The 57,671-nt window shown below is 61.2% G+C and carries 51 protein-coding genes and 2 tRNA genes (1 of these 53 running past the window's edge); 18 read left to right on the forward strand and 35 right to left on the reverse strand.

Annotation, left to right across the window (positions count from 1 at the left end):
* Nucleotides 1–784 precede the first annotated feature (784 nt).
* The 9 genes from msrQ to mrcB form a co-directional block, all read right to left on the reverse strand.
* Nucleotides 785–1,396 (reverse strand): protein-methionine-sulfoxide reductase heme-binding subunit MsrQ, encoded by a 612-nt coding sequence (gene msrQ, locus ACYCCG_RS23225; protein ID WP_459671911.1) that lies wholly within the window; start codon nt 1,394–1,396, stop codon nt 785–787.
* Complete coding sequence (gene msrP, locus ACYCCG_RS23230; RefSeq protein ID WP_459671913.1) at nt 1,396–2,409, reverse strand: protein-methionine-sulfoxide reductase catalytic subunit MsrP; 1,014 nt, start codon at nt 2,407–2,409, stop codon at nt 1,396–1,398. The genes msrQ and msrP overlap by 1 nt, the downstream gene beginning before the upstream one ends.
* 79 nt (nt 2,410–2,488) lie before the next feature.
* On the reverse strand, nt 2,489–3,340 hold the full coding sequence (gene pssA / locus ACYCCG_RS23235) for a CDP-diacylglycerol--serine O-phosphatidyltransferase (RefSeq protein ID WP_021784770.1): 852 nt from the start codon (nt 3,338–3,340) through the stop codon (nt 2,489–2,491).
* Between the two features lie 150 nt (nt 3,341–3,490).
* Nucleotides 3,491–4,507, reverse strand: coding sequence for a ketol-acid reductoisomerase (gene ilvC / locus ACYCCG_RS23240; RefSeq protein ID WP_021784771.1), 1,017 nt, complete (start codon nt 4,505–4,507; stop codon nt 3,491–3,493).
* 55 nt (nt 4,508–4,562) lie between these two features.
* Nucleotides 4,563–5,054 carry an acetolactate synthase small subunit gene (gene ilvN, locus ACYCCG_RS23245; protein ID WP_003250040.1) on the reverse strand — a complete coding sequence of 164 codons (492 nt, stop codon included), beginning with the start codon at nt 5,052–5,054 and terminating at the stop codon, nt 4,563–4,565.
* Nucleotide 5,055: 1 nt separating this feature from the next.
* Nucleotides 5,056–6,780: an acetolactate synthase 3 large subunit gene (locus ACYCCG_RS23250; RefSeq protein WP_028697593.1), complete on the reverse strand. Its 1,725-nt coding sequence runs from the start codon at nt 6,778–6,780 to the stop codon at nt 5,056–5,058.
* 408 nt (nt 6,781–7,188) lie between these two features.
* Nucleotides 7,189–7,521, reverse strand: a complete 333-nt coding sequence (locus ACYCCG_RS23255; RefSeq protein ID WP_019099850.1) for a YqcC family protein — start codon at nt 7,519–7,521, stop codon at nt 7,189–7,191.
* Complete coding sequence (locus ACYCCG_RS23260; protein WP_176685355.1) at nt 7,521–8,306, reverse strand: tetratricopeptide repeat protein; 786 nt, start codon at nt 8,304–8,306, stop codon at nt 7,521–7,523. The genes ACYCCG_RS23255 and ACYCCG_RS23260 overlap by 1 nt, the downstream gene beginning before the upstream one ends.
* Nucleotides 8,307–8,321: 15 nt before the next feature.
* Complete coding sequence (mrcB, locus tag ACYCCG_RS23265; RefSeq protein ID WP_176685356.1) at nt 8,322–10,643, reverse strand: penicillin-binding protein 1B; 2,322 nt, start codon at nt 10,641–10,643, stop codon at nt 8,322–8,324.
* Nucleotides 10,644–10,758: 115 nt separating this feature from the next.
* Here mrcB and ACYCCG_RS23270 point away from each other — a divergent pair, with 115 nt between their 5' ends.
* Together ACYCCG_RS23270 and ACYCCG_RS23275 are read left to right on the forward strand one after the other, a co-directional pair.
* A complete protein-coding gene (locus ACYCCG_RS23270) occupies nt 10,759–12,321 on the forward strand; it encodes a bifunctional aminoglycoside phosphotransferase/ATP-binding protein (protein ID WP_459671919.1) in 1,563 nt (520 codons plus the stop codon).
* 157 nt (nt 12,322–12,478) lie between these two features.
* Nucleotides 12,479–12,757 (forward strand): TfoX/Sxy family protein, encoded by a 279-nt coding sequence (locus ACYCCG_RS23275; protein WP_010955337.1) that lies wholly within the window; start codon nt 12,479–12,481, stop codon nt 12,755–12,757.
* A gap of 180 nt (nt 12,758–12,937) precedes the next feature.
* Here ACYCCG_RS23275 and ACYCCG_RS23280 read toward each other — a convergent pair whose 3' ends face one another.
* The 4 genes from ACYCCG_RS23280 to ACYCCG_RS23295 all read right to left on the reverse strand — a co-directional run bounded on the left by ACYCCG_RS23280 (nt 12,938) and on the right by ACYCCG_RS23295 (nt 16,609).
* Nucleotides 12,938–13,822, reverse strand: a complete 885-nt coding sequence (locus tag ACYCCG_RS23280) for a ChaN family lipoprotein (protein ID WP_339443707.1) — start codon at nt 13,820–13,822, stop codon at nt 12,938–12,940.
* 101 nt (nt 13,823–13,923) lie between these two features.
* Nucleotides 13,924–14,691 carry a heme ABC transporter ATP-binding protein gene (locus ACYCCG_RS23285; protein WP_209963420.1) on the reverse strand — a complete coding sequence of 256 codons (768 nt, stop codon included), beginning with the start codon at nt 14,689–14,691 and terminating at the stop codon, nt 13,924–13,926.
* The gene (locus ACYCCG_RS23290; RefSeq protein ID WP_176685385.1) at nt 14,691–15,674 is read right to left on the reverse strand and encodes a FecCD family ABC transporter permease; all 984 of its coding nucleotides are present in this window, start codon (nt 15,672–15,674) and stop codon (nt 14,691–14,693) included. The genes ACYCCG_RS23285 and ACYCCG_RS23290 overlap by 1 nt, the downstream gene beginning before the upstream one ends.
* Before the next feature lie 50 nt (nt 15,675–15,724).
* The gene (locus tag ACYCCG_RS23295) at nt 15,725–16,609 is read right to left on the reverse strand and encodes a heme/hemin ABC transporter substrate-binding protein (RefSeq protein ID WP_459671922.1); all 885 of its coding nucleotides are present in this window, start codon (nt 16,607–16,609) and stop codon (nt 15,725–15,727) included.
* 148 nt (nt 16,610–16,757) lie between these two features.
* Here ACYCCG_RS23295 and ACYCCG_RS23300 point away from each other — a divergent pair, with 148 nt between their 5' ends.
* Entirely contained in the window at nt 16,758–17,075 is a 318-nt protein-coding gene (locus tag ACYCCG_RS23300) for a Rieske (2Fe-2S) protein (RefSeq protein WP_021784782.1), read from the forward strand.
* On the opposite strand, the gene sfsA is transcribed toward ACYCCG_RS23300, so the two are convergent.
* Together sfsA and ACYCCG_RS23310 are read right to left on the reverse strand one after the other, a co-directional pair.
* Nucleotides 17,065–17,778 (reverse strand): DNA/RNA nuclease SfsA, encoded by a 714-nt coding sequence (gene sfsA, locus ACYCCG_RS23305; protein ID WP_339443705.1) that lies wholly within the window; start codon nt 17,776–17,778, stop codon nt 17,065–17,067. The two genes, ACYCCG_RS23300 and sfsA, sit on opposite strands and share 11 nt — an antisense overlap.
* The gene (locus ACYCCG_RS23310; protein WP_176685362.1) at nt 17,778–18,950 is read right to left on the reverse strand and encodes a pyridoxal phosphate-dependent aminotransferase; all 1,173 of its coding nucleotides are present in this window, start codon (nt 18,948–18,950) and stop codon (nt 17,778–17,780) included. The genes sfsA and ACYCCG_RS23310 overlap by 1 nt, the downstream gene beginning before the upstream one ends.
* A 210-nt stretch (nt 18,951–19,160) precedes the next feature.
* Between ACYCCG_RS23310 and dksA the strand changes: the two genes are divergently transcribed.
* The 13 genes from dksA to ACYCCG_RS23375 all read left to right on the forward strand — a co-directional run bounded on the left by dksA (nt 19,161) and on the right by ACYCCG_RS23375 (nt 37,861).
* Nucleotides 19,161–19,607, forward strand: coding sequence for an RNA polymerase-binding protein DksA (gene dksA, locus ACYCCG_RS23315; RefSeq protein WP_003250009.1), 447 nt, complete (start codon nt 19,161–19,163; stop codon nt 19,605–19,607).
* Between the two features lie 63 nt (nt 19,608–19,670).
* Nucleotides 19,671–20,558: a tRNA glutamyl-Q(34) synthetase GluQRS gene (gene gluQRS, locus ACYCCG_RS23320; RefSeq protein ID WP_176685363.1), complete on the forward strand. Its 888-nt coding sequence runs from the start codon at nt 19,671–19,673 to the stop codon at nt 20,556–20,558.
* A 245-nt stretch (nt 20,559–20,803) separates the two neighbouring features.
* Entirely contained in the window at nt 20,804–20,980 is a 177-nt protein-coding gene (locus ACYCCG_RS23325) for a hypothetical protein (protein WP_003250005.1), read from the forward strand.
* Complete coding sequence (locus tag ACYCCG_RS23330) at nt 20,964–23,939, forward strand: sensor histidine kinase (RefSeq protein WP_176685364.1); 2,976 nt, start codon at nt 20,964–20,966, stop codon at nt 23,937–23,939. Before ACYCCG_RS23325 ends, ACYCCG_RS23330 begins: the two co-directional genes overlap by 17 nt.
* A gap of 4 nt (nt 23,940–23,943) precedes the next feature.
* Entirely contained in the window at nt 23,944–25,386 is a 1,443-nt protein-coding gene (locus ACYCCG_RS23335; RefSeq protein WP_339534267.1) for a sigma-54-dependent transcriptional regulator, read from the forward strand.
* Between the two features lie 778 nt (nt 25,387–26,164).
* Nucleotides 26,165–27,547 (forward strand): polynucleotide adenylyltransferase PcnB, encoded by a 1,383-nt coding sequence (locus ACYCCG_RS23340; protein ID WP_176685366.1) that lies wholly within the window; start codon nt 26,165–26,167, stop codon nt 27,545–27,547.
* Nucleotides 27,544–28,023 carry a 2-amino-4-hydroxy-6-hydroxymethyldihydropteridine diphosphokinase gene (gene folK, locus ACYCCG_RS23345; RefSeq protein WP_339534268.1) on the forward strand — a complete coding sequence of 160 codons (480 nt, stop codon included), beginning with the start codon at nt 27,544–27,546 and terminating at the stop codon, nt 28,021–28,023. Before ACYCCG_RS23340 ends, folK begins: the two co-directional genes overlap by 4 nt.
* Nucleotides 28,024–28,285: 262 nt before the next feature.
* The gene (gene panB / locus ACYCCG_RS23350; RefSeq protein WP_339534269.1) at nt 28,286–29,086 is read left to right on the forward strand and encodes a 3-methyl-2-oxobutanoate hydroxymethyltransferase; all 801 of its coding nucleotides are present in this window, start codon (nt 28,286–28,288) and stop codon (nt 29,084–29,086) included.
* Nucleotides 29,083–29,946 carry a pantoate--beta-alanine ligase gene (gene panC, locus ACYCCG_RS23355; RefSeq protein WP_459671929.1) on the forward strand — a complete coding sequence of 288 codons (864 nt, stop codon included), beginning with the start codon at nt 29,083–29,085 and terminating at the stop codon, nt 29,944–29,946. Before panB ends, panC begins: the two co-directional genes overlap by 4 nt.
* A gap of 207 nt (nt 29,947–30,153) precedes the next feature.
* Entirely contained in the window at nt 30,154–31,818 is a 1,665-nt protein-coding gene (gene pgi / locus ACYCCG_RS23360; RefSeq protein ID WP_176685370.1) for a glucose-6-phosphate isomerase, read from the forward strand.
* A gap of 180 nt (nt 31,819–31,998) precedes the next feature.
* Entirely contained in the window at nt 31,999–33,933 is a 1,935-nt protein-coding gene (gene acs, locus ACYCCG_RS23365; RefSeq protein ID WP_459671931.1) for an acetate--CoA ligase, read from the forward strand.
* A gap of 42 nt (nt 33,934–33,975) precedes the next feature.
* Entirely contained in the window at nt 33,976–34,845 is an 870-nt protein-coding gene (locus tag ACYCCG_RS23370; protein WP_176685372.1) for an oxygenase MpaB family protein, read from the forward strand.
* A gap of 79 nt (nt 34,846–34,924) precedes the next feature.
* Nucleotides 34,925–37,861: a DUF748 domain-containing protein gene (locus ACYCCG_RS23375; RefSeq protein ID WP_459671933.1), complete on the forward strand. Its 2,937-nt coding sequence runs from the start codon at nt 34,925–34,927 to the stop codon at nt 37,859–37,861.
* 121 nt (nt 37,862–37,982) lie between these two features.
* On the opposite strand, the gene ACYCCG_RS23380 is transcribed toward ACYCCG_RS23375, so the two are convergent.
* Nucleotides 37,983–38,396: a VOC family protein gene (locus tag ACYCCG_RS23380; RefSeq protein WP_010955354.1), complete on the reverse strand. Its 414-nt coding sequence runs from the start codon at nt 38,394–38,396 to the stop codon at nt 37,983–37,985.
* A 60-nt stretch (nt 38,397–38,456) separates the two neighbouring features.
* Between ACYCCG_RS23380 and ACYCCG_RS23385 the strand changes: the two genes are divergently transcribed.
* Entirely contained in the window at nt 38,457–38,759 is a 303-nt protein-coding gene (locus ACYCCG_RS23385; protein WP_209963397.1) for a putative quinol monooxygenase, read from the forward strand.
* 75 nt (nt 38,760–38,834) lie between these two features.
* Here ACYCCG_RS23385 and ACYCCG_RS23390 read toward each other — a convergent pair whose 3' ends face one another.
* The 16 genes from ACYCCG_RS23390 to rlmE form a co-directional block, all read right to left on the reverse strand.
* Nucleotides 38,835–39,185, reverse strand: coding sequence for a BON domain-containing protein (locus tag ACYCCG_RS23390; RefSeq protein ID WP_021784324.1), 351 nt, complete (start codon nt 39,183–39,185; stop codon nt 38,835–38,837).
* 259 nt (nt 39,186–39,444) lie between these two features.
* Nucleotides 39,445–41,550 carry a polyribonucleotide nucleotidyltransferase gene (gene pnp, locus ACYCCG_RS23395; protein WP_014859357.1) on the reverse strand — a complete coding sequence of 702 codons (2,106 nt, stop codon included), beginning with the start codon at nt 41,548–41,550 and terminating at the stop codon, nt 39,445–39,447.
* Nucleotides 41,551–41,800: 250 nt separating this feature from the next.
* Entirely contained in the window at nt 41,801–42,070 is a 270-nt protein-coding gene (rpsO, locus tag ACYCCG_RS23400) for a 30S ribosomal protein S15 (RefSeq protein ID WP_003249971.1), read from the reverse strand.
* Nucleotides 42,071–42,217: 147 nt separating this feature from the next.
* Nucleotides 42,218–43,135: a tRNA pseudouridine(55) synthase TruB gene (gene truB / locus ACYCCG_RS23405; protein WP_003249968.1), complete on the reverse strand. Its 918-nt coding sequence runs from the start codon at nt 43,133–43,135 to the stop codon at nt 42,218–42,220.
* A gap of 3 nt (nt 43,136–43,138) precedes the next feature.
* Complete coding sequence (gene rbfA / locus ACYCCG_RS23410; RefSeq protein WP_252460792.1) at nt 43,139–43,537, reverse strand: 30S ribosome-binding factor RbfA; 399 nt, start codon at nt 43,535–43,537, stop codon at nt 43,139–43,141.
* 116 nt (nt 43,538–43,653) lie between these two features.
* On the reverse strand, nt 43,654–46,182 hold the full coding sequence (gene infB, locus ACYCCG_RS23415; protein ID WP_176685375.1) for a translation initiation factor IF-2: 2,529 nt from the start codon (nt 46,180–46,182) through the stop codon (nt 43,654–43,656).
* A 27-nt stretch (nt 46,183–46,209) separates the two neighbouring features.
* The gene (gene nusA / locus ACYCCG_RS23420) at nt 46,210–47,691 is read right to left on the reverse strand and encodes a transcription termination factor NusA (protein WP_003249963.1); all 1,482 of its coding nucleotides are present in this window, start codon (nt 47,689–47,691) and stop codon (nt 46,210–46,212) included.
* Between the two features lie 59 nt (nt 47,692–47,750).
* Nucleotides 47,751–48,209 carry a ribosome maturation factor RimP gene (rimP, locus tag ACYCCG_RS23425; RefSeq protein ID WP_003249960.1) on the reverse strand — a complete coding sequence of 153 codons (459 nt, stop codon included), beginning with the start codon at nt 48,207–48,209 and terminating at the stop codon, nt 47,751–47,753.
* Nucleotides 48,210–48,338: 129 nt separating this feature from the next.
* Nucleotides 48,339–48,415: transfer RNA gene (locus ACYCCG_RS23430), tRNA-Met, on the reverse strand.
* 100 nt (nt 48,416–48,515) lie between these two features.
* Nucleotides 48,516–48,601, reverse strand: a tRNA-Leu gene (locus ACYCCG_RS23435).
* Between the two features lie 21 nt (nt 48,602–48,622).
* Complete coding sequence (gene secG, locus ACYCCG_RS23440) at nt 48,623–49,021, reverse strand: preprotein translocase subunit SecG (protein WP_176685376.1); 399 nt, start codon at nt 49,019–49,021, stop codon at nt 48,623–48,625.
* A 4-nt stretch (nt 49,022–49,025) separates the two neighbouring features.
* Nucleotides 49,026–49,781, reverse strand: coding sequence for a triose-phosphate isomerase (gene tpiA, locus ACYCCG_RS23445; RefSeq protein WP_176685377.1), 756 nt, complete (start codon nt 49,779–49,781; stop codon nt 49,026–49,028).
* Between the two features lie 65 nt (nt 49,782–49,846).
* Nucleotides 49,847–51,187, reverse strand: coding sequence for a phosphoglucosamine mutase (gene glmM, locus ACYCCG_RS23450; protein WP_176685378.1), 1,341 nt, complete (start codon nt 51,185–51,187; stop codon nt 49,847–49,849).
* A gap of 16 nt (nt 51,188–51,203) precedes the next feature.
* The gene (folP, locus tag ACYCCG_RS23455) at nt 51,204–52,055 is read right to left on the reverse strand and encodes a dihydropteroate synthase (RefSeq protein WP_459671939.1); all 852 of its coding nucleotides are present in this window, start codon (nt 52,053–52,055) and stop codon (nt 51,204–51,206) included.
* A gap of 8 nt (nt 52,056–52,063) precedes the next feature.
* Nucleotides 52,064–53,968 (reverse strand): ATP-dependent zinc metalloprotease FtsH, encoded by a 1,905-nt coding sequence (gene ftsH, locus ACYCCG_RS23460; RefSeq protein WP_209963394.1) that lies wholly within the window; start codon nt 53,966–53,968, stop codon nt 52,064–52,066.
* A 206-nt stretch (nt 53,969–54,174) separates the two neighbouring features.
* Nucleotides 54,175–54,798, reverse strand: coding sequence for a 23S rRNA (uridine(2552)-2'-O)-methyltransferase RlmE (gene rlmE / locus ACYCCG_RS23465; RefSeq protein WP_176685379.1), 624 nt, complete (start codon nt 54,796–54,798; stop codon nt 54,175–54,177).
* Between the two features lie 102 nt (nt 54,799–54,900).
* Between rlmE and yhbY the strand changes: the two genes are divergently transcribed.
* Nucleotides 54,901–55,209: a ribosome assembly RNA-binding protein YhbY gene (yhbY, locus tag ACYCCG_RS23470; RefSeq protein ID WP_003249945.1), complete on the forward strand. Its 309-nt coding sequence runs from the start codon at nt 54,901–54,903 to the stop codon at nt 55,207–55,209.
* A 12-nt stretch (nt 55,210–55,221) separates the two neighbouring features.
* Here yhbY and ACYCCG_RS23475 read toward each other — a convergent pair whose 3' ends face one another.
* The 3 genes in view from ACYCCG_RS23475 to carB are tightly spaced (each overlapping or abutting the next) and all read right to left on the reverse strand, a layout consistent with a single transcriptional unit that may run on beyond the window.
* The gene (locus ACYCCG_RS23475; RefSeq protein WP_176685380.1) at nt 55,222–55,671 is read right to left on the reverse strand and encodes an MFS transporter; all 450 of its coding nucleotides are present in this window, start codon (nt 55,669–55,671) and stop codon (nt 55,222–55,224) included.
* Complete coding sequence (gene greA / locus ACYCCG_RS23480; protein ID WP_082056730.1) at nt 55,649–56,131, reverse strand: transcription elongation factor GreA; 483 nt, start codon at nt 56,129–56,131, stop codon at nt 55,649–55,651. Before greA ends, ACYCCG_RS23475 begins: the two co-directional genes overlap by 23 nt.
* On the reverse strand, nt 56,128–57,671 hold the end of the coding sequence (carB, locus tag ACYCCG_RS23485; protein ID WP_176685381.1) for a carbamoyl-phosphate synthase large subunit. It continues 1,678 nt past the right edge of the window; the window shows 1,544 of its 3,222 coding nt (coding positions 1,679–3,222); the start codon falls outside the window, past its right edge — the gene reads right to left on this strand; it ends in the stop codon at nt 56,128–56,130. Before carB ends, greA begins: the two co-directional genes overlap by 4 nt.

Raw genomic sequence — 57,671 nt, forward strand, 5'->3', positions numbered from 1 at the left:
GAATTGCTTGATTCGATTTGTTAAAGAGCGTTTGGTTAAGAGCTTTTCGTCTCAACCGAGGCGCGCATTCTACGCTTTCCTCAGAGCCTGTCAAGCGTTTATTTTGAAGTTTTTTGCGAGAAACTCGCTTAGCTTCAAACACTTGGCTCGCTGTGATCTCTCGTAGCGGGAGGCGAATCATACAGCACTTAGAAGTACTGTCAACCACCTTTCAACCGCTTTCGATCATTTGATCGTAGCCCTTACAGCACCTTCAGAATTGTCTAACTCATTGAATCTCAAGGAGTTTGTCGTTCCGTTGTCGCTGGAAGTGGGGCGCATTATAAGGGGATTCGAGAGGGCGTCAACCTTTAATTTCAAGAAAGTGAAATATAAGGGGAAAAGACCGTATCGGGGCTGCCAAGTGTTCGCCACAACAGTTTCTGCGCCGGTGAGATCGAGCGCCGCCCGCGCGGCGCTTCGCGGGTAAACCCGCTCCTACGTTTGTTTCGGGCCAGTCCCTCCTGTGCCGGGCGCGCGCGACCGCCTTGTTGGTACGCCGCGATATCGAGACAGGCACCAAGGCGTTCGCGCGCGAATCCCACAGGCATAATTGGCCCGAAACAAACGTAGGAGCGGGTTTACCCGCGAAGCGCCGCGCGGGCGGCGCTCGGTCTCACAGGCGATGAATGTCTCGAGCCGGACGCGGGCGGCGCTCGATCTCACAGACACCAGAGAAACAAAGGCGGGCCCCTCTACTGCCATTGCTATCTCAAGACAGGCCCTTGGCAGCCCCGCCCCACTCTCAAACCGCCCGACCCTGCTTCCTGGCAACCCTGGGAAGCACCCGCGCAACAGCAGGAATCCGCAACACCATCAACACAGCCCCAATAGACGCATAGATCGCCCACTCCCGAAGGTCCGAGCGCACGATCCACAGGAAATGCAGCAAGCCCAACCCAAGCACCGCATACACCAACCTGTGCAACTTTTTCCAACGCGCCCCAAGCCGCCGCTGGCTGTACCGGTTAGAGGTGACCGCCAGCACCAGCAGACCCAGGAACCCCAGCGCTCCCACAATAATGTATGGCCGCTTGCTCAGTTCCACCGCCAACTGCCCCCAATCCAGCCCCAGAATGAAAAACAGGTAAGCCAGGATGTGCAGCACTATATAGACGAACACCCACACCCCCAGCTGCCGGCGAACCACAATCCAGCCAGACCAGCCCGTCAGCTTCTGCAGTGGGGTCATGCTCAAGGTCACCAGCAAGAAGGTGAGCGCCCCAAGCCCAAGGCGGTCCATCATGATCTTCCCGGGATCAGGCCCCAGCAGGTTCATCGCCGCTTCATATAGCCACCACACCGGAAACAGGCAGCCCACGACAAAGATGGCCAAGCGAAACCAGGGGTAACGCATCAGTAGTTCTTCCGCAGATCGAGCCCGGTATACAGCGACGCCACTTCATCAGCGTAGCCATTGAACATCTGTGTCTCCCGCACGTTGGGGCTGAACAACCCGCTGGGCAAGCGACGTTCGCGCGCCTGACTCCAGCGCGGGTGGTCGACTGTCGGATTCACATTGGCATAGAAACCATATTCATCCGGCGCCAGCCCTTCCCAGGTAGTACCAGGCTGCTCCGCTACCAGGCTGATGCGCACAATCGACTTGATGCTCTTGAAGCCATACTTCCAAGGCACCACCAGACGCAACGGCGCGCCGTTCTGATTGGGCAGCTCCCGGCCGTACATACCCACCGCGAGAATTGCCAGCGGGTGCATCGCCTCATCCAGGCGCAACCCTTCTCTATAAGGCCAGTCGATCAAGGCAAATCCTGACCGCTGCCCGGGCATATGCTGAGGATCCTTCAGCGTTTCGAAACGCACATAACGCGCCCTCGAGGTCGGCTCGACCTGCTTGAGCACCTGAGCCAAAGGGAACCCCAGCCACGGAATGACCATCGACCACGCCTCTACGCAGCGCAGCCGATAGATCCGTTCCTCAAGCTGATAGGGTTTTACGAAGTCCTCCAGAGCATAGCGTCCGGGTTTGCCAACCTCACCGTCCACCACAATGGACCACGGTTCGGTCTTCAGGCTGTCGCCATTGGCCGCCGGATCGCCCTTGTCGGGCCCGAACTCGTAAAAGTTGTTGTAGTGAGTGGCATCCTTGAACGGCGTGATCGCCTCGTCCTTCACCGTCACCGCTTGCCAGCGCGTGGCCGCGAGCTTGTCAGTGAACCAGGCCGGCGCGGCCCCAGCCTGCACATCGGCATAACGCGACACTTGCGCCGCGCCCACCCCACCCGGTAATGCGCCTAGCGCCAAGCCAGCCAATGAGCCGCCCAGCAGGGTGCGACGGGAAAGGTAAATGCTTTCGGGGGTGATCTCCGACGCCTTGCACTCGGAAGACCTGGGAAGCTTGATAAGCATGAACGGCTCCATAGCACTGAGTAACGGATGTACCAGTAAGACTATGGAGCCGCGAGGTTATTCCAGCGTTAAGTGATTTTCACACTTTGCGACGGCGCGCCTTCAGCAGGAACTGGATCGGCCCCGATGCTGCATAGGCAAGGAAGATCAGCAGAAGGATGCGTGGTGGGTCGCTGAATACGACGGCAAACACCAGCACCACCGCCAGGATCGCCACGAACGGCACGCGTCCCTTGAGGTCCAGCTCCTTGAAGCTGTTGTACTTGATGTTGCTGACCATCAGCATGCCAGCAGCAGCCACCAGCAGCGCCACCAGGAACGACAGCTTGGAGCCCTGGATGCCATAGTCGCTGAACGCCCATACGGTGCCCGCCACCACACCTGCGGCAGCCGGGCTGGCCAGGCCGATGAAGTAGCGCTTGTCGGCGGTACCGACCTGGGTATTGAAGCGCGCCAGGCGCAACGCGGCACCGGCCACATAGATGAATGCAACCATCCAGCCGACCTTGCCCATGTCACCCAGCGCCCAGCCGAAGGCCAGCAAAGCCGGGGCCACGCCGAAGGCGACCATATCCGACAGCGAGTCATACTCGGCACCGAAGGCACTCTGGGTGTTGGTCATACGCGCAACGCGGCCGTCCAGGCCGTCGAGCACCATGGCCACGAAGATGGCGATAGCGGCAAAAGCGAAGTACTTGCTCGCCTCGCGCGGGTCGCCGGCACTCAGGGCGCTCTGTGCGCTCATCGAGCTGATGATGGAATAGAAACCGGCAAACAGGTTGGCGGTGGTAAACAGGTTGGGCAGCAGGTAGATGCCGCGGTGGCGCACCTTGCGGCCTTCGGCGTCATGCCCTTCTTCAACGTGCTCATCGACAGGTAGCAGGCTTTCGGCGTCGGAGGGCTTGTTCGGCTCTTCGGGACGTTCGCTCATGGAGGGTACCTTGCAACAGGATGGAAAATGTTCGACACGGGCCCGCGAAACAGGTTCTGACAGCGAGCCACTGGTCTGCTTTATACCAGAAGCTGGATGCCAGAACGAAAAAACGCGGCCGAAGCCGCGTTTTTCATCTTTCGATAAGACTCAGTTCTTGGTCTTGTCGACGATTTTGTTAGCCGAGATCCACGGCATCATCGAACGCAGTTGCTCGCCGATGATTTCGATGCCGTGAGCGGCGTTGTTGCGACGCTTGGCGGTCATCGATGGGTAGTTGGTAGCACCTTCGGAGATGAACATCTTCGCGTACTCGCCGTCCTGGATGCGCTTCAGAGCATTGCGCATGGCCTTGCGGGATTCTTCGTTGATGACTTCCGGACCAGTCACGTACTCACCGTATTCGGCGTTGTTGGAGATCGAGTAGTTCATGTTGGCAATGCCGCCTTCGTACATGAGGTCTACGATCAACTTCAGCTCGTGCAGGCATTCGAAGTAGGCCATTTCCGGCGCGTAGCCAGCTTCGACCAGGGTCTCGAAACCGGCTTTGACCAGCTCGACGGTACCGCCACACAGAACAGCCTGCTCACCGAACAGGTCGGTTTCGGTTTCGTCCTTGAAGGTGGTTTCGATGATACCGGTACGACCACCACCCACGCCCGAAGCGTAGGACAGTGCGACGTTCTTGGCGTTGCCGGAAGCGTCCTGGTAGATAGCGATCAGGTCAGGGATACCGCCGCCTTTGACGAACTCGGAGCGAACGGTGTGGCCCGGGGCTTTCGGCGCGATCATGATCACGTCGAGATCGGCACGCGGAACCACCTGGTTGTAGTGGATCGAGAAACCGTGAGAGAAGGCCAGGGTAGCGCCCTTCTTGATGTTCGGCTCGATTTCGTTCTTGTACAGCGTGCCCTGGAACTCGTCCGGGGTCAGGATCATGACCAGGTCAGCCGCAGCGACAGCGGTAGCAACATCAGCAACTTTCAGGCCGTGGGCTTCAGCCTTGGCAACGGTAGCCGAACCTTTACGCAGACCGACGGTAACGTCTACACCGGAGTCTTTCAGGTTGCACGCCTGAGCGTGGCCCTGGGAGCCGTAACCGATGATGGCGACTTTCTTACCCTGGATGATGGAAAGGTCGCAGTCTTTATCGTAGAAAACTTTCATGAAAATACCCCTGGTTATATCTCGGCCCCTGCGGAGCCATCGCTAATTTTTAAATTTAGATGCTGAGCACTTTGTCGCCACGGGCAATGCCGGTAACGCCGCTGCGCACGGTTTCCAGAATCGATGCAGTGCCGATCGCCTGGATGAAGCTGTCCAGTTTGTCGCTGGTACCGCTCAGCTGCACGGTGTACACGCTGGCGGTCACGTCGACGATCTGGCCACGGAAGATATCCGTGGTGCGCTTGATCTCGGCGCGCTGGGCACCGGTGGCCTTGACCTTGACCAGCATCAGTTCACGCTCGATATGAGCGCTTTCCGACAGGTCGACAAGCTTGACCACTTCGACCAGCTTGTTCAGGTTCTTGGTGATCTGTTCGATCACTTCGTCATGGCCAACGGTGGTCAGCGTCAGACGCGACAGGGTCGGGTCTTCGGTCGGCGCTACAGTCAGGCTTTCAATGTTGTAGTTGCGCTGGGAGAACAGGCCGACCACACGGGACAACGCACCGGGTTCGTTTTCCAGCAGCAGGGAAATGATGTGCCGCATATCAGGTACGCTCCGTCTTGCTCAGCCACATGTCACGCATCGAGCCATCCTTGATCTGCATCGGATAGACGTGCTCACTGCGGTCAACCGCGATGTCGATGAACACCAGACGGTCCTTCATCGCAAACGCTTCCTCCAGCTTCGGCTTGAGGTCTTTCAGGCTGGTAATGCGGATACCCACATGGCCATAGGCTTCGGCCAGCTTGATGAAGTCAGGCAGCGACTCGACGTACGAGTGCGAATGACGACCGTTGTAGGCCATGTCCTGCCATTGGCGGACCATGCCCAACACACCGTTGTTCAGGTTGACGATCTTCACCGGCAGGCCGTATTGCATGCAGGTGGACAGCTCCTGAATGTTCATCTGGATGCTGCCTTCACCGGTCACACAGGCCACGTCCTGATCCGGGAAGTTGAGCTTGATGCCCATCGCCGCCGGGAAGCCGAAGCCCATGGTGCCCAGGCCACCGGAGTTGATCCAGCGGTTTGGCTTGTTGAAGCGGTAGTACTGCGCGGCAAACATCTGGTGTTGGCCCACGTCGGAAGTGACGAAGGCATCGCCATTGGTCACTTCGCACAGTGTCTCGATGACTTTTTGCGGTTTGATGACGTTGCCATCGCCCTTGTCGTAAGGGAACAACTCGCCATTGCCACGCCATTCGTCAATCTGCTTCCACCAGGCATCCAGCGCCGCCTTGTCAGGCTGCTCGCCGATTTCCTTGAGGATGCCGAGCATTTCGCTGAGTACGCTGTCGACCGGGCCGACGATCGGCACGTCGGCCTTGATCATCTTCGAGATCGACGCCGGGTCGATGTCGATGTGGATGATCTTGGCATTCGGGCAGAACTTGGCCGGACCGTTTACAACGCGGTCGTCGAAACGCGCACCGACGGCAAAGATGACGTCGGCATTGTGCATGGCCATGTTGGCGGTGTAGCTGCCATGCATGCCAAGCATGCCGAGGAACTGGCGGTCGGTACCCGGGAAGCCACCCAGACCCATCAGGGTATTGGTAACCGGCAGGTTCAGCGACTTGGCGATTTCAGTCAGGGCTTCGGAGCCACCGCCGAGGATCACGCCGCCACCGGAGTAGACGACCGGGCGCTTGGCAGCCAGAAGCATCTCGGCAGCCTTGCGGATCTGGCCGGAGTGACCGCGGACCGCCGGGCTGTAGGAGCGCAGCTTGACCTTTTTCGGGTAGACGTATTCGAACTTTTCAGCCGGGTTGGTCATGTCTTTTGGAATGTCGACCACGACTGGACCTGGGCGACCGGATTGCGCCAGGTAAAAAGCTTTCTTCAGAATTTCAGGGATCTCGGTCGGGTTCTTGATCATGAAGCTGTGCTTCACGATCGGCCGCGAGATACCGATCATGTCGGTTTCCTGGAAGGCATCGGTGCCCACCATGGTGCTAGGCACCTGGCCGGACAGGATGACCATCGGAATCGAGTCCATGTAGGCGGTGGCAATGCCGGTAATGGCATTGGTCGCGCCAGGACCGGAGGTTACCAGCACCACACCGGCCTTGCCGGTGGCACGAGCGTAGCCGTCCGCCATATGGGTTGCCGCCTGCTCATGACGAACCAGGATGTGTTCCACTTCCGGTTCTTTGAACAGTGCGTCGTAAACATGCAGGAGAGCACCACCAGGGTACCCGTAGATGTGCTTAACGCCTTCGTCACGCAAGAAGCGGACGACCATCTCAGCGCCAGATAAAAGCTCCACGTTGTTCACCTCTAAAACGCCAGAATACCGCCCTCACTGGACGGGTCTTAATAGGTTTACTGCCAAGCAGAGCATGAGCGAACGTCAGCACTGACTGAGCAAGTATTGGGAGATCCCCAGAGTGTTGCGGGGGTTTCCCACCCAGCGCGAGGTAACGCGTTGCGGGGTGTAACAGGTCGGCGCGGGTGTGCACCTCATGATCTGCTTAGCGGGTCTGCTTCTGGCAGTCCCTCTACAGCGGAAGTTGGATTCTTGTGATTCGGCGCCAACAAGTCAAGAAAAATTATTGCCAATTTTTCCCCAAGATGAATTCCTGCCACCACTAAAAATCGCTTCAGCAGCAGAATTAAGAAGATTTCCAATAAAAAGGGCCACAATCTGCGGCCCTAGAAGGAAAAACTGAAGAAATCAGGCGGAAGGAGCGATCAATTGATCAAAAGCTGCCAACAGGCGCCGTAGCTCACGACTTTGCTCCGGCCGGTCGGTAAACACGGTTTCGGCCATGACAAGGATGCTCGATGCATTGGGCAGCGGGTGACCCAGCTCGATGATGATCTTCATGCGGGGCAGGAAGATCCATTGCAGCCATTGCTCGAAACTGAGGGTATCCACGGCGAACGGCACCGTACTGGCCAATGCCTCGTCGCTTGGCGGCTCGTCATCCCACCAGCCTTGCACCTGCAGTTCACGCTCGATCAATAGCAGGTGGTCGGCAATATCCAGAATGCGTTGCTCGATCATCACGAATTGACCCGCGCCTTTTGCCGGGCCAGCGCAGCGCCAGCGCTGTCACCCTGCTTTTCACGGGCCTGGGCGATCGTGTTCCATAGCTCAGCCTGCAGGCTTGGGCGGCCGTTGGCGTAGGTCAGGGCGCGGCGCGCCAACTGCTCTGCCTGCGCTGCATCACCTTGCGAGAGGCGCACCTGGGCCAGGCGATACAGCACCTGCGGCTCACGCGGAGCAATACGCTGGGCACGCTCAAGGCTCGAGGCGGCACCGTTGAAGTCGCCACTGCCCTGCTGCGTCTGCGCAGTGGTCAGCAATGCCAGCACCGGGCCGTCCAGTTGCTCGTCGGCCGACAGGCCACCGGCGGCAGCGCTGCGCGGAATACCGGTTGGCGCGCTGGCGCTTTGCGAAGTGCTGTTCATCGCGGCAATGTCGAAAGGCTCATCGGCAATCGGGTTGGGATTGGTGGTCATCGGTGCCGAGCTGACAGGGCCAGGAGTGATCGGCCCTGGAGTGATCGGTGCTGCGCCATTGTTCGCCGGGAACGTCTGGATGGCCGAAGCGCCTGCACCCTGCGGGATCATCACGGTGACGCCGGAGTCCTCCGGCAGCGTTTGCGCCTGGGCGGTGCCGGTGTTATAGCCACCCGCCGAGCGGTTGGCCGTCACGCGTTCGCTGTTGGACACACGGGTGCTCGAATCGACCACCGGAATATTGCCACGCGGGACGCTGGAGCACCCCTGGAGCACAGCCAACGCCGTCACGGCAGGAAACAGCCACTTGTTCACGTCACACCTCATCAATGCAGCCTGTGCTTAATTCATCCAGCCCTTGACCCAGTCCATTACCGATTCGACTGGATCCTGCTCACCGCCACAGGTTGCGCCGGCCGGCGGCTCACTCCCGCGAATATACGGCATCTGCACCGCTCCCGGACAGCTGGCATCAGACCCATGGCCAGTGTACGGGTCGATCCAGGCCTGCACCACGTTGTCCGGTTGCGGCATGTCCAGCGGCAGCGGGTCGGCCTTCTTCATGAAGCTGGTCCACACCTGCAAGGCTCCGGTGGCGCCGGTAAAGGGTGTCTTGCCGTTATCGTCACGGCCCATCCACACCACGGCCAGCAGATCCTGACTGAAGCCGGAGAACCAGCTGTCCCGCGAGTCGTTACTGGTACCGGTCTTGCCCGCCAAGGTCAGCGAGCGTGGCAAGGTGTTGTACACCGAGCGCCCTGTACCTTCGCGCATTACGCGCTGCATGGCGTTCTGTACCAGGTAAATGGCACCCGGGTCGAAGGTTTGCTGGATCTGGAACGGGTAACGCTTGAGCGGCTCGCCCTCGGCGGTGAGCACGCTGCGGATACCGCGCATCGGCGTGTTGAAGCCGCCGTTGGCGATGGTCTGATACATGGTTGCCACCTGCATTGGCGACATGCCACCAGCCCCCAGCAACATGGCCGGGAACGCTGGCCAATCGACATTCACCCCCAACCGACCAATGGTCTTGATCACGTTCGGCACACCCACTTCCAGGCCGAGCTTGGCGGTCGACAGGTTGTACGAGTTGGCCAGCCCCTGGTACAGGTAGATAGTGCCGTGCGGGCGACGGTCATAGTTTTGCGGGCGCCAGACCTGGCCGTCAGCCCCCTTGACCGAAAATGGCTCGTCCTGCATCCAACTGGTCAGGGTGTACTTGCTTGGCTGCTCCAGCGCGGTCAGGTATACCGACGGCTTGACCAGCGAGCCGATCGGCCGCACAGCATCGATGGCCCGGTTGAAGCCGGCGAAGCCTGCCTGGCGGCTACCGATCAACGCCTGTACTTCACCTGTCTCAGGGTTGGTCACGACCATTGCCGCTTCCACCTCGTCAGCCCCCTTGCGGCCCGACAGGCGCTTGAAGGTCTCTCTCATCGAGGTTTCGGCCTTCATCTGCAGGATCGGGTCGAAGCTGGTAAAGATGCGCAGGCCTTCTTCGGTCAAGTCTTCGTCGCGGTAGTCCTGACGTAGCTGTCGCTTGACCAGGTCGAGGAAGGCCGGGAACGAGCTGTCGGCCAGGCTGCCACGCTTGGTCACGCCCAGCGGCATCTTCTTCGCCGCATCGACTTCTGCCTGGCTGGCCACACCCTGCTCGGCCACCAGGTCGAGCACCAGGTTGCGGCGCGCCAAAGCGCGCTCGGGGTGACGCCGCGGGTTGTAATAGGACGGGCCTTTGACCATGCCCACCAGCAGGGCGATCTGATGCAGTTTCAGCTCAGACAACGGCTGACTGAAGAAGAACTGGCTAGCCAGGCCAAAGCCGTGCACGGCGCGTTGACCGTCCTGGCCGACGAACACCTCGTTAAGGTAGGCCTCAAGGATTTCGCGCTTGTCGTAGTGCAGTTCGAGCAGTATCGCCATCATCGCCTCGGTCAGCTTACGGCTGAGGCTGCGCTCGCTGCTGAGGTAGAAGTTTTTCACCAACTGCTGGGTCAAGGTACTGCCACCCTGGCGCATAGAGCCGGACGAAGTGTTGACCCACATGGCCCGGGCGATGGACTTGGGCGACACGCCGTGGTGGCTGTAGAAGTCGCGGTCTTCCGTGGCCACCAGGGTCTCAAGCAGATACTTGGGTACCTGATCGATCTTGATCAGGATGCGGTCTTCGAGATTTTTCGGGTAGATGCCGCCGATCATCAGCGGCTCCAGGCGCACCACGTCAAGCGACTTGCCGTTGGCACCGGAGAGGCCCGCTACGTAGTCGCCCGAGAAGCGCACGCGCACGAACTGCGCCGGTTCCATGCCCTCGTAGAACTGGAAGCCACGGGTATTGAGGTCGACGGTATTGCCGTTGACGGACGCAGCGCCCGGACCGTTGGCCGCGCTTTCGCGACGGTAGCCAAGCGCATCGAGCTCGGTGAGGAAGTCGTTCTTGCTCAACTTCTGGCCGGTGAACAGCTCCAGCGGCCGGGCATACACCTTGGCCGGGATGGTCCAGCGCTTGCCGGAGAACTTTTCCTGAACGACGGCATCGAGGTAAACCGCGAAGCCGGCGACGATCACCAGGCCTACCAGGCTGAGCTTCAAAGCCCAGCCCAGCCAGGCGCGGGAGCGGCCGGTCGGGCGTTTCTGAGGGGTGCGGGAATTTCGGGTTCGGGTCATGGCGGCGGATTATACGCACTTTATAAAGGCTGGGCAGACGGCCCAGCGGTAGGCAGGGACGGCACCATTGACCATAATGACGCATTCGAATTCCCTTGCCCCGGAAGGATTTGCCGTGAGCCAAGCTCTTATTACTGCGTTGCAGAACCCTGCCCTGTACCCTCATCCCGTGGATGGGTTTCAGCTCATCGAGACGCATATCTCCTGGGTCCTGCTCACTGGCGAGTACGCCTACAAGGTCAAAAAACCGATGAATTTCGGCTTTCTGGACTTCACCGGGCTGGACCAGCGCCAGCATTTCTGTAACGAAGAGTTGCGCCTGAACCAACGCCTGACCGAAGGCCTGTACCTGGACGTGTTGCCGATCACCGGTAGCGTCGACGCACCGCAGATCGGTGGCGAAGGCGAAGCCATCGAGTACGTGCTGAAAATGCGCCAGTTCCCCCAGGGACAGATGCTCAACACACTGCAGGCCAATGGCGAGCTGAACGCCACACACATCGACCAGATGGCCCGGCAGATTGCCGAGTTTCACCTGCAGGCCCCACGTGTGCCGATGGAGCACCCGCTGGGCACGCCAGACAGCGTGATGGCCCCGGTGGAGCAGAACTTCGAGCAAATTCGCCCATTCCTCCGCGACAAAGCCGATCTGCAGCAACTCGACGCCCTGCAGGCCTGGGCCCGCAGCAGCTTCGAGCGCCTGCACGGCCTGCTGGAAAGGCGCAAGGCCAATGGCTTCATCCGTGAGTGCCACGGTGACATCCACCTGGGCAACGCCACCTTGATCGATGGCAAGGTGGTGATCTTCGATTGCATCGAATTCAACGAGCCTTTCCGACTGACCGACGTCTACGCCGACACCGCCTTCCTGGCCATGGACCTGGAAGACCGCGGCCTGAAGTGCCTGGCCCGGCGCTTCATCAGCCAGTACCTGGAACTGACGGGGGACTACGAAGGCCTGGAACTGCTCAACTTCTACAAAGCCTACCGCGCGCTGGTGCGGGCCAAGGTCGCACTGTTCAGCATGCCGGCCGACGCTGATGGCGTGCAGCGTGCCACCACCCTGCGCACCTACCGCAACTACGCCAACCTGGCCGAAAGCTACAGTGCCATCCCGTCGCGTCTGCTGGCCATCACCCATGGCGTTTCGGCAGTGGGCAAAAGTCACGTGGCCATGCGCCTGGTCGAGGCCTTGGGTGCAGTGCGCGTGCGTTCGGACGTAGAGCGCAAGCGCCTGTTCGGCGAACAACAGCAGGCCGACGCCGGCCAGCTGAGTACGGGCATATACGACCAGGAGGCCAGCGCAGCGACCTACCAGCGCCTGCACGAGGTGGCAGCGACCGTGCTGCGCGCCGGCTTCCCGGTGGTGCTGGACGCCACCTACCTCAAGCGTGAGCAGCGCCAGGCTGCGGCAGACGTTGCCAGCCAGACCGGAGTGCCGTTCCTCATCCTCGACTGCCACGCGCCGGAGGCGGTCATCGCCAGTTGGCTGGAGCAGCGCCAGGCCGAAAACAGCGACCCCTCGGATGCCACGCTGGAGGTGATCAAGGCCCAGCAGGCCAGCCGTGAGGCGCTGGATGCGCAGGAGCTGGTGCACAGCACCCGCGTCGATACCCAGGCTGCCGGCAGCATGGATCAGGTGATCGAGCAGATTCGCCAGCGGTTGCCTGGCCTGTAAGCTCGTCATCTTCCTGTGCCTGCCCGCGAAGGGGCAGGCACAGGCCGCTCACCCTCCGATGGCAAAAAGCCGCATATTTCCCAACCCCCGCTACACTCCTCTCAGACCTGCTCGCGATTTATCCCCCATTCCCGTTCAGCCATCGCAAGGAGGCTCGATGAACGATGAATTGCAGCATCTGAAGAACCTTGGCAAGACTTCTGCGCAGTGGCTGCATGCAGCTGGCATCCACAGTGCATCGGATTTGCGCCGCCTGGGCGCGGTGGGTGCGTACCAGGCCGTGAAGACACGAGGGTTCCGTGCATCGAAGGTGCTGTTGTATGCCATTGAAGGCGCCCTGCTGGACATGCACTGGAACGATTTGCCGCTCGAACGCAAGGAAGCACTCAACCAACAATTGGACGCGAAAAACCCTACGCAAAAAAAACCAAAATAATCGGCGTAAAGGGATTGACGCCTAAATGAGAATTGTTATGATTATCACAACTGGTCGCGAGACTGGTTGGATAAGCTAAGAGCCCCTGGTTCGGACTCTCAGATTATCTCCTCATCAGGCTAATCACGGTTATTGACCCGGCAGTTTGCCGGGTCTTTTTTTGCCTGGGCTTTTTCCGGATCAACGCCGCAATTGCGCACAATAATCCTGCTCCGGCATCGCTGCCGTGTACCACACATAGTCAGCCTCGCCAGGCTCGACTCGCTCGCCCACCTCAGCCAGCAGCAATACCTTGCTCTCGTCCGACGCCCCCAGGTCAGCCAGATGCAAGGGTATGCCCAGGTCCTTGCGCACATGGTAAGCCCCGGCAAACAGCAGTGCCGGTTGCGGTGCCGCCTGCAAACGCTCGGCCATGCGCCGGTCGCGCTGCTGCTGAACGGCCAGCATCGCCGGTAACTGGCTTTCCGGCAGCATCCCGCAATGTCCGGCGCGCACCTGTTCCAGCAAGGCAGCCTTTACTGCGGGTGCATTGGACTTTTCGCCCTGCACCGGAGCCGGCTGTCGATAGGCCTGACGCATCTCGGCGGGCGAAAGGTTGGCTGCCAGCAACGACACCCGATGCTGCAGGGCTTCGGTGACAATCGGCCCGTACAACTGCCAATCCCAGCCCTCCTGCCAGGCCAGCGCCTTGGGCAAGTCTACCGGCAAAGGCTGCCCCACCAGCTTGTCCACCCGTGATTGCTGGCCGGGCTGCAGCATTTCCAGCAACAGACTGCCCTGAGAGCGCTGGCCTTGAAGAGCGCGCAGCAGCCATAGTTGCAGCGCGTGATGGTCAGGGTTGTCGTGCTTCTCGCCGACAAGCACGCGGGGTGCGACAGCCAGGCGCTGTACCAGCTGTTCAGGGCTAATGACCTGCTCATTGGACAGATCGACAATCTTCCCCAGCTCGGCGTGGGTGCGACCTTCGCTGCTCTGCCAGGCGGGCAACGGCGGCAGGCTGGCCTGACAACCGCCTATCGCCAGTACCAGGCACAGCGAGAAACCAGACAGCAGCGCGTGTCGCATCGGCAGTTACTCCATGTCATCCACAATTTGAATGGCCTGCCCCGGGGCGGACCTGTCGCGAGACAAGGCCGCTTCCACAGAGGCCGTGCACGGTTCGAGAATCAACGGGTGATGATCAGCGGATGCCCGCGCTCGGGGTGCGCCTGCACCAGTACGTCGATACCGTACACCGCCCTCAGTGCCGCTGGGGTCAGTACCGCTTCGGGCGTGGCAAACGCGTGGCAGCGCCCCTGCTCCAGCAACAGGATACGATCACAGTACCGCGCCGCCAGGTTCAGGTCATGCAGGATCACCAACACTGCAGCACCGCAGTCGGCAAAGCGGCGAACGGCTTCCAGGGTGGTGTGCTGATGTAGCGGGTCGAGCATCGAGGTCGGTTCGTCGAGCAGCAAAGTGGCACCTTCCTCGCCCGGCCATAGCTGCGCCAGCACGCGGGCCAGGTGTACCCGTTGCCGCTCGCCACCGGAAAGCGCCAGGTAACTGCGCTCTACCAGGTGCCAGGCATCTGCCGCCCGCAACGCCGCTTCGACAATTTCCGCATCGCGGCGCTGACCGGTGCCATGAGGCATGCGCCCCATGCCCACCACTTCCTCGACCCGAAACGAGAAACCCAGGCTGGACACCTGTGGCAGCACTGCCAGGCGCCTTGCCCGTTCCTGCCCGGCCCAATCGGCCAGGGGGCGGTCCTGCAGCGTCACCCGCCCGCGGTCGGGCGCCAGTTCACCGCACAGCACACTCAGCAGGCTGCTCTTGCCGGCACCGTTGGGACCAAGCACACCCACGACCTGCCCCGGAGGCAACTGCAAGTGAATGTCGTGCAGCACCTCATTGCTGCCCCTGCACAGATACAGGCCCTCTACTTGCAACATCAGCCGCGCCCTCGCATCAGCAGGAACAGGAAGAATGGCGCACCGATGAAGGCCGTGACGATACCAATCGGCAGCTCGGCAGGCGCCAGCAGCAGCCGCGCCGCCAAGTCGGCGAACAACATCAGCACACCGCCGGCCAGCAGCGAGGCTGGCAGCACCACACGGTGATCGGGCCCGGCCAGGAGGCGTACCAGGTGCGGCACTACCAGGCCGATGAAGCCGATCAACCCGGCTGCAGCCACTGCAGCCCCCACCCCCAGCGCCGTGCAGAACACCAACTCACGCTTGAGCCGCTCCACGTCAACGCCCAGGTGACGTGCCTCCGACTCCCCCAGCAACAGGGCATTCAGCGCCTTGGCCCGGCGTGGCAGCCACACCGCTACCGCTACCGCCACCAGCAACAATGGCCACAGCCGCTCATAGCTGGCGCCATTGAGGCTGCCAAGGTTCCAGAATGTCAGCGTACGCAAGGTGGCATCATCGGCCAGGTAAGAGAACAGCCCCACGGCCGCGCCACCTAGCGCGGTCATGGCCACGCCAGCCAATAGCATCGTGGCGACGTTGGTCTGGCCATCGCGGCGCCCCAGGCGGTAGACCAGCGCAGTTACCCCAAGCCCGCCGACAAAAGCGCAGAACGACAGCAGATAAGGCGCGAAAGCATCCGGCATGCCACCAAACCAAGCGCCGCCAACTATGGCAACCGCTGCCCCTACTGCGGCACCGGCGGCAACGCCTACCAGCCCGGGGTCAGCCAGCGGGTTGCGGAACAGCCCCTGCATGGCCACCCCGGACAGCGCCAGCACCGCGCCCACCGCCAACCCCAACAGGGTGCGCGGCAGGCGGATCTGGCCAAGGATCATCTCGGCCTGCTGCAGGCCATCTTCGGAAACAGGCAATCCCAAAAGACGCAGCCCAGCGCGCAGCGTATCGAGCATTGGCAGGCTGACTGGCCCCAGCGCCAGTGACAGCCAGATCGCCAACAGGCACAACAGGCTCAGGCTAATGAACAACGTACGTGACTGGACCCGTTGTTTCATTGTGCGAAGCTGGCCTGAGCAGCCGGGTAGAAGGTGGCTGCCAACGACTGCAAGGTCGCCGGTAGCCGAGGCCCGAGCCCGCCGACCAACAGCGTCGGGTCCAGTGAGACCAGGCGTTTCTCACGCACGGCCCGCGAGGCAGCCAGCGCGGGGTTTTCTTTCAACAGCGCCTGCAAGGCCTGCTCATCGGCCAGCGCCCGGTCGGAAAACACGATCACATCCGGGTCAAGCGCCGCCAAGGCTTCGTTGGAGAAGTTCTTGTAGCCCTGGTGCGCGGCCAGGTTTCGCCCACCCGCCTGGCCCAGCAGCCAGTCACCGGCAGTGCCTTGCCCGGCAATCAGCGGCTTGGCCCCGGCATGACCGACCAGCAGCAACACCCCAGGAGCCTGCTGCCCGGCCTGGGCCAGCTTGACGTTGACATGCAACGCATCGAGCCGCTGGCGGTAGTCCGCTGCAAGCGCGGACGCTTGCTGCTCTGCACCGAGCAACTGCCCCAGGTGCCTGAGGTTTTCATCTACTGCCGGCAGCTCGGCCTTGCTGGAGAACAACTCGACCCGCACGCCAGCCTTGCGGATTTGCGCCAGTACCGGTGGCGGTCCCATTTCCTCGGTGCCCACCACCACATCCGGGCGCAAGCTGAGAATGCCTTCGGCCGACAGCTGTCGTTGATAACCCACACTGGGCAACGACTTCAACGAGGCCGGGTGCTGACTGGTAGTGTCCACACCGACCAGGCGTGCTTCGCCGCCCAATGCGGTTATCCACTCGCTCAAGGCGCCACCAGCACTGACCCAGCGTTGCGGCAGTTCGGCTGCCAAGGCTTGGGTTGAGAGCACAAGGCTTGCACACAAAGCGAGAAAAGCAGCTGGACGGCGCATCATCGGGTTCCTTCTGAAGACGGGCTGCACGCCTTGTGGCGAGCAGCGGAACTGCGCACCATACACAGCCGGGCGCAGCGAATGCGGGCAATTTGATAATTATTCGCATTGGAGCGTCAAGCCATCACGTGTCTCACGAGCCATCCTTGCCATGCACTTCCTTTGTCCATCCCTCAGCCTGGCCGAGGGCCAAAGCCGCGCCTTCAGCGTAGACGGCCTCGAACTGTTCGGCGTGCGTCGCCAAGGTCAGGTGTACCTGTACCGCAACCGCTGCCCGCACCGGGACATCCCACTGAACTGGGCAGACGACGCGTTTCTGGATGACAGCGCCAGCCTCATCCACTGCGCCCATCACGGTGCGCTGTTCCTGATAGAAAGCGGCGAATGCGTGGCAGGGCCCTGCGAGGGTGAGCAACTGCAGCCCCTGGGCTGCCACGAAGACAGCCAGGGCATCTGGTTCAAGGGGTAAGCAGCACCGGCAAGCGGCGATCGATGACGATACCCTCGGCGTCCAGCCGGGTGCCATAGGCCAGCACCTCCACCCCGTCCGCTACTGCAGCGCGCAGCGCCTGGGCGTAGGCCATATCGATTTCCTCGGCCGGGCGCACAGCGTCGATACCGGTCAGGTTCACGCAATACAGCTGCACGGCCCGCACGCCCTGCCGGGCCAGCGTTGCCAGCTCGCGCAGGTGTTTCGCACCGCGCTGAGTCACCGCGTCGGGGAAGGCCGCAACAGCAGTGTCGGGGTAGCCCAGCGTCACACTTTTGACCTCGACATAGGCCGGGGCACCCTCGAACTCCAGGCGAAAGTCGATACGGCTGCCTTCCTCGCCATAGGCCACTTCGCGCCTGAGTGCAGTGAAACCGGCCAGTTCAGTGATAGTGCCGGCGCGCAGGGCCTCTTCGACCAACGCATTTGCCCGCCCGGTATTCACGCAGGCCAACCGCCCCTGGGGGGTTTCGCTGATTTCCCAGGTGCCTGGCAGCTTGCGCTTGGGGTCGTTGGAGCGGCTGAACCACACCTGCCCACCTTCACGCATGCAGTTGAGCATGGAGCCGGTATTCGGGCAGTGGATAGTCATCTGCTCGCCGCTGGCCAGTTCGATATCGGCCAGAAAGCGCTTGTAGCGACGCAGCAGGCGGCCCTGCTCGAGTGACGGAGAGAAACGCATCAGCCTTGCCAGCTCTGCAGGCCACGGGCAATACGCTGCACCGCTTCTTCCAGGCGCGGCAGGCTCTGGGTATAAGCGAAGCGCACATGGTGCCCGGCCAGGTGGCGACCAAAGTCCAGGCCCGGCGTGAACGCCACGTGCTCGGTTTCCAGGAAGTGTCGGCAGAATGCGAACGCGTCACCGCCAAAAGCGCTGATATCGGCATACAGGTAGAACGCGCCTTGCGGCTCGACGGCAATGCGGAAACCCAGTTCACGCAGGGCGGGCAGCAGGTAGTCGCGACGGCGGGCGAATTCGGCGCGGCGCTCTTCGAAAATGGCCAGCGCCTCGGGCTGGAAACAGGCCAGCGCGGCATGTTGGGCCATGCTCGGCGCGCTGATGTACAGGTTCTGCGCCAGTTTCTCCAGGTCGGCCACCGCACCGGGCGGGGCCACCAGCCAGCCAAGGCGCCAACCGGTCATGCCGAAATACTTGGAAAAACTATTCAGGACAAATGCCGAGTCGTCGACTTCCAGCACGCTTGGCGCGTCGATGCCGTAGGTGAGGCCGTGGTAGATCTCGTCCACCACCAGATGACCATGCCGCTCATGGGTGGATTTGGCCAGACGGGCCAACGCTTCGCGCCCCAGCACGGTTCCGGTCGGGTTAGCCGGCGAAGCGACCAGGGCGCCGACGGTGTCCTTGTCCCAGTAGCGCTCAACCAGGTCGGCAGTCAGTTGGTAATTCACGTCCGGGCCCACCGGTACCAATTGGGCCCCGCCCTCGACCAGGCGCAGGAAGTGGCGGTTGCACGGGTAACCCGGATCGGCCAGCAGCCAGTGCTTGCCCGGGTCCACCAGCAGGCTGCTGGCCAGCAGCAGCGCGCCGGAGCCACCCGGGGTAATAAGGATGCGCTCAGGGTCGATATTCAGGCCATAGCGCTGCCCATAAAAGCCGGCAATTGCCTCACGCAGTGCCGGCAGACCGCGTGCGGCGGTGTAGCGAGTGTGCCCGGCGGCCAGCGCGGCCTGGCCGGCAGCGACGATGGGGGCAGCCGTGGTGAAGTCCGGCTCGCCGATTTCCAGGTGAATCACATCGTGCCCGGCCGCCTGCAGCTCGTTGGCACGGGCCAGCAGCGCCATGACGTGGAAAGGTTCGATGGCGCGGCTGCGCGCACTGTAGGGTTGGGCCATGACCTTCTCTCAATTGGGTCTAAACTGGAGATTCTACCTCTGCACACCACCGAACGTACCGCTCAGGCCAGTGTCAATTAGCAGGATCGGGCGGGGTAGCGCACCCCCGATCTATCTGGTAAGTTCGGCGGCTCGCAGTCGCAGGGCCGGCGGTCGCCGGAGATGGAGCATCCTGCGCATTGGATCAGATGAGTGAGAGGCGGTCTATTCATGTCCACCCTAGAAAAGCAAAAAGCCAACCAGAATCTTTATGGGGTTGCACCCTATCAGGAGACCAAGGGTGAGGAGTACATGGGTGAGCCCATGCGCAAGCACTTCACCAAGATCCTCACTGGCTGGAAGCAAGAGCTGATGGTCGGCGTCGACAAGACCGTTGACCATATGAAAGAAGAGGCAGCCAACTTCGCAGATCCCGCAGACCGCGCATCCCAGGAAGAGGAGTTCGCCCTCGAACTGCGCAACCGCGACCGCGAGCGCAAGCTGATCAAGAAGATCGATAAAACCCTGCAGAAGATTCAGGACGAGGAGTACGGCTGGTGCGAGTCGTGCGGCATCGAGATCGGCTTGCGCCGCCTGGAAGCCCGCCCGACCGCCGACCTGTGCTTCGACTGCAAGGAAATTGCCGAGAAAAAGGAAAAAACGGTCGGCAAAGGCTGATCTTTCTTCCACCTGAACGGGGCGCATCATGCGCCCCGTTTCATTTATATACCCAGCCTGACCATGACCGACTCCAGCTACATCGGGCGCTTCGCCCCCACCCCCAGCGGCTTCCTGCACTTCGGCTCGCTGGTCGCCGCCCTCGCCTCCTGGCTCGATGCCCGCGCCGTCAACGGCCGCTGGCTGCTGCGCATGGAAGACACCGACCCGCCCCGGGAAATGCCCGGCGCGCGCGATGCCATCCTCCAGACGCTGGAACGTTACGGCCTGCAATGGGATGGCGAGGTGGTATTCCAGAGCCAGCGCCACGATGCCTATGCCGCCGTGGTAGACCGCCTGTTCAACATGGGCCTGGCGTACGCATGCACCTGCTCGCGCAAGCAGCTGGAAAGCTACAACGGCATCTACCCAGGCTTTTGCCGCGACGCCGGGCATGCCCGTGAAGGGGCGGCCATCCGCTTGCGGGTGCCGGAGCTGATCTACCGCTTTACCGACCGAGTGCAGGGTGAGTACCAGCAACACCTGGGGCGTGAGGTGGGCGATTTCGTCATCCAGCGTCGTGACGGGTTATACGCCTACCAGCTGGCCGTGGTGCTGGACGATGCCTGGCAGGGTGTTACCGACATCGTGCGTGGCGCCGACCTGCTCGACAATACCCCGCGCCAGCTGTACCTGCAGGAACTGTTGGGCTTCTCACAGCCGCGTTACCTGCATATTCCGCTGATCGTGCAGCCAGATGGGCACAAGCTGGGCAAGTCGTACCGTTCCCCGCCACTGCAGGCGGAGCATGCTACCCCCCTGCTGTTGCGGGCATTGCGGGCGCTGGGGCAGGAGACGGACCCGGAACTGCTGTTGGCTACGCCGGCAGAGGTGCTGGCAGTCGCGCGCACGCAGTGGCGGCCAGAAGCGATCGCGCAGCGGACCACCGTGCCGGAGGCTGATTTGCGCTGAACCTTTACCGGCCTCTTCGCGGGTGCGCCCGCTCCCACAGGGTCCTCAATAAACCTAGAGGCAACGCTTTACCTGTAGGAGCGGGTTCACCCGCGAAGAGGCCGGCACATTCATTCCTCCTCTCAAAAACAAAAGCCCAGTAAATTCAAACCCTTGGCTAACGCTGTGGATTCCCGCTAGCATCCCCCCTGCCATTTGCGCCAATAATAAGTTCAAGCCCGCAGCGCCCAACCATCGAGGCCAGCATGTACATCTATCGTTTGGTCCTGCTTCTGGTCGTGGGGATCTACCTGTTCTCCCCGGCCATCATGGACTGGTGGATCGAACCGACCGGAGCCTGGTACCGCCCCTACCTGCTCTGGCTGATCCTGATCGTCGTCACCTTCATCCTGCAGAGCCAACGAGATGCCGATGAGCTTTAGCCTGACCCAGATGATCCTGATCAGCGCCGGGTACCTCATGGTGCTGTTCGGCGTGGCCTGGATCAGCGAGCGCGGGCTGATCCCGCGTTCGATCATTCGCCACCCACTTACCTACACCCTGTCGCTGGGCGTTTACGCCAGTGCCTGGGCCTTCTATGGCTCGGTTGGCCTGGCCTACCAGTACGGCTACGGCTTCCTTGCCTGTTACCTGGGGGTGTCTGGCGCATTCCTGCTGGCGCCGGTGCTGCTCTACCCGATCCTCAAGATCACCCGCACCTACCAGCTGTCATCGCTGGCCGACCTGCTGGCCTTCCGCTTCCGCAGTACCTGGGCCGGAGCCTTGACCACCATCATCATGCTGATTGGCGTGCTGCCGTTGCTGGCCCTGCAGATCCAGGCGGTGGCCGACTCGATCAGCATCCTTACCGGTGAACCGGTCAAGGCCCGGGTGGCCTTTGCCTTTTGCACGCTGATCATTCTGTTCACCATCTTCTTCGGCTCGCGGCACATCGCCACGCGCGAAAAACATGAGGGGTTGGTATTCGCCATCGCCTTCGAGTCGGTGATCAAACTGCTGGCCCTGGGCGGTATCGGCCTGTATGCCTTGTATGGCGTATTCGGCGGCCCGCACGAGCTGGAAGTCTGGCTGTTGCAGAACCAGACCGCCCTTGCCGCCCTGCACACACCCCTGCAGGAAGGCCCATGGCGTACCCTGCTGCTGGTGTTCTTCGCCTCGGCCATCGTCATGCCGCACATGTACCACATGGCCTTTACCGAAAACCTCAACCCGCGCTCGCTGGTCAGCGCCAGTTGGGGCCTGCCGCTGTTCCTGCTGCTGATGAGTCTTGCCGTGCCGCTGGTGCTGTGGGCCGGCCTGCGTCTGGGCGCCAGCACCAACCCCGAGTACTTCACCCTGGGCCTGGGCATCGCCGCCAACAACCAGGCATTGGCACTGCTGGCCTACATTGGCGGCCTGTCGGCAGCCAGCGGCCTGATCATCGTCACCACCCTGGCGCTGTCGGGCATGGCCCTTAACCATCTGGTGCTGCCGCTTTACCAGCCCCCGGCCGAGGGCAACATCTACCGTTGGCTGAAGTGGACCCGCCGTGCACTGATCGTCGCCATCATCACCGCCGGCTTCATGTTCTACCTGAGCCAGAACTACCACCAGAGCCTGGCCAACCTGGGCATCGTCGCTTTCGTCGCCACCTTGCAGTTCCTGCCTGGGGTGCTGTCGGTGCTCTACTGGCCAACCGCCAACCGCCGCGGTTTCATCGCCGGGCTGCTGGCCGGCACCCTGGTGTGGATGGTGACCATGCTGCTGCCGCTTCTCGGCAACTTGCAGGGCTTCTACATCCCGCTGCTGGACATGATCTATGTGCTGGACGATACCAGCTGGCACATGGCAGCCATCGCGTCGCTGGCGGCCAACGTGCTGCTGTTCACCCTGATCTCGCTGTTCACCAACGCCAGCAACGAAGAGGTCAGCGCGGCCGAAGCCTGTGCCGTGGATAACGTGCGCCGCCCGCAACGCCGCGAACTGCATGCCGCTTCGCCGCAGGAGTTCGCCACCCAGCTGGCCAAGCCGCTGGGCGCCAAGGCCGCGCAAAAGGAAGTGGAGCAAGCGCTACGCGATCTCTACCTGCCGTTCGACGAACGCCGCCCCTATGCCCTGCGCCGCCTGCGCGACCGCATCGAGGCCAACCTGTCCGGCCTGATGGGGCCGAGCGTGGCCCAGGACATGGTCGAGACTTTCCTGCCGTACAAGTCCGGTAACGAAAACTACGTGACCGAAGACATCCACTTCATCGAAAGCCGCCTGGAGGATTACCACTCGCGCCTGACCGGGCTGGCCGCCGAACTCGATGCCCTGCGCCGCTACCATCGCCAGACCCTGCAGGAGTTGCCCATGGGCGTCTGCTCGCTGGCCAAGGACCAGGAAATCCTGATGTGGAACAAGGCCATGGAAGAGCTCACCGGCATCGCCGCCAAGCATGTGGTCGGCTCGCGTCTGGTCACCATCGACGAGCCTTGGCGCGGCCTGCTGCAAGGCTTCATCAACGTGCCCGACGAGCACCTGCACAAGCAGCGCCTGGCGCTGGACGGCCAGCCGCGCTGGCTGAACCTGCACAAGGCAGCCATCGACGAGCCACTGGCCCCCGGTAACAGCGGGTTGGTACTGCTGGTGGAAGACCTTACCGAAACCCAGGCACTGGAAGACAAGCTGGTGCACTCCGAGCGCCTGGCCAGCATCGGCCGCCTGGCCGCCGGCGTGGCCCACGAAATCGGCAACCCGATCACCGGTATCGCCTGCCTGGCGCAAAACCTGCGCGAGGAACGCGAAGACGATGGCGAAATCATCGAGTTGTCCAGCCAGATCCTTGACCAGACCAAGCGCGTATCGCGCATCGTCCAGTCGCTGATGAGCTTCGCCCATGCCGGCGGCAGCCACCAGAACAGCGAGGAGCCTGTGTGCCTGGCCGAAGTGGCACAAGATGCCATCGGTCTGCTGGCGTTGAACCGGCGCAATTTCGAAGTACAGTTCTTCAACCTTTGCGACCCGGACCACTGGGCCGAAGGTGACCCGCAACGCCTGGCCCAGGTACTGATCAACCTGCTCTCCAACGCCCGCGATGCCTCGCCGCCCGGCAGCGCCGTGCGCGTGCGCAGCGAGGTTAACGAGCACACCGTCGACCTGATCGTCGAAGATGAAGGCAGCGGGATTCCGAAGACCATCATGGACCGCCTGTTCGAACCCTTCTTCACCACCAAGGACCCGGGCGAAGGAACCGGACTGGGGCTCGCTCTGGTCTATTCCATCGTGGAAGAGCATTATGGGCAAATCACCATCGACAGCCCGGCCGATATCGAACGGCAACGTGGCACCCGGATCCGCGTGACCCTGCCCCGGCATGTCGTAGCGACGTCCCCTGAAATTCGAGACCGTCGAGAGAATTGAATCAATGCCGCACATTCTGATCGTCGAAGACGAAACCATCATCCGCTCGGCCTTGCGTCGTCTGCTTGAGCGGAACCAGTACCAGGTCAGCGAGGCCGGCTCGGTGCAGGAAGCCCAGGAACGCTTCAGCATTGCCACTTTCGACCTCATCGTCAGCGACCTGCGCCTGCCAGGCGCGCCCGGCACCGAGCTGATCAAGCTCGGCCAAGGCACCCCGGTGCTGATCATGACCAGTTACGCCAGCCTGCGCTCAGCGGTGGACTCGATGAAAATGGGCGCGGTGGACTACATCGCCAAGCCCTTCGACCATGACGAGATGCTACAGGCAGTGGCGCGTATTCTGCGCGACCGGCAAAACGCCCCGGCTGCGGCACCACCTGCCGAGCCACGCGCCAGCAATGGCAAGGTTGCAGCGCCCGACAAAGGCAGCGCGGCAACGGCCAATGGCGAAATCGGCATCATCGGCTCGTGCCAGCCCATGCAGGACATGTACAGCAAGATCCGCAAAGTCGCGCCTACCGACTCCAATGTGCTGATCCAGGGCGAGTCGGGCACCGGTAAAGAGCTGGTGGCCCGCGCCCTGCACAACCTGTCTCGCCGGGCCAAGGCACCGATGATCTCGGTGAACTGCGCAGCCATCCCCGAAACGCTGATCGAATCCGAACTGTTCGGCCACGAAAAAGGCGCGTTCACTGGCGCCAGCGCCGGGCGCGCCGGCTTGGTGGAGGCCGCCGATGGCGGCACGTTGTTCCTCGATGAGATTGGCGAACTGCCGCTGGAAGCCCAGGCTCGCCTGCTACGTGTGCTGCAGGAAGGCGAGATACGCCGGGTAGGTTCGGTGCAGTCGCAAAAGGTCGATGTGCGCCTGATCGCCGCGACCCACCGCGACCTGAAAAACCTGGCCAAGGCCGGCCAGTTCCGTGAAGACTTGTATTACCGCCTGCACGTCATTGCCCTGAAGCTGCCGGCCCTGCGCGAGCGTGGCAGCGACGTCAACGAGATCGCCAGCGTCTTCCTCGCCCGCCAGAGCGCTCGCATCGGCCGCGACGACCTGCACTTCTCGGCCGAGGCCGAGCAAGCCATTCGTCACTACAGCTGGCCCGGTAACGTGCGTGAACTGGAGAACGCCGTGGAGCGCGCGGTGATCCTCAGCGAGAGCGCAGAAATTTCCGCCGAGCTGCTTGGCATCGACATCGAGCTGAGCGACCTGGAAGAGGACGACATCCTCGACAATGCCCTGGTGGTGTCCAGCGCGACCAATGCGAGCCACGAGCCGACCGAAGACCTGTCGCTGGAAGACTACTTCCAGCACTTCGTGCTTGAACACCAGGACCACATGACCGAGACCGAACTGGCACGCAAGCTCGGCGTCAGCCGCAAGTGCCTGTGGGAACGCCGCCAACGCCTGGGCATCCCACGGCGCAAGAGCAACGCTACCAGCGAATAACCCACCTGCGCACCGCACGCCGTGGCCTTCGCGGCGTCGGTGAGATCGAGCGCCGCCCGCGCGGCGCTCGGTCTCACAGGCGCAGAACGTGTCACGGCGCCCCGCAGGTAACACATCACCTCCCGTAAAAATCTGTTACCCCAGCTTTCCGCCGTAACAGTCCCCGAGGCGTACGGTAACGAAATCCCGACCTTTTCGACCTGCCAAGAATTGCAAAACCCGCTCAAACCCCTGATTTTGCTGGGTTTTCAAAAGTTGGCACGGCACCTGCTATATCTTTGGTACAAGAACAATAACAAGCACTGCAACTCATAATAAGAACAAGACGAAACGGCTCACGCACAATAAAAACAAGATGGCGGAGGCGCAGCTAACTGATTCTTTTGGAGAGGATGCGTGTTTGGGGCTTGCCCCACAACCAGGCAGAGAACAACAAAAACTGCACTAAAAAGCAGCGCCTGAACTGGTTGGATCGACAGATCAACGTGTCATCAGCGGCCAAAGCAATCCGTTTGCTCTTTACCCCCGGTTTGGGGGTCGTCCACAAGTTTCGAGATTTGTGGACAGGGCGCTCAACAAAAACAAGAAGCCCAGCAAAAAAACAATAAGAGCACGCAATGACTTCTTGGGGAGCTTAGGCTCCCCTTGTCATTTCTACCCTTCTGGCAGGCATCCTGCTACCCGCCTACACCATTCCCCGAGTAAATGCTAGAATCCCCGCCCATCATGCGGCCATTCTCCTATTCTTGGCCGAACATTCCTTCACACAGTGCATCCCATGCTGAAGAAGCTGTTCCAGTCTTTCCGCCCGCCCGTACCGGGCCCGCACCACAGGCGCACCACGCCCGAGGTGATCAACAAGAGCCAGCACTCGCTGCAGCGCCACCAGTTCAGCCGTCATGCGGTTAACATCGTGGAGCGCCTGCAAAGCGCCGGCTACCAGGCTTACCTGGTCGGTGGCTGTGTCCGCGACCTGATGCTGGGCATCACGCCGAAGGACTTCGACGTGGCCACCAGTGCCACCCCCGAACAGGTCCGTGCCGAGTTCCGCAACGCCCGCATCATTGGTCGCCGCTTCAAATTGGTCCACGTGCATTTCGGCCGTGAGATCATTGAAGTCGCCACCTTCCGCGCCCACCACTCCGAGGACGACCAGGGCGATGCCCACCGTTCGTCGCATAACGCCAGTGGTCGCATTCTGCGAGACAACGTGTACGGCACCCTGGAAGAGGACGCGCAGCGCCGCGATTTCACCATCAACGCCCTGTACTACGATCCGGTCAGCGAACGCATTCTCGATTACGCCAACGGTGTGCACGACGTGCGCAATCGCCTGCTGCGGCTGATCGGGGACCCGACCCACCGCTACCAGGAAGACCCGGTGCGCATGCTGCGCGCGGTGCGCTTTGCCGCCAAGCTCGACTTTGGCATCGAAAAGCACACCTTCCTGCCGATCCGCGGTCTGGCCCCGATGCTGCGCGAGATTCCACCCGCACGCCTGTTCGAGGAATGCCTCAAGCTGTTCCTCAGCGGCCAAGGTGCCATGGCCTTCGAAATGCTGGTCGATCTGGAGTTGTTCGAACCGCTGTTCCCGGCCAGTGCCCAAGCGCTGGACGAGCGGCCGACCTACACCCACACGCTGATCAGCCAGGCGCTGAACAACACCGACCTGCGCGTGAAACAGGGCAAGCCGGTGACACCAGCCTTCCTGTTCGCTGCTCTGCTCTGGCCAGCTTTGCCGGCCCGTGTGCTGCACCTGCAGAACCAAGGCGTGCCGCCGATCCCGGCCATGAACGGTGCGGCCCACGACCTGATCGCCGAGCAGTGCGCGCGCATTGCCATCCCCAAGCGTTTCACTCTGCCGATCCGCGAGATCTGGGACATGCAGGAGCGCCTGCCGCGCCGCAGCGGCAAGCGCGCCGACATGCTGCTGGACAACCCGCGTTTCCGCGCCGGTTACGACTTCCTGCTGCTGCGTGAAAGCGCCGGGGAAGAGACCGACGACCTGGGCCAGTGGTGGACCGATTACCAGGACGCAAACGACAGCGAGCGCCGCGAGATGATCCGCGAGCTTGGCAGCCGTGACGAAAGCGCCGGCCCGCGCAAACGCAAGCGCAGCGGCAGCAAACGCAAGCGCAGTGGTGACGAGGCGTTCGAGTGACCATTCGTGCCTACGTAGGCCTGGGCAGCAACCTGGACGCCCCTGCCGAACAGTTGCGTAGCGCCTTGCAGGCGCTCGACCAGGTCGAAGCCACGCGCCTGGTAGCTGCCTCGGCCCTGTACACCAGCGATTCGCTGCTGCCCGGCCAACCGCGCTACACCAATGCCGTCGCCGCCCTGGACACCGCCCTGGCACCACTGGCATTGCTCGATGCGCTGCAGGCCATCGAAAACGACCAGGGCCGCGTGCGCAAAGAGCGCTGGGGCCCCCGCACGCTGGATTTGGACATCCTGCTGTTCGGTGACCAGGTGCTCGACCAGCCACGCCTGAAAGTGCCGCATTACCACATGCATGCCCGCCCCTTCGTGCTGTATCCGTTGGCCGAACTGGTACCGGGCGATTTCCGCCTGGCCGATGGCCGCGCCCTCGCGCAACTGCTTGACGACTGCCCGTTCGTCGGCCTGGAACGCTTGTAAACCGGGCGTTCCAGCCTGCATTGCCACCTCGGTAACGCCAGTAACACCCTGATCGTAACAATGCGGTAACAGGGTGATTGACTTCCCACACCTCGCTCACGACTATAGGCGTCCCGTGTGGCACCAAAGTGCCGCATACCCGTATTTAGGCCCGGACGGACCTGTGCCCGAACATCACGCGCGATGATGTGCCGCTCCGGAAGATGACTACACGCGTTGAATGCAGTCGTTTTTTACAGCGCCTGAACGAGGAATTTCCTACATGCCTGAAGTAACCCTTACCACCCTTAACGGCCTCAAGGCCAAGGGTGAAAAAATCACCATGCTGACCTGCTACGACGCGACCTTCGCCAAGGCCGCCAGCCAGGCCGGCGTTGAAGTGTTGCTGGTGGGCGACTCGCTGGGGATGGTCCTGCAGGGCCACGACAGCACCTTGCCAGTAACCACGGCGGACATGGCCTACCACACCGCCAGCGTCAAACGCGGCAACGACGGCGCGCTGATCCTCACCGACCTGCCGTTCATGGCCCATGCCACTACGGAGCAAGCCTTTGCCAACAGCGCCACACTGATGCAGGCCGGCGCCCACATGGTCAAGATCGAAGGCGCAGCCTGGCTGGCCGAAACCATCCGCTTGCTGGCCGAACGTGGTGTGCCAGTCTGCGCGCACATGGGCCTGACCCCGCAAACCGTCAACGTGCTGGGCGGCTACAAAGTGCAGGGCCGCCAGGAAGCCCAGGCCCGGCAGATGCGCGCCGACGCCATTGCCCTGGAGCAGGCCGGTGCGGCCATGCTGCTGCTCGAATGCGTACCCAGCGAACTGGCGGCGGAAATCACCAACGCCGTAGGCATCCCGGTAATCGGCATTGGCGCCGGCAGCGCCACCGATGGCCAGGTACTGGTACTGCACGACATGCTCGGCCTGTCGCTGAGCGGCCGGGTACCGAAGTTCGTGAAGAACTTCATGCAGGGCCAACCGGATATCCACAGCGCCCTCGTCGCTTACGTCGAGGCAGTCAAGCAAGTCAGTTTCCCAGGCAGCGAACACGGGTTCAGTGCATGAATACAGTCAAGACCGTCCGCGAACTGCGCGCGGCAGTGGCCCGCGCTCGCGGTGAAGGCAAACGCATCGGTTTTGTGCCGACCATGGGCAACCTGCACAGCGGCCATGCAGCCTTGGTGTCCAAGGCTGCGCAGCGCGCCGATTTCGTGGTCGCCAGCATCTTCGTCAACCCGCTGCAATTTGGTGCCAACGAAGACCTCGACAAATACCCACGCACCCTGGCAGCCGACCAGGAGCGCCTGGTGCAGGCCGGCTGCAACCTGCTCTTCGCGCCCACCGTGGAAGAGATGTACCCCGACGGCATGAGCGTGCAAACCCGCGTCAGCGTGCCCCAGCTTTCCGAAGGCCTGTGCGGCGCCAGCCGACCTGGGCATTTCGAAGGCGTGGCCACCGTAGTGAACAAGCTGTTCAACATGGTCCAGCCAGACCTTGCCGTGTTCGGCGAGAAGGACTATCAGCAGCTGGCGGTGATCCGCGCCATGGTGCGCGACCTGAACATGCCGATCCAGATCATCGGCGAACCCACCGTGCGTGCCGAGGATGGCTTGGCGCTGTCATCGCGCAATGGTTACCTCACGCCAGAGCAGCGTACTGCTGCGCCAGCGCTGTACCGCACACTGCAGCACATTGCAGCGGGCATCGGCCGTGGCCAGCGGGATTTTGCCGCGCTGGTCGCTGAAGGCCAGGCACAACTGAGCGCAGCGGGTTTCCGTCCGGATTACCTGGAAGTACGCCATGCCGTAAGCCTGCGCCCGGCAGTGATCGATGATCGAGACCTGGTGGTGATTGCGGCGGCTTACCTGGGTAACACGCGGTTGATCGACAACCTCTACCTGCATATGGAAGAGAAGACCGCATAATGGTCTTGGGCTGCCTTGCAGTCCATTCGCAGACAAGCCCGCCCCTACACGTTCAGCTGTAGGGGCGGACTTGCTTGTAAAGCCCCCCAAAATCCCCCTTCCTTACCCATTCCCAGCGCGTGGCCTTTGCCTATAATGATGCCAGCCTGAACCCGGCAATGGCTGCCGTGTCCAAGCCCTCACCACGCACCAAGGGAACCCCGCGCAATGGCGTATTACCGTACACCCCACGATGTGACGGCCCTGCCCGCCTGGCAGGCGCTTCAGAAACACCGCGACGCCATGCAAAGCTTCAGCATGCGCGAAGCCTTCGCCGCCGATGCCAAGCGCTTCGACCAGTTTTCCCTTAGCGCTTGCGGCCTGTTCCTCGACTACTCGAAAAACCTGATCACCGAGCAAAGCCGCGATCTGCTGGTCAACCTGGCCAATGAAGTGGGCCTGCAGGACGCCATCAAGTCGATGTTCGGTGGTGAGATCATCAACGCCTCCGAAGGCCGCCCGGTGCTGCACACCGCCTTGCGTCGGCCCGTAGGCGACAAACTCAATGTAAACGGCGTGAACGTCATGCCGGAAGTGCACAAGGTGCTCAACCAGATCACCGAACTGGTCGGCCGCATTCACGATGGCCTGTGGCGCGGCTACAGCGAAAAGCCGATCACCGACGTGGTCAACATTGGTATTGGCGGTTCGTTCCTCGGCCCCGAGCTGGTGTCCGAAGCGCTGCTACCCTACGCCCAGCGCGGCGTACGCTGCCACTACCTGGCCAACATCGACGGCAGTGAGTTCCACGAGCTGTCGGCCAACCTGCGCGCCGAAACCACCTTGTTCATCGTCTCGTCGAAGTCGTTCAACACCCTCGAGACGCTGAAAAACGCCATGGCCGCGCGGACCTGGTACCTGGCCCAGGGCGGCTCGGAAGCCGAGCTGTACCGCCACTTCATTGCAGTGTCCAGCAACAAGGCCGCTGCTGTAGCGTTCGGTATCCGCGAAGAAAACATCTTCCCGATGTGGGATTGGGTGGGCGGGCGCTACTCACTGTGGTCGGCCATCGGCCTGCCGATCGCCCTGGCCATCGGCACTGCCAACTTCAAGGAACTGCTGTCCGGTGCCTACACCATGGACCAGCACTTCCAGACCGCACCGTTCGACAAGAACATGCCGGTGCTACTGGCCCTGTTGGGCGTGTGGTATGGCAACTTCTGGGACGCGAACAGCCACGCGATCCTGCCGTACGACCACTACCTGCGCAACATCACCAAGCACCTGCAGCAGTTGGACATGGAATCCAACGGCAAGAGCGTGCTGCAAGACGGTACCCCGGTGAAGACCGACACCGGGCCGGTGATCTGGGGCGGCGTGGGTTGCAACGGCCAGCACGCCTACCACCAGTTGCTGCACCAGGGCACCCAGCTGATTCCGGCCGACTTCATCGTGCCGGTGGTAAGCTTCAACCCGGTGGCCGACCACCACCAATGGCTGTACGCCAACTGCCTGTCGCAGAGCCAGGCGCTGATGCTGGGCAAGACCCGCGAGGAAGCCGAAGCCGAATTGCGCGGCAAAGGCCTCAACGAAACGGACATCGAAAAGCTGGCCCCGCACAAGGTGATCCCGGGTAACCGCCCGAGCAACACGTTGGTGGTCGAGCGCATCAGCCCGCGCCGCCTGGGTGCGCTGGTGGCCATGTACGAGCACAAGGTGTTCGTCCAGAGCGTTATATGGGGTATCAACGCGTTCGACCAGTGGGGCGTTGAGCTGGGCAAGGAACTGGGCAAGGGCGTTTACCAGCGCCTGGTCGGCAGCCTGGAAGACAGCGCCGAAGACGGTTCCACCCAGGGCCTGATCAACTACTTCCGCGGCCGTCACCGCGGTTGATCCGAAGCTTGTGCCGGCCTCTTCACGGGTAAACCCGCTCCTACGAGACTATGCATTACCTCGTAGGAGCGGGTTTACCCGCGAAGAGGCCGGCCCAGGTTGAACACCTCTCCCAGCTACACTGTCTTATCGAATAGCCGTTGCAGTCCATCGCCCCTTAAAAGAGCAGGACCACCCGCCATGTTCGATATCCGCAATTACCCGCAGGCCCTGGCCGTCAGCCAGTCTGCCACCCTCAGCACCGACGACTACCACCGCCTCTACCGCCAGTCGGTCGACGCCCCTGACACGTTCTGGGCAGAACAAGCCAAACGCCTGGACTGGATCAAGCCCTGGTCAAGCGTACAGCAATGCGACCTCAAGACCGGCAAGGCCCGCTGGTTCGACGGTGCGCAGCTCAACGTCAGCTACAACTGCATCGACCGCCATCTGGCCCAGCGCGGCGAGCAAACGGCCTTGCTGTGGGAGGGCGGCGACCCTCAGGACGCCAAGGCCATCACCTACCGCGAACTGCACCGTCAGGTCTGCCGCCTGGCCAATGCAATGAAAGCGCGCGGTGTGAAGAAAGGCGACCGGGTGTGCATCTACATGCCAATGATCCCCGAGGCCGCCTTCGCCATGCTCGCCTGTACCCGCATCGGCGCCATCCACTCGGTGGTGTTCGGCGGTTTTTCCCCCGATGCCCTGCGTGACCGTATTCTCGATGCCGACTGTCGCACCGTGATCACCGCCGATGAAGGCGTGCGTGGCGGTAAACGCATCCCGCTGAAACAGAACGTCGACAAGGCCCTGGCCAACTGCCCAGCGGTCAGTAGCGTATTGGTGGTGCGGCGCACTGGCGGCGATGTAGCCTGGGCCGAGGGCCGCGACCTCTGGTACCACGAAGCGACGAAGGCCGCCGGCGACGACTGCCCTCCTGAGCCGATGGAGGCCGAAGACCCGCTGTTCATTCTCTACACCTCCGGCAGCACCGGCAAACCCAAAGGGGTGCTGCATACCACCGGCGGCTACCTGCTACAGGCAACGATGACCTTCAAGGTGGTGTTCGATTATCGTGACGGGGAGGTGTTCTGGTGCACCGCCGACGTCGGCTGGGTGACCGGCCACAGCTACATCGTCTATGGCCCACTGGCCAATGGCGCAATCTCGCTGATGTTCGAAGGCGTGCCCAACTACCCGGACACCTCGCGCTTCTGGCAGGTGGTGGACAAGCACCAGGTGAACATCTTCTACACCGCCCCGACCGCCCTGCGCGCACTGATGCGCGAGGGCTCTGCGCCGCTGCAGAGCACCTCGCGCAAAAGCCTGCGCCTGCTGGGCAGCGTCGGCGAGCCGATCAACCCGGAAGCCTGGGAATGGTATTTCGAGGAGGTCGGGCAGAAGCGCTGCCCGATTGTGGATACCTGGTGGCAGACCGAAACCGGCGGCATCATGCTCACCCCACTGCCCGGCACGCAGTCGCTCAAACCCGGCTGCGCCACCCAGCCAATGTTCGGCGTGCAACCGGTGCTACTGGATGAAAAAGGCAAACTGATCGAAGGCCCCGGCGCCGGCCTGCTGGCGATCAAGGCCAGCTGGCCCGGGCAGATCCGCAGTGTCTACGGCGACCACCAGCGGATGGTCGATACCTACTTCAAGCCCCTGCCCGGCTACTACTTCACCGGCGACGGTGCCCGCCGCGATGCCGATGGCGACTACTGGATCACCGGGCGCATCGACGATGTGATCAACGTTTCCGGGCACCGCATCGGCACCGCTGAAGTGGAAAGCGCACTGGTGCTGCACGACAGCGTGGCCGAAGCCGCGGTGGTCGGCTACCCCCACGACCTCAAGGGCCAGGGCGTCTACGCCTTCGTCACGACCATGAATGGCGTGTCGCCGGATGACGCACTCAAGGCCGAGCTGCTGGCCCTGGTCAGCAAGGAAATCGGCAGCTTCGCCAAGCCTGAGCTGATTCAGTGGGCGCCAGCGCTACCCAAGACGCGCTCAGGCAAGATCATGCGGCGTATACTGCGCAAAATCGCCTGCAACGAGCTGGAGAATCTGGGCGATACCTCGACCCTGGCCGACCCAAGCGTGGTACAGGGCCTGATCGACAAACGCCTCAACCAGTAACCGGCGGCCGCCAATCATGGCCGCCCTGCACAACAGGTCGCCATGGAAGCCCTTCGTCGCCGCATCGAAACCCAGGTCATGAGCCTCACTGGGCTGGCCCTCGGCCAGCTCGACCTGGAATCGCCCAAGGGCGACCCCGGCCTGTTCGGCCCGCACAGCATCAGCTGGCGGGTACATGGCGACTTCCCGAGCATGCTGGTCGGTGGCATCAGTGCGCTGATGCTGCAGTTGTTGCATCCACTGGCCCTGGCCGGTGTGTGGGACCACTCCAATTTCCGTGAAGACCTGCTCGGCCGCTTGCGCCGTACCAGCCAGTTCATTTCCGGCACCACCTTCGGGGCCACTGGCGATGCCGAGTGGCTGATCGACAAAGTACGCACCATTCACCTGCAGGTCACCGGCACGGCACCAGATGGCCGCCCCTATGCGGCCAGCGACCCGGACCTGTTGACCTGGGTGCATGTAGCGGAGGTCAGCAGTTTCCTAGCCGCCCACCTGCGTTACCGCAACCCACACCTGCCACGCGCCGAGCAGGATGCCTATTACAACGAAATCGCCCTGATCGCCGAGCGCCTCGGTGCCCGTGACGTGCCGCGCTCGTGCCAGCAAGTTGAAGACTATCTGCAACACATACGCCCGCAGCTGCACTGTGATGCGCGCAGCCATGAGGTGATACGAATCCTGCTCGACGCCCCTGCCCCCAGCCGCCTGGCGCAGCCGGTTGGCAAACTGATGCTGCACGCGGGTATCGATTTGCTGCCCGCCTGGGCCCAGGCCATGCTCGGCCTGCAGCACGGGCCCCTGCAGCAGCGCCTGATCCGCCTGGGCCTGCGACGCACCGCGCCGGTCCTGCGCTGGGCAATGCGCGACGGCTCGGCACACCGGGCCAAACGGCGCATGGGCATTGATTGAGCGCAAAAAGGTCGCCCCTGCGGAACTGATTTAACGTGCCATACTCCAAGCACTCCTGCTTAGACAGACGAAGCGACACATGTACAAAGGATTGACTCGCGCCGCTGGCGCAATCGTGGCCCTGGTAGCCCTGTATAGCCTGCTCGGCTTTCTCATTCTTCCCGGTGTCGCACTGCGCATCGCCAACCAGCAGTTGGCCCAATACGCCACCGTGCCGGCCCACCTCGAACGGATCGAACTCAACCCCTTCAGCCTCGAGTTGACACTGTGGGGCCTGCAGATCGGCGAGCCGGGCAAGGAGCAGGTCGGTTTCGAGCGTCTTTATGCTAACGCCTCGCTCGACAGCCTGTGGACCAAAGCCCTGCATCTGGAAGCGGTGGAACTCGACAAACCGCGCAACGAAGTGCGGTTCGCCAAGGACGGTACCCTCAACCTGACCGGGTTGTTCAAACTACCGGCCAGCGAAGCCAAACCCGAAGAACCGCCCAGCGACCCGTTCCCGCTACGTATTGGCAGCATCAAGCTCGTCGAAGGCTACCTGCACTTCGAGGACCTGCGTCCCAGCGAGCCGATCGAGTTTCTCTACGACAACATGAGTCTGGAGCTGAAAAACCTCAGCACCCTGCCCAACGACAGCGCCGACATGACCTTGGTGGCCAGCGGCCCCAACGGCGGACGCATCGACTGGAAGGGCACCCTGAGCCTGTCGCCGATCGCCTCCGAAGGCACACTGAAGGTCACTGACGGCAAGATGAAGCTGTTCTGGCCCTATGTGCGCGATGCCGTGCCTCTGGTGCTGGAAGACGGCGTGTTCAACCTCGATACGCATTACACGCTCAACCTCGCCAAACAGACCGAGCTGCTGCTGGATAACGCTTCCGTACACATCGCGCCATTCGCCATCAAGGCACCGGATGGCCGACCGTTGGCACGCCTGGCCAGCCTGGCGGTTAGCGAAACTTCCATTGATCTGGTCAAACAGCAGGTCACCGTGGGCAAGGTCCGCAGCGAAAAACTCGAAACCTGGGCGGCGCTGGAAAAAGACGGCCAGCTCGACTGGCAGAAGCTGTTCGCCAGCCAACCCGCCAAGGCCACGCCGAAGGAAAAGGCCGAGCCGGCTGCCGCAGAACCTACGCCTGAAGAGAAAGCTGCCAAGGAGCCAAGCAAACCCTGGCAAGTGCTGCTCAAGGACGTGCAGTTGCGCAATTACCTGGTGCACCTGGCAGATCGCAGCCAGAAGGAACCGGTAGCGTTGGACATTGGCCCCCTCAACGCCGACCTGCAAGGTTTCGACAGCCTCAACCAGTCGCCCTTCACCGTCAAACTCGACACTGGTGTGGGCAAGCAAGGCAAGCTGCAGGCCGCAGGCCAGGTCAACCTGGCACCGATATGGGCAAAGCTGGATGTGAGCACCCGCGACATCGACCTGCGTGTGGCCCAGGCCTACATCAGCCCGTTCATCCTGCTGGAGCTGCGCAGCGGCATGCTCTCCAGCGACCTCAAGGTCGACCTGAAGAACACCGAGCCGCTGGCCTTCAATGTTACCGGCAAGGCGCAGGTCAGCCAGTTGCATACGCTTGACACCATCAAGAGCCGCGACTTCGTCAAATGGCAGCAGGTGAACGTGGACGGCTTGTCCTACGTGCACGGCGATGCACTGTCGATCGACAAGGTGACCCTGCTGCAGCCCTATGCACGCTTCATCATCAACGAAGACCGTACTACCAACGTCAATGACCTGCTGATCCCGCAACCGGCCGGCGCCCCGACGAGCAGCCAGGCCAAGCCGCCCACGGCCAGCAACAGCAAGCTGCTCGGCATTCGCATCGGCCAGATCGACATCAAGGACGGCTCGGCCAACTTTGCCGACCTGTCGCTTACCCCCAACTTCGCCACGGCCATCCAGCAACTCAATGGCCAGATCGGCACCATCGACAACCGCAAGCCGCTGCCGGCCAAGGTCGACGTCAAGGGCAAGGTAGACCGCTACGCTCCAGTTACCATCAAGGGCGCACTCACCCCGTTCAACCCGCTGGCCAGTCTGGACATTGCCACCAGCTTCAAGCGCGTCGAACTGACCACGTTGACCCCCTACTCCGGCAAGTTCGCCGGCTTCCGCATCCGCAAGGGCCGGCTGAATCTGGACCTGCACTACTTGATCACCAACGGTCAACTCAAGGCCGAGAACAAGGTAGTAGTGGAACAACTACAACTGGGCGAGAAAGTCGACAGCCCGGATGCGGTCGACCTGCCGATCCGCCTGGCGGTGGCATTGCTGAAGGATACCGAGGGCAAGATCTCGATCGAGCTGCCGGTGTCTGGCGACCTCAACAACCCGCAATTCAGCGTGATGCCGATCGTTTGGCAAACCCTGCGCAACCTGGTACTGCGCGCGGCGCAGGCACCATTCAAATTCATTGGCGGGCTGATCAGCGGCGGCGGCTCGGAAGACCTTGGCAACGTGGCGTTCGCACCGGGCTCCAGCGAACTCAGCGGCGATGCCCAGGCGTCCCTGGACAAGCTGGCATCCGCGCTGAAAGAGCGCCCGGGACTGCGCCTGGAAATCGAAGGCACCAGCGCCCAGGCCAGCGATGGCCCGCTGATTGCCCAAAAGCGCCTGGAGCGTGAGTACCAGACTATCTGGTACAAGATCCTACAGCGACGGGGTGACAAGGTGCCGGCCAATGCCTCGATGCTGGTGATCGACGACGACGACAAGCCCGCGATGCTCGAAGGCATTTACCGCACCCGCCTGAAAAAGCAGCCGCCAGCAGAATGGGAGCAACTGAGCCGTGACGAACGTACCACCAAGCTGCGCGACGCGGTGATCAAGTCATGGGCTGAGAGTACCGCCTTGCTGCGTACACTGGGCCAGGAGCGGGCCAGCAGTATCAAGGATTACCTGGTGGACAAGGGCAAGCTGGAAGATGACCGGGTGTATTTCATCGATACCAGCCTGGGCCAGCCTGAAAGCGATGGGCGGGTGATTACGCCGATGCACCTGGATGCCGAGTAATCCCCTGTGCCAGGCCTGGCCTCTTCGCGGGCACGCCCGCTCCCACAGAGATGGCGCACAACCTCGGACCTGCGCAATACCTATGGGAGCGGGCGTGCTCGCGAAGAGGCCAGCACGGGTTTCAAACCAACCGCTGCCCCGACACCGCCGGGTGATACAGCGGTTGAACCTTGTTTCCCGCCGGGTCCAACAGGTGGAAGCTGCGTGCGCCGTCACCGTGATTGAACGGTCGGTCGAGCAAGGTCACGCCATGAGCCTTGAAGTACTGGTACCAGGCTTCCAACTCCTCCACGCTGTCGACAATGAATCCATAGTGATCCAGGGTCTGTAACCCGTTGGCCGCTCCTGCCCCACGCCCAAGCGACAGGTTATCGTTACCGCAGGTGAGGTACACCAGGTCCTCATTGGCGCGATTCAGCACTTCCATACCCAGCACATCGACGTAGAAGCGTTCACACTCCTCCAGGTTGGGCACCAGCAGGGCGATGTGGCGCAGGCCATTCAGGCGGCCAGGGCGTGCAGGCAATTCGGACATTTGCGGAGCTCCACTTTTGTATACAATTCATTATTGAATTTAAAACAAAAGGAGCCCTTTGTGTATAGCCTGTTCATCAAGACCCGAGTGAAACCTGGATGCGCCGACGCGTTCCTGAGTGCAATCAAAGTCAATGCCGCAGCTTCCGTGGCGAGTGAGCCAGGCTGCCTGGTGTTCGATGTGTCGCAGGATCGGGTCGACCCGGAGCTGATCTATCTCTACGAAATCTACCGCGATGATGCTGCGTATGAAGCGCATACCCAGACCGCGCACTTTCGCGACAGCCGGCCATTGGTGGAACCGCTGATCCTTGAGCAGGAATGCTTCGAAAGCGATGTGATCGCGCGCAACCCGGTGTATTGAGCGCAAGACAAAGCCCTGGCACGGGCCAGGGCTTTGATGGAGGTGGCCAAATCCATTTGGCCGACGGGACATTCCTTATTCGGCTTTCAGGCCGTCAGACATCACGCTCTTGACGCCTTTGATGTTCTTGGTGATGCGTACCGCTTCTTCTTTCTGCGATTCGGTAACCTTCACGTCAGAAGACAGGGACACAACACCTTGGCTGGTCTCGACTTTGATGTCGCTGCCTGGGATACCTTTTTCAGTCAGCAGGTCAGCTTTGACCTTGGTAGTGATCCAAGTGTCGGAGCCCTCTTGCTTGGCGTTGTCAACGGTGTTGGCCGCCAACATGACTGGAGCCTGGGTTGGCTCAGCGGCGAATGCACCGTTAGCCATGGTCAGGGTCAGAGCGGTAGCAGTAGCGGCAGCAATGGCGAACTTCTTCATGTGGGTCACTCCTGTTTTTCGAAAGGTCTGCGCCGTATGTCCTGGCGGCAGGTATGAAGGTAGTTGCACGGGCTGTGCCAGCTTTGCCACTTCTATTATTTCCTTTTAAATCAATCAGTTAGCAAACAACCATCACTTCGATGGTCGTGCATTTTGCAATCAGCGCGGTAAACCTGCATGCAAGATGCAAGTCCGCAAAAGGTTCCCGTCGCCCATGAAAAAAGGCCCCGAAGGGCCCTTTCTCTGTAGCGTGTGTCGCTTAGACGCCCGAGGCCTTGGCCGCAGCAACGTCCTTGATCGAAAGCTTGATACGGCCGCGGTTGTCCACGTCCAGTACCAACACTTCGACTTCCTGGCCTTCTTTCAGGATGTCGGTGACTTTCTCGACGCGAGCATCGCTCAGCATGGAGATGTGCACCAGGCCGTCCTTGCCAGGCAGGATGTTGACGAAGGCGCCGAAGTCGACAATGCGCTCAACCTTGCCGACGTAGATCTTGCCGATCTCGGCCTCAGCGGTGATGCCCAGGATGCGCTGCTTGGCAGCATCTGCCGCTTCCTTGGTTTCGCCGAAGATCTTGATGGAGCCGTCGTCTTCGATGTCGATCGAAGCCTTGGTCTCTTCACAAATGGCGCGAATGGTGGCGCCGCCTTTACCGATGACGTCGCGGATCTTGTCCGTGTCGATCTTCATCGCGATCATGGTCGGGGCGTTGGCCGACAGTTCGGTACGCGACTGGCCAATGATCTGGTTCATCTGGCCGAGGATGTTCAGGCGCGCTTCCAGGGCTTGGCCCAGGGCGATTTCCATGATCTCTTCGGTGATGCCGTTGATCTTGATGTCCATCTGCAGCGCGGTGACGCCTTTGGCGGTACCGGCTACCTTGAAGTCCATGTCGCCCAGGTGGTCTTCGTCACCCAGGATGTCAGTCAGGACTGCGAACTTGTCGCCTTCCTTGACCAGGCCCATGGCGATACCGGCAACCGGCGCCTTCATCGGTACACCGGCGTCCATCAGGGCCAGGGATGCACCGCAGACCGAAGCCATGGAGCTGGAGCCGTTGGATTCGGTGATTTCCGAAACCACGCGGATGGTGTACGGGAACACGTCAGCAGCAGGCAGCATGGCCTGAACCGAACGGCGGGCCAGACGGCCGTGGCCGATTTCGCGACGGCCAGCACCGCCCATGCGGCCACACTCACCTACCGAGAACGGTGGGAAGTTGTAGTGCAGCATGAAGGGGTCTTTCTTCTCGCCTTCGAGGGTGTCCAGCAACTGGGCATCACGGGCAGTACCCAGGGTCGCAACGACCAGGGCCTGGGTTTCGCCACGGGTGAACAGTGCCGAACCGTGAGTTTTTGGCAGCACACCCACTTCGATGTTCAGCGGGCGTACAGTCTTGGTGTCGCGGCCGTCGATACGAGGCTTGCCGTTGACGATGTTTTCGCGAACGGTGCGGTATTCGATTTCGCCGAAGATGTCTTTTACTTCGGAAGCCGAAGGCTGGCCTTCTTCACCGGAGAACTTGGCAACCGCCTGGTCACGCAGCTCACCCAGACGCGCGTAGCGGTCGGCCTTGACGGTGATGGTGTAACCCTGCGAAACCGCTTCGCCGAACTCGGCGCGGATAGCATTGAACAGCTCGGTGTTGGCAACGGCAGGTTTCCAGTCCCAAGTCGGCTTGCCAGCTTCGGCAGCCAGCTCTTTGACAGCCTGGATAACAGCCTGGAATTCGTCGTGGGCGAACAGTACGGCACCCAGCATCTGGTCTTCGGTCAGCTCTTGAGCTTCCGACTCAACCATCAGTACAGCATCGGAGGTACCGGCAACGACCATGTCCAGGCTCGAGGCAGCCAGCTGCTCGTAGGTCGGGTTCAGCAGGTAGCCAGTGCTTTCGTGGAAGGCAACGCGGGCAGCGCCGATCGGGCCTTCGAACGGAATACCGGAAATGGCCAGGGCAGCCGAGGTACCGATCATCGCAGCGATGTCCGGATCAGTCTTCTTGCTGGTGGAAACCACGGTGCAGACGACCTGCACTTCGTTCATGAAGCCTTCCGGGAACAGCGGACGGATCGGACGGTCGATCAGGCGCGAGGTCAGCGTCTCTTTCTCGGAAGGACGGCCTTCACGCTTGAAGAAGCCACCTGGGATCTTGCCAGCGGCGTAGGTCTTTTCCTGGTAGTGAACCGACAGCGGGAAGAAACCCTTGCCTGGATCAGCCTGTTTGGCGCCTACCACAGTCACCAGCACGGTGACGTCGTTGTCGACGGTAACCAGCACGGCGCCGGTTGCCTGACGGGCAATACGGCCCGTTTCGAGAGTGACGGTCGATTGACCGAACTGGAAAGTCTTGATTACCGGGTTCACGGTTTCCTACCTTTTTCAGTGGCTCTTGGGGGAACTGGTTTCTTGCGAATTCTTGGGCAGAACGGGGAATCGGCCCCATTGACCGTCCAGATACAACACGAGGCTGGGAGCCTGGCACCAAGCGGAAAAACCGCTCAGCATAGCCAGGCTGCCAACCTCGGAGATACGCGTGGCATGTCCAACGGCAGCGCTGCAAAACAGCCCTGCCGAAGCCTGCGACACCCCACGCACACCACTGACCAGGCCGCTATTAGCGACGCAGGCCCAGGCGACCGATCAGGGCGCTGTAACGAGTGGTGTCTTTGCCCTTCAGGTAATCCAGCAGCTTACGACGCTGGTTGACCATACGGATCAGACCACGACGGGAGTGGTGGTCTTTATCGTTGGCCTTGAAGTGGCCTTGCAGCTTGTTGATGTTGGCGGTCAGCAGAGCAACCTGCACTTCCGGGCTACCGGTATCGCCGGCGGCTTGCTGATATTCGGCAACGATCTGAGCTTTTTCTTCAACGCTGAGGGCCATTTGGCTTCTCCTGATAACGGATCCCGCATGCGGGGTCCAATAGGCCAGGGACAAATCCCTGTATTAATAAAAAAGGTGTGACCGTGCCTACTGACAGCCACCCTTGATGCCGTGGGGCTCGGCAACTGCCTGGCCCCGCGGTTTCGGTCATTCCGACCGAATCAGCCGACGCGGCGCAATGCGCCCGTCTTCGCTCACTTCACCGATACCGATGAAGCGCGCATTGTGATCCTGTACCCGGACCATGCCAAATTGTGGCGCGTCCGGCGCGCGTACCGCCTGCCCATGCAGCCAGTAGAACGCACTGTGTTCCGACAGGCTGACCAACGGCCAGTCCTGCAGCCCGCTGTCCGATGGCATCAGGAAGCGGTCGAGCGCTTCGTTGCCACCTTCGGCGTGGGCCTGTTCGAGTTCCTCGAGGGTGACCGTCTGTGCCAGCGCAAAGGGCCCTGCCTGGGTCCTGCGCAGCTCGGCGACATAGGCGCCGCAACCAAGGGCTTCACCGATATCCTCCACCAGCGTGCGGATATAGGTACCTTTGCTGCATCCTACGCTCAGCCGTGCACGGGTGCCTTCGCACTCGAGCAACTCCAAGCGGTTAATAGTAACAGAACGCGCCTCGCGCTCCACTACCTCTCCTGCACGTGCCAGTTTGTACAACGGCTGGCCATCACGCTTGAGCGCCGAGTACATCGGCGGTATCTGGCTGATCGGGCCGCGAAAACGTGGCAGCAGCGCCTCGATGTCGGCGCGACCAACGGTCACGTCGCGGGTCTGCAGCACCTCACCCTCGGCATCGCCGGTGTTGGTAGTCTGCCCCATCTGCATGACGGTTTCGTAGCCCTTGTCGGAATCGAGCAAGTACTGCGAAAACTTGGTCGCTTCACCGAAGCACAGCGGCAACACGCCGGTCGCCAGCGGGTCGAGGCTACCGGTGTGGCCGGCCTTTTCCGCGTTGAGCAGCCAACGCACCTTCTGCAAGGCGGCATTGGAAGTGAAGCCCAGCGGCTTGTCGAGCAGGATGATGCCGCTGACATTGCGGCGGATACGTTTGACCTGGGCCACCACTTACTCCTTGGTGTCCGACTCGTCGGCTTCCTTGTGCAGGCGGTCTTCGGCCACTGCACGCTCGATCAGCGCCGACAGGTGCACACCACGGCTGACACTTTCATCGAAATGGAAGTGCAGTTGCGGCACGCTGCGCAGTTGCATCGAACGCCCCAGGTGCAGCCGCAGGAAGCTGGCAGCACTGTTCAATGCCTTGAGCGACTGCTGCACGGCATCCGGGGTTTCCTCGCCCATGACGGTGATGAACACCTTGGCATGGCCCAGGTCACGGCTTACGTCCACGGCGGTGATGGTCACCAGACCGACACGCGGGTCCTTGACTTCGCGACGGATCAGCTCGGCCAGCTCGCGCTGCATCTGATCGCCAATACGTTGGGTACGGCTATATTCTTTGGCCATTCTTGCTACCTGTAACTTAAAGCGGCAAACGCCCGGACAGACGAATGCCTGACCGGGCGCTACCTGAAGAGGTACCGCAAGCCGCCCTGTAGCAGGCGCTTGCGGCTCGCTCGCCCTTAAAGGGTACGAGCCACCTGGACTTTCTCGAAGACTTCGATCTTGTCGCCGACCTTGACGTCGTTGTAGCTCTTGACGCCAATACCGCACTCCATGCCCGAACGGACTTCGGAAGCATCGTCCTTGAAGCGACGCAGCGATTCCAGCTCGCCTTCGAAGATCACAACGTCATCACGCAGTACGCGGATCGGACGGTTGCGGTACACGGTACCCTCGATGACCATACAGCCAGCGATGGCGCCGAACTTCGGCGAACGGAACACGTCACGTACTTCGGCGACACCCAGGATGTTCTCGCGAACATCGCTGCCGAGCATGCCGGTCAGGGCCTTCTTGACGTCTTCGATGATGTCGTAGATCACGTTGTAGTAACGCATATCCAGACCTTCCTGCTCGACGATCTTGCGCGCACCGGCATCGGCACGCACGTTGAAGCCGAACAGTACTGCATTCGAAGCCAGCGCCAGGTTGGCATCGCTCTCGGTGATACCACCGACGCCACCACCAATCACGCGCACTTGCACTTCGTCGTTGCCCAGGCCGCCGAGCGAACCCTGCAGCGCTTCAAGAGAACCACGCACATCGGTCTTGAGAACGATGTTGAGGGTTTTCTTCTCTTCCTGACCCATGGTCTCGAAGATGTTTTCCAGCTTGCCGGCGTGAGCACGGGCCAGCTTGACCTCGCGGTACTTGCCTTGACGGAACAGGGCAACTTCACGGGCTTTCTTCTCGTCGGCAACCACGGACAGCTCGTCACCGGCTTCCGGAGTACCGTCCAGGCCGAGGATTTCGACCGGGATCGACGGGCCGGCTTCCTTCACAGGCTTGCCGTTCTCGTCGAGCATGGCGCGTACGCGGCCATAGTTGGAACCGCACAGGACCATGTCGCCCTGACGCAGGGTACCGTCCTGAACCAGGATGGTCGCCACCGGGCCACGGCCCTTGTCCAGGCGCGATTCGACGACCACGCCACGACCTGGGGCGGTCGGGGTAGCGGTCAGCTCGAGGATCTCGGCCTGCAGCAGCACGGCTTCGAGCAGCTCGTCGACACCGGTACCCATCTTCGCCGAAACCTTGACGAACGGCGTGTCACCACCCCAGTCCTCAGAGGTAACGCCTTCGACGGACAGCTCGTTACGGATGCGATCGAGGTCAGCACCTGGCTTGTCGATCTTGTTCACCGCAACGACCAGCGGAACACCGGCTGCCTTGGCATGCTGAACGGCTTCGCGGGTTTGTGGCATCACACCGTCGTCCGCCGCCACCACCAGGATGACGATGTCGGTCGCCTTGGCACCACGGGCACGCATCTGGGTAAACGCAGCGTGACCTGGGGTATCGAGGAAGGTGACCATGCCGCGGTCGGTTTCCACGTGGTAGGCACCGATGTGCTGGGTAATACCACCGGCTTCGCCAGCGGCAACCTTGGCACGACGGATGTAGTCGAGCAGCGAGGTCTTACCATGGTCAACGTGACCCATGACGGTAACCACCGGCGCACGCGACTCGGTCTGGCCTTCGAACTTCAGCGATTCGGCCAGGGAGTCTTCCAGGGCGGTGTCGCTGACCAGCGTGACCTTGTGGCCCAGCTCTTCGGCGATCAACTGAGCGGTTTCCTGGTCGAGCACCTGGTTGATGGTGACCGGGGTGCCCATCTTGAACATGAACTTGACCACTTCAGCGCCTTTGACGGACATCTGGTTGGCCAGCTCGGAGACCGTGATGGTCTCGCCGATGGTCACGTCACGGATGACAGGGCCGGTCGGGTTCTGGAAGCCATGCTGGTTACGCTTTTTCAGCTTGCTCTTGCCACCACGACCACGACGAGCGCCATCGCTCTCTTCGTCGGTAGTGCGGGGAGCGGCACGCGGAGTCGGCGCTTTTTCCTTCTCCTTGACCTTGACCTTGATCGACACGCGAGGCGCCTCGCCACGACGACGGTCGTCATCACGGGTACGGCTTTCGTTGCGACGGGTCTCGTCTTTCTTGCGCTCGGCAGCACGGGCTGCGGCGTCTTCAGAAGCCGGGGCGTCTGCGACTACCGGGGCCGGAGCAGCGGCAGGCGCCGGCTCTGGCTTGGCGGCAGGCGCAGGGGCGGCTGCAGCGGTACCGGCGGCCTGACGGCGAGCCTGCTCTTCATTGCGCTGGCGAACTTCGGCCTCGACCTTGTCGCGAGCGGCATTTTCAGCCGCACGGCGCTCATCTTGCTCACGCTTCTGCTCAGCCTGGATTTCTTCAGGGCTGCGCTGAACGAAAACTTTCTTCTTGCGTACTTCTACGCTGATGCTTTTGCTACCGGCGACACGCAGGGTGCTGGTGGTTTTGCGCTGCAAGGTAATCTTGCGCGGCTCTTCCGCCTTGCTCTTGTGGCTGCTTTTCAAATGAGTCAGCAGGGTCTGCTTCTCATTGTCGGTCACTACCTGACCGGCGTCGGTGTGCGGCAGACCTGCCTCACGCATCTGCTGCAGCAGGCGCTCTACCGGTGCCTCGACCTCTTGGGCCAGTTCTTTCACCGTGACTTGCGTCATGCACTTCTCTCCTCAGGCCGCGCCTAATTACTCGAACCAGTGGGCTCGGGCGGCCATGATCAACTTGCCGGCACGCTCTTCGTCGATGCCGTCGATGTCGAGCAGATCGTCGATCGACTGCTCGGCCAGGTCTTCGCGGTTAACCACGCCGCGCACCGCCAGTTCAGCCGCCAGGTCTTTGTCCATGCCCTCAAGGGAGAGCAGGTCTTCGGCCGGGTGGGCGTCTGCCAGTTTTTCTTCGGTAGCGATGGCCTTGGTCAACAAACGGTCCTTGGCTCGAGCGCGGAGCTCATTGACGATGTCTTCGTCAAAGCCATCGATGTTGAGCATTTCTTCCAACGGTACGTAGGCAATTTCTTCAAGGCTGGTGAAGCCTTCGTCGACCAGCACTTGGGCCAGCTCCTCGTCGACTTCCAGTTCTTCGATGAAATTGCGCAGGATGTCACCGGTTTCGGCCTGTTGCTTGGCCTGGATGTCCTTTTCGGTCATCACGTTCAGGGTCCAGCCGGTCAACTGACTGGCCAGGCGAACGTTCTGACCGCCACGGCCAATGGCCTGGGCCAGGTTGTCCTCGGCGACGGCGATGTCCATGGCATGGGCATCTTCATCAACGATGATCGCCGCGACTTCAGCCGGCGACATGGCGTTGATGACGAACTGCGCCGGGTTATCGTCCCAAAGGACGATATCCACACGCTCACCACCCAGCTCCCCGGATACGGCCTGGACGCGCGAACCACGCATGCCAATGCAGGCACCTTGCGGATCGATACGCTTGTCCTTGGAGCGGACGGCAATCTTGGCTCGCGAACCCGGATCACGGGAAGCAGCCATGACTTCAATGAGGCCCTCGGCAATTTCCGGCACTTCAATGCGGAAAAGCTCGATCAGCATCTGCGGCGCGGTGCGCGACAGGATCAGCTGTGGGCCACGGTTTTCGGTGCGAATTTCCTTGAGCAGCGCACGCAGGCGCACGCCAACACGGAAGGTTTCGCGCGGAATGATGTCTTCGCGGGCCAGCAAGGCCTCTGCGTTGTTGCCCAGGTCAACGATGACGTTGTCGCGGGTAACCTTTTTTACGGTACCGGAGATGATCTCGCCAACGCGCTCACGGTAGGCATCGACCACCTGGGCACGCTCGGCCTCACGGACCTTCTGCACGATGACCTGCTTGGCGGTCTGGGCGGCAATACGACCGAACTCGATGGACTCGATCTTCTCTTCGATCACGTCACCGACCTTGGCTTCAGGGTGGGTGTCCTTGATCTTGTCCAGCCAGGTCTCGATCGCCGGATCATCAAGATCGGCTTCGTCGACCACGGTCCAGCGACGGAAAGTCTCGTAGCTACCCGTGTGGCGGTTGATTTCCACACGAAGGTCGACTTCGTCTTCAAAACGTTTTTTGGTTGCAGTGGCCAGGGCCACTTCCAGCGCTTCGAAAATGACGCCGGGCGGTACACCTTTTTCGTTGGATACCGATTCAACAACCAGCAGTACTTCTTTGCTCATCGTACGCCTCGCCTTGCGCAAGCCATTGGGCCCGGATAGTCCGCCGGGCCCGGCACGTCTCAGTCAAAACTGGGAATAATATTGGCCTTGTCGATCGAGTCGATCGGTAACAGGAACTCCTGATTGTCCACCTGGACCACCACATCCTGCTCCTCCACACCGCGGAGAAGGCCCTGGAAGTTACGACGACCCTCGAAGGGTGAGCGCAGCTTGATCTTCACTTGTTCGCCGGCATGCGAGGCAAACTGTTCCAGCGTGAACAGTGGGCGATCCATGCCTGGAGAAGACACCTCGAGGGTGTACTCACTGCTGATTGGATCTTCTACATCGAGGATTGCGCTGGCCTGACGGCTGACCGCTTCGCAGTCGTCCACCAGAATACCGCCTTCCTTGTCGATGTAGATGCGCAGTACCGAATGCTTACCCTGGGAAACGTATTCGATCCCCCAGCACTGATAGCCCAGACCCTCGACAACCGGGGCCAACAAGGCCTGCAACTGTTCTAGCTTGCTCGACACCTGAACCCCCTCGTGCATGCTGTGCAAATAAAAAATGGGCGAAGCGCCCATCCCTGAAAGCGCCGTAGGACAACGACGCCGAAACTGTTCGGTTAGCAAAAAGCCCCTGAAAAGGGGCTCCGCTGAAGCTGGTTGCGGGGGCTGGATTTGAACCAACGACCTTCGGGTTATGAGCCCGACGAGCTACCAAGCTGCTCCACCCCGCGACAAAGCTGGGGCAAAAGTATAAGACCGAACCCTGTTGAGGGTCAAATCCAAACATTCACCTACAAGAAAGCCCGCTAAAGCGGGCTCTCAAGCTTTAATTGGTACCGAGAAGGGGACTCGAACCCCTACACCCTATGGGCACAACCACCTCAAGGTTGCGTGTCTACCAATTCCACCACCTCGGCAATACTACTACTTGAAACCCGTTACTTCTGCTCTTGAGCCGGAGGAGGTACATCACCGGTATTATGGGTGGTTTCGCTCTTCTGCTGCTGGAGCACCGGTACATCATCATTAACTGCCGGTTTCTGCGGCTCTTTCACTTCTAGCACTGCTGGATCTGGAAGACCTGCTTGGCTAAGCTGGTGAGCTTGTTGCTTCGCGAAGTATCCTAACCCAAGTGCTGTCAAAAAGAAAGTGGCAGCGAGTATAGCAGTTAATTTACTTAGGAACGTTGCAGAGCCTTGGCTCCCGAACACGGTGTTTGAGGCACCCGCGCCGAAAGATGCACCTGCTTCAGCACCTTTACCCTGTTGCAACAGAACCAGCACTACAAGCGACAGCGCTGCCAACAGATGAAAAACAACGATGACTGTTTCCAGCATTTGTTCAGTTTCCTGCGGCGCGACAAATTGCACCGAATTCGTCTGCGTTCAGGGAAGCCCCACCAATGAGCCCCCCATCGATATCCGGCATGCCGAACAGTTCGGCCGCATTGGCCGCCTTCACGCTGCCGCCGTATAGCAACTGCACCTTCGCAGCCACTTCAGCATCTTCTGCCGCCAGCTGGCCGCGGATGGCGGCGTGCACATCCTGGGCCTGCTGTGGCGTGGCCGTAAGGCCTGTACCGATGGCCCATACAGGCTCATAGGCAATTACTGCATCGGCAAAAGCCTTAACACCGAATGCTTCGATGATACTGCTTAGTTGACGCCCGACAACCTCGAGCGTTTTGCCAGCCTCGCGCTCTTCAAGGGTTTCCCCTATGCAAAGCACTGGCTTCAAGCCTTTGGCCTGAGCGGCTGCAAACTTGCGATTGAGTACTTCGTCGGTTTCACCAATAATCTGGCGACGCTCCGAATGACCAATCAACACCAACTTGCAACCTGCTTCAACCAGCTGCTCGGGAGCAACTTCCCCAGTCAGCGCACCCTGTTCGGGTTGTACAGCAGAATTCTGTGCGCCGATAGTAATTTCTTTACCTGCCAGGCCATCGATCACTTGATTGATGAACAAGGCCGGTGGAAATACGGCGACTTCCACTCCGCTCGGCAAGGCGAGATTACTCAAGCCTTTGGTCAGCTCAGCGACGCTAGCGCGGGTACCGTGCATTTTCCAGTTACCAGCTACCATAGGGCGACGCATGCTTTACCTCGTCGGTCAAAGTGGGCGCAGATCTTACCCAACCAGATCTGCGCTGGCAAGCGCCTTCAGACACAAACTTCGCCGACCAGTTTGGCCAGCGCTTCAGCATGGGCCCGCACCTGGGTTTCGTCTTCGCCCTCAACCATGACCCGGACCAACGGTTCGGTACCGGACTTGCGCAACAGCACACGACCACGCCCCGCCAGCGCTTCGGTAACCTTGGCACTGGCTTCCTTGACGGCCGGGTGCTCCAGCGGGTCGACCTTGCTGGCGCCAAAGCGCACATTGATCAGCACCTGCGGACACTTGCGCAGGGCCTGGCGGGCCTGGGCCAGGGTTTCGCCACGGCGTTTGAGCGCCATCAGCACCTGCAGCGCGGCAATGATCGCATCGCCGGTGGTAGTGTGGTTGCAGCACACGACGTGACCGGAGTTTTCACCGCCGACCAGCCATTGACGCTCCAACAGCTCGGCCATTACGTAACGGTCGCCGACCTTGGCCCGCACGAACGGGATGTCCAGGTCCTTGAGCGCCAGCTCCAGGCCCAGGTTACTCATCAGCGTGCCGACCACCCCGCCTTGCAGCTTGCCATGCTCCTGCAGGTCGCGCGCAATGATGAACAGCAGTTCGTCACCGTCGACGATGGCACCCGTGTGGTCGACCATCAGCACGCGATCGCCGTCACCGTCAAAGGCAATGCCGAGATCGGCATGCCCGACCAGTACAGCGGCCTGTAGCGATTCGATGTGTGTCGAGCCGCAACCTTCGTTGATGTTCAGGCCATCCGGTTGCGCATGCAGCACGGTCACGTCGGCACCCAGCTCACGGAATACGCTGGGCGCAACCTTGTAGGTAGCACCATGGGCGCAGTCGACCACCAGCTTGAGGCCCTCGAAGCTGGTGCTGCTCGGCACGCTGCTTTTGCAGAATTCGATGTAGCGGCCGGCGGCATCGTTGATACGCGAAACCTTGCCCAGCTTGCCCGACTCGACAACGGTCATCGGTTGGTCGAGCAGCTCTTCGATCATCAGCTCGACCTCGTCCGGCAGCTTGGTGCCCTGGCCCGAGAAGAACTTGATGCCGTTGTCGTCGTGCGGGTTGTGCGAGGCACTGATGACGATGCCGGCTTCGGCGTGGAAGGTACGCGTGAGGTAAGCGATGGCCGGGGTCGGCATCGGCCCGAGCAGCATCACATCGGCACCTGCTGCGGACAGGCCGGCTTCAAGTGCGGACTCGAACATGTACCCGGAGATACGGGTGTCCTTGCCCACCAGCACGCGGCAATGGCCTTGCTTGCGGAAGGCCATGCCGGCCGCCCAGCCGAGCTTCAGCATGAAGTCAGGCGTGATCGGGTATTCGCCGACGCGGCCACGAATGCCGTCGGTACCAAAGTATTTTCTGCTCATAGGGACTCCAATGTTCTTATTCGGCGTTTTGCACCGCAGCGATCATGCGCACCACATCAACGGTTTCGGCCACGTCATGTACACGAAGGATGCTCGCCCCTTTGGTCATGGCCAACGCCGCCAGCGCAAGGCTGCCGTACAAGCGCTCGCCGACCGGACGTTCCAGCGTCAGGCCGATCATGCTCTTTCGTGAAACGCCCACCAGCAGTGGGCGCCCAAGGCGATAGAGCGCTTCCATGTGCTTGAACAGGCTCAGATTGTGCGCCAGTGTCTTGGCGAAACCGAAGCCCGGGTCAAGGATGATTCTGTCAGCGTCGATGCCCGCAGCTGCGCAGGCGGTCATCCGCTGTTCAAGATAACGCGTGACGTCGGCAGTCACGTCCTGGTAATGCGGATCGTCCTGCATGTTGCCTGGCTCGCCACGCATGTGCATGAGGCAAACCGGCAGACCGGTATCCGCCGCAGCGTCCAGGGCGCCATCGCGCTCCAGGGCCCGCACGTCGTTGATCAGCCCGGCACCAAGGCGTGCAGCTTCGCGCATGACGGCAGGTGTGGAGGTATCGACCGAAATGACCACGTCGAGGCGGCTGTTGATGGCCTCGACCATTGGCGCCACACGTTCCAGCTCCTCGGTCACCGACACTGCACGCGCACCCGGGCGCGTGGACTCGCCACCAATATCGATCAGCGTTGCGCCAGCGGCAACCATCGCTTCGGCATGGCGCAGGGCTTCGTCGCGCTGACTGAAGCGACCGCCATCGGAGAAGGAATCGGGGGTGATATTGAGAATACCCATCACATGGGTATGCGACAAATCAAGAACCCGGCTGCCGCAAGGCAACCGGGTCGGGTACTGCACTGAGCTCATAGATGCCCTTAGTGTTCAGCCGCTGGGCCGCCGATTGGCGATTCCGGACGATCATCCTGGGCCGCAGGCGTGCCCGAGTGCTTGTCGTCGTCCCAATCACGCGGTTCACGTGGTGTGCGCCCAGCCATGATGTCGTCAATCTGATCGGCATCGATGGTCTCGTACTTCATCAGCGCTTCAGTCATCGCCTCGAGCTTGTCGCGGTTGTCGATCAGCAACTGCTTGGCAGTGGCATAGCACTGATCGATGATGCTGCGCACCTCGGAGTCGATCAGTTTGGCAGTCTCGCCGGACACACTGGCATGCTGGCTGCCGGCACTACGGCCGAGGAACACTTCGCCCTCTTCCTCTGCATACATCAGCGGGCCGAGCTTCTCGGAAAGGCCCCATTTGGTGACCATGTTACGAGCGAGCTGGCTGGCCCGCATGATGTCGTTGGACGCGCCGGTGGTCACGCCATCGAAGCCCAAGGTCATCTCCTCGGCGATACGGCCGCCATACAGCGAGCAGATCTGGCTGATCAGCGCACGCTTGGACAGGCTGTAGCGGTCTTCTTCCGGCAGGAACATGGTCACACCCAAGGCACGACCACGCGGGATGATCGAAACCTTGTAGACCGGGTCGTGCTCAGGCACCAGGCGACCGACAATGGCATGACCGGCCTCGTGATAGGCGGTGTTTCTCTTTTCTTTTTCGGACATGACCATGGTCTTGCGCTCGGCGCCCATCATGATCTTGTCCTTGGCCAGCTCGAACTCTTTCATTTCGACCAGGCGCTTGTTGGAACGCGCGGCAAACAGCGAAGCCTCGTTGACCAGGTTGGCCAGGTCGGCGCCGGAGAAGCCTGGGGTACCACGCGCGATGACCGCCGGATTGACGTTCTCGCCGATCGGTACCTTGCGCATGTGCACCTTGAGGATCTGCTCGCGGCCACGAATGTCCGGCAGGCCAACCACCACCTGGCGGTCGAAGCGGCCCGGGCGCAGCAGCGCCGGGTCGAGCACATCCGGACGGTTGGTGGCGGCGATGACGATGATGCCATCGTTCATCTCGAAGCCGTCCATCTCCACCAGCAACTGGTTGAGGGTTTGTTCACGCTCGTCGTGACCGCCACCCATGCCGGCGCCACGGTGGCGACCAACGGCGTCGATCTCGTCGATGAAGATGATGCACGGGGCGTGCTTCTTGGCCTGCTCGAACATGTCGCGCACACGGCTGGCACCGACACCCACGAACATTTCCACGAAGTCCGAACCGGAAATGGTGAAGAACGGTACTTTCGCTTCGCCCGCAATGGCCTTGGCCAGCAGGGTCTTACCGGTACCGGGCGGGCCAACCATCAGCACACCGCGCGGGATACGGCCACCCAGACGCTGAAACTTGCCCGGATCGCGCAGGAACTCGACCAGCTCGCCAACCTCTTCCTTGGCCTCGTCGCAGCCGGCAACGTCAGCCAGCGTGGTCTTGACCTGGTCTTCGGACAGCAGGCGGGCCTTGCTCTTGCCGAAGCTCATCGGCCCGCCCTTGCCGCCCGCACCACCTTGCATCTGGCGCATGAAGAACATGAACACGGCAATGATCACCAGGATCGGGAAGCTCGCCACCAGCAACTGTGTCCAGATGCTCTGTTGCTCAGGCTGCTTGCCTTCGACGACCACGTGGTTGTCGACCAGATCGCCAATCAGGCCATTGTCGGTGATGGCCGGGCGCACAGTCTTGAAGTTGTCGCCATCGCTGCGCTTGCCAGTAATGATGTAGCCATCGACAGTCACACGCTCGACCTTGCCATCCTTGACCTGCTGGATGAAGTCGGAGTAGTTGAGGGTCTGCGGCTCGTTAGGGCTGGAGAAGTTGTTCATCACTGTCACCAGGACAGCTGCGATGATCAACCACAGGATCAGATTCTTTGCCATGTCGTTCAATTAGCTACCCTCTGAGGCCGGCGCACGACGCAGCCGTGCCTCGCATGATATTCATCGCCCTAACTTACTACATTACCTACGCAGCCGCAGGCACCGTCTGTAACCCTTTGTGAAAGCTAGACTACACGAAGTTCGGACGATCCTGACGCAGCGGCCGATTGGAATTAACTATCGACCACCCCGCTTCACACCTTTCATTACCCTTTGAAGCCCCTGCCCAACAGGTATTGCTCCCGGGAACGGTCCCGCGACGACGACGGCTTGCGCATTTGCACCTTGTCGAACTTGCTGCGCACGTCCTTCAGGTACACGTCAAAACCTTCGCCCTGGAAAATCTTGATCAGGAAGTCGCCCCCGGGCTTGAGTACACGGGTTGCCAGATCGAGGGCCAACTCGCAGAGGAACATGGCACGCGGAATGTCTACCGCGGGCGTACCACTCATATTGGGGGCCATGTCGGAAATCACAAGGTCTACATGCGAATCACCGACCGCTTCGAGAATGCGCTGCAGCACTTCGTCCTGGGTGAAGTCCCCCTGAATGAAGGTCACGTCGGCGATCGCGTCCATTTCCAGAATGTCCGAAGCGATCAGGCGACCTTGGCCACCAATCAGACGACTGGTCACCTGGGACCAGCCACCAGGGGCCGCGCCGAGATCGATCACGCTCATGCCTGGGCGGATAATGCGGTCCTTCTCCTGGATCTCCAGCAGCTTGTAGCTCGCACGCGAGCGATACCCATCCTTCTGCGCCTGCTTCACAAAAGGGTCGTTGAAATGCTCTCGCAGCCAGTTTGCGCTGCTTTTGGAACGTTGTACCACGGGGCACCTCGATGATATGCGTCGTGATTGACTGGGCGGAGCCGGTGGCCCTCGGGTAAAATGCCGGTCAATTTTACAGAATCAGACGGAAAGGGTCAGATTATGCCGCTCAATAACGAGCAGAAGAAGCAATACAAGTCCATTGGTCATGACCTGAAGCCGGTCCTGATCGTTGCTGGCAACGGTTTGAATGAAGGCGTCATCGCCGAACTGGAGCGCGCGCTGGTCGACCATGAGCTGATCAAGGTCGAGATTCGCTCGGAAGACCGCGAGGAGCGCGCCGAAACCATCGCCGAGCTGTGCAAGGCCGGCCGTGCCGAGCTGGTGCAGACCATCGGCAAGAAAGCCCTGATCTACCGCAAGAACCCACAGCCGAACAAGCAGCTGTCCAACATCCACCGTTACAAGTAACGGTAGCGCCGATCAGTGGCGCGGTGAACGCGCCCTGACCGGTACCGGCTGGGCCACCAGCACGATGCCGGAAAAACCCAGCACCAGGAAGCAGAACATCTGCCAGCGCTCGCCCACGGAAATACCGTAGCGCAAGGTGTAATACCCCACGCAGGCACCGAAGCCGAGCAACAGCATCTGGCCGCGGAACTGCCGCCACCAGGCCGCCAGGCCGTCCACCCTCGCCAGCACTGCCAGCTGAGTCAACAAGCCAAGCAACGCCACGCCGATCAACCAGCGGTCGATCTGCCCGGCAACATCCTGCACCAGCAGCGGCGCCAGGCCACTGACCTTGAGCGCAGGCACCAGCCCAACATGGAACACCCACAGGCCACCGACCCAGAAAACCTGGGCCAGTTGCCAGAGGATCCCCTCGAGGGACGGCGCCCGCAGGCGCCGGTCAGATGTGCTTGACTTCGACAATCTCGTACTCGACCGTGCCGCTAGGCGTCTTGACGACGACAATATCACCTTCTTCCTTGCCGATGATGGCACGGGCGATTGGCGCACTGGCCGAGAGCTTGCCCTTCTTGATGTCGGCTTCGTCCTCGCCAACGATCTGGTAGGTCACCTGATCACCGGTCTCGGTGTTTTCCAGGTCTACAGTGGTACCGAAAATGACCTTGCCGGTGTGGGCAATGGTAGTCACGTCGATCACCACCGAGTTCTGCAGGCGGCCTTCGATATCGCGGATACGCGCTTCAACCATGCCCTGCTCCTCGCGGGCTGCATGGTATTCAGCGTTTTCCTTGAGGTCACCCAGCTCACGTGCCTCACCAATGGCCTGACTCAGGCGCGGGCGCTCGGTCTTGCTCAGGAACAGGTGTTCCTCTTCCAGGGCGCGAGCGCCCTGGACGGTCATCGGGTATTTGGTAATGCTCATGCTTTCAGTCCTGCATGCAGATCTTGCAAGCGACGAACGGTCTTTTCCGGACCGAATTTCAGCGCTTCGCAGATGGCTTCACCAGCCGCAATGGTAGTGGTGCAGTAAATCTTGTGCTGCAACGCATTGCGACGAATCGAATAGGAGTCGGCGATCGACTGGCGACCTTCGGTGGTGTTGATGATCAGCGACACTTCGTCGTTCTTGATCATGTCGACCACGTGTGGGCGACCTTCGGTCACTTTGTTCACACGGCGCACTTTCAGGCCGGCCGCCTCGATAACCTTGGCGGTGCCTGCAGTGGCAACCACTTCGAAGCCCAGGGCGATCAGGTCGCGGGCAACGCCAGCCACTTGTGGCTTGTCGTCGTCACGCACGCTGATGAACGCAGTACCACCGGTCGGCAGCACTTCGCTTGCACCCATCTGAGCCTTGGCGAAGGCTTCACCGAAGCTGTCACCGACACCCATGACTTCACCGGTCGATTTCATCTCAGGGCCGAGGATCGGGTCAACCCCTGGGAACTTGGCGAACGGGAAGACGGCTTCCTTGACGCTGTAGAAATTCGGGATGATTTCCTGGGTGAAGCCCAGCTCTTTCAGGGTTTTACCCGCCATGACACGGGCTGCGATCATCGCCAGGGACGTGCCGATGCACTTGGAAACGAATGGCACGGTCCGCGAAGCGCGCGGGTTGACTTCGATCACGTAGATCTTGTCGCCCTGCAGGGCCAGCTGCACGTTCATCAGGCCGACCACGCCCAGCTCCAGGGCCATTTTCTTGACCTGAATGCGGACTTCGTCCTGCACTTCCTTGCTCAGCGAGTAAGGTGGCAGCGAGCACGCCGAATCACCGGAGTGAACACCGGCCTGTTCGATGTGCTGCATGATTGCGCCGATGACCACGTCGGTGCCGTCGCACACTGCATCCACGTCCATCTCGATGGCGCAGTTGAGGAAGTGGTCGAGCAGTACCGGGCTGTCGTTCGACACTTGTACCGCTTCACGCAGGTAGCGCTTGAGCTCGTCCAGCTCGTAGACGATCTCCATGGCACGGCCGCCCAGTACGTAGGACGGACGCACGACCAGCGGGTAGCCGATGCTGCCCGCAGCACGGATGGCTTCTTCCTCGCTGCGCACGGTAGCGTTTGGCGGCTGCAGCAGGCTCAGGCGCTGAACCATCTGCTGGAAGCGCTCACGGTCTTCGGCGCGGTCGATGGCGTCAGGGCTGGTACCGATGATCGGCACGCCAGCTTCTTCCAGAGCGCGGGCCAGCTTCAGCGGGGTCTGGCCGCCGTAGTGAACGATCACGCCCTTCGGCTTCTCGACGCGGCAGACTTCCAGCACGTCTTCCAGGGTCAGCGGCTCGAAGTACAGGCGGTCGGACGTGTCGTAGTCGGTGGAGACGGTTTCCGGGTTGCAGTTGACCATGATGGTCTCGTAACCGTCTTCACGCAGCGCCAGGGCTGCGTGCACGCAGCAGTAGTCGAACTCGATACCCTGGCCGATACGGTTAGGGCCGCCACCCAGGATCATGATCT

This window comes from Pseudomonas sp. VEM90, from assembly GCF_054611535.1.

Bases quoted from the DNA above. Each gene is read 5' to 3' on its own strand.
- msrQ (WP_459671911.1), bottom strand. From the start codon at position 1,396: ATGCGTTACCCCTGGTTTCGCTTGGCCATCTTTGTCGTGGGCTGCCTG.
- msrP (WP_459671913.1), bottom strand. From the start codon at position 2,409: ATGCTTATCAAGCTTCCCAGGTCTTCCGAGTGCAAGGCGTCGGAGATC.
- pssA (WP_021784770.1), bottom strand. From the start codon at position 3,340: ATGAGCGAACGTCCCGAAGAGCCGAACAAGCCCTCCGACGCCGAAAGC.
- ilvC (WP_021784771.1), bottom strand. From the start codon at position 4,507: ATGAAAGTTTTCTACGATAAAGACTGCGACCTTTCCATCATCCAGGGT.
- ilvN (WP_003250040.1), bottom strand. From the start codon at position 5,054: ATGCGGCACATCATTTCCCTGCTGCTGGAAAACGAACCCGGTGCGTTG.
- ACYCCG_RS23255 (WP_019099850.1), bottom strand. From the start codon at position 7,521: ATGATCGAGCAACGCATTCTGGATATTGCCGACCACCTGCTATTGATC.
- ACYCCG_RS23260 (WP_176685355.1), bottom strand. From the start codon at position 8,306: ATGAGGTGTGACGTGAACAAGTGGCTGTTTCCTGCCGTGACGGCGTTG.
- mrcB (WP_176685356.1), bottom strand. From the start codon at position 10,643: ATGACCCGAACCCGAAATTCCCGCACCCCTCAGAAACGCCCGACCGGC.
- ACYCCG_RS23275 (WP_010955337.1), top strand. From the start codon at position 12,479: ATGAACGATGAATTGCAGCATCTGAAGAACCTTGGCAAGACTTCTGCG.
- ACYCCG_RS23280 (WP_339443707.1), bottom strand. From the start codon at position 13,822: ATGCGACACGCGCTGCTGTCTGGTTTCTCGCTGTGCCTGGTACTGGCG.
- ACYCCG_RS23285 (WP_209963420.1), bottom strand. From the start codon at position 14,691: ATGTTGCAAGTAGAGGGCCTGTATCTGTGCAGGGGCAGCAATGAGGTG.
- ACYCCG_RS23295 (WP_459671922.1), bottom strand. From the start codon at position 16,609: ATGATGCGCCGTCCAGCTGCTTTTCTCGCTTTGTGTGCAAGCCTTGTG.
- ACYCCG_RS23300 (WP_021784782.1), top strand. From the start codon at position 16,758: ATGCACTTCCTTTGTCCATCCCTCAGCCTGGCCGAGGGCCAAAGCCGC.
- sfsA (WP_339443705.1), bottom strand. From the start codon at position 17,778: ATGCGTTTCTCTCCGTCACTCGAGCAGGGCCGCCTGCTGCGTCGCTAC.
- ACYCCG_RS23310 (WP_176685362.1), bottom strand. From the start codon at position 18,950: ATGGCCCAACCCTACAGTGCGCGCAGCCGCGCCATCGAACCTTTCCAC.
- dksA (WP_003250009.1), top strand. From the start codon at position 19,161: ATGTCCACCCTAGAAAAGCAAAAAGCCAACCAGAATCTTTATGGGGTT.
- gluQRS (WP_176685363.1), top strand. From the start codon at position 19,671: ATGACCGACTCCAGCTACATCGGGCGCTTCGCCCCCACCCCCAGCGGC.
- ACYCCG_RS23325 (WP_003250005.1), top strand. From the start codon at position 20,804: ATGTACATCTATCGTTTGGTCCTGCTTCTGGTCGTGGGGATCTACCTG.
- ACYCCG_RS23330 (WP_176685364.1), top strand. From the start codon at position 20,964: ATGCCGATGAGCTTTAGCCTGACCCAGATGATCCTGATCAGCGCCGGG.
- ACYCCG_RS23335 (WP_339534267.1), top strand. From the start codon at position 23,944: ATGCCGCACATTCTGATCGTCGAAGACGAAACCATCATCCGCTCGGCC.
- ACYCCG_RS23340 (WP_176685366.1), top strand. From the start codon at position 26,165: ATGCTGAAGAAGCTGTTCCAGTCTTTCCGCCCGCCCGTACCGGGCCCG.
- panB (WP_339534269.1), top strand. From the start codon at position 28,286: ATGCCTGAAGTAACCCTTACCACCCTTAACGGCCTCAAGGCCAAGGGT.
- panC (WP_459671929.1), top strand. From the start codon at position 29,083: ATGAATACAGTCAAGACCGTCCGCGAACTGCGCGCGGCAGTGGCCCGC.
- pgi (WP_176685370.1), top strand. From the start codon at position 30,154: ATGGCGTATTACCGTACACCCCACGATGTGACGGCCCTGCCCGCCTGG.
- acs (WP_459671931.1), top strand. From the start codon at position 31,999: ATGTTCGATATCCGCAATTACCCGCAGGCCCTGGCCGTCAGCCAGTCT.
- ACYCCG_RS23370 (WP_176685372.1), top strand. From the start codon at position 33,976: ATGGAAGCCCTTCGTCGCCGCATCGAAACCCAGGTCATGAGCCTCACT.
- ACYCCG_RS23375 (WP_459671933.1), top strand. From the start codon at position 34,925: ATGTACAAAGGATTGACTCGCGCCGCTGGCGCAATCGTGGCCCTGGTA.
- ACYCCG_RS23380 (WP_010955354.1), bottom strand. From the start codon at position 38,396: ATGTCCGAATTGCCTGCACGCCCTGGCCGCCTGAATGGCCTGCGCCAC.
- ACYCCG_RS23390 (WP_021784324.1), bottom strand. From the start codon at position 39,185: ATGAAGAAGTTCGCCATTGCTGCCGCTACTGCTACCGCTCTGACCCTG.
- rpsO (WP_003249971.1), bottom strand. From the start codon at position 42,070: ATGGCCCTCAGCGTTGAAGAAAAAGCTCAGATCGTTGCCGAATATCAG.
- rbfA (WP_252460792.1), bottom strand. From the start codon at position 43,537: ATGGCCAAAGAATATAGCCGTACCCAACGTATTGGCGATCAGATGCAG.
- infB (WP_176685375.1), bottom strand. From the start codon at position 46,182: ATGACGCAAGTCACGGTGAAAGAACTGGCCCAAGAGGTCGAGGCACCG.
- nusA (WP_003249963.1), bottom strand. From the start codon at position 47,691: ATGAGCAAAGAAGTACTGCTGGTTGTTGAATCGGTATCCAACGAAAAA.
- secG (WP_176685376.1), bottom strand. From the start codon at position 49,021: ATGCTGGAAACAGTCATCGTTGTTTTTCATCTGTTGGCAGCGCTGTCG.
- tpiA (WP_176685377.1), bottom strand. From the start codon at position 49,781: ATGCGTCGCCCTATGGTAGCTGGTAACTGGAAAATGCACGGTACCCGC.
- glmM (WP_176685378.1), bottom strand. From the start codon at position 51,187: ATGAGCAGAAAATACTTTGGTACCGACGGCATTCGTGGCCGCGTCGGC.
- folP (WP_459671939.1), bottom strand. From the start codon at position 52,055: ATGAGCTCAGTGCAGTACCCGACCCGGTTGCCTTGCGGCAGCCGGGTT.
- ftsH (WP_209963394.1), bottom strand. From the start codon at position 53,968: ATGGCAAAGAATCTGATCCTGTGGTTGATCATCGCAGCTGTCCTGGTG.
- yhbY (WP_003249945.1), top strand. From the start codon at position 54,901: ATGCCGCTCAATAACGAGCAGAAGAAGCAATACAAGTCCATTGGTCAT.
- greA (WP_082056730.1), bottom strand. From the start codon at position 56,131: ATGAGCATTACCAAATACCCGATGACCGTCCAGGGCGCTCGCGCCCTG.